Annotated in this window: 50 protein-coding genes (2 of these 50 cut by a window edge); 18 read left to right on the top strand and 32 right to left on the bottom strand. The window is 46.2% G+C overall.

Going from position 1 to position 57671, the window contains the following annotated elements; genetic code table 11:
- From QEP08_RS17840 to QEP08_RS17820, 5 genes are all read left to right on the top strand, one after another.
- On the top strand, window positions 1-401 hold the 3' portion of the coding sequence (locus QEP08_RS17840) for an RNA polymerase sigma factor (RefSeq protein ID WP_285059988.1). It extends 154 nt beyond the left edge of the window; the window shows 401 of its 555 coding nt (coding positions 155-555); its start codon lies off the left edge, out of view; its stop codon occupies window positions 399-401.
- Between the two features lie 118 nt (window positions 402-519).
- A complete protein-coding gene (locus QEP08_RS17835; protein WP_285059987.1) occupies window positions 520-1590 on the top strand; it encodes a FecR family protein in 1071 nt (356 codons plus the stop codon).
- 178 nt (window positions 1591-1768) lie between these two features.
- Window positions 1769-5047, top strand: a complete 3279-nt coding sequence (locus QEP08_RS17830) for a SusC/RagA family TonB-linked outer membrane protein (protein WP_285059986.1) — start codon at window positions 1769-1771, stop codon at window positions 5045-5047.
- A gap of 17 nt (window positions 5048-5064) precedes the next feature.
- The gene (locus QEP08_RS17825) at window positions 5065-6663 is read left to right on the top strand and encodes a SusD/RagB family nutrient-binding outer membrane lipoprotein (protein WP_285059985.1); all 1599 of its coding nucleotides are present in this window, start codon (window positions 5065-5067) and stop codon (window positions 6661-6663) included.
- Window positions 6664-6748: 85 nt separating this feature from the next.
- Window positions 6749-7639, top strand: a complete 891-nt coding sequence (locus QEP08_RS17820; RefSeq protein ID WP_285059984.1) for a pirin family protein — start codon at window positions 6749-6751, stop codon at window positions 7637-7639.
- Between the two features lie 17 nt (window positions 7640-7656).
- Here the strand turns inward: QEP08_RS17820 and QEP08_RS17815 are convergent, their stop codons facing one another.
- The 3 genes from QEP08_RS17815 to QEP08_RS17805 all read right to left on the bottom strand — a co-directional run bounded on the left by QEP08_RS17815 (window position 7657) and on the right by QEP08_RS17805 (window position 10603).
- Window positions 7657-8523: an alpha/beta fold hydrolase gene (locus tag QEP08_RS17815; RefSeq protein WP_285059983.1), complete on the bottom strand. Its 867-nt coding sequence runs from the start codon at window positions 8521-8523 to the stop codon at window positions 7657-7659.
- On the bottom strand, window positions 8520-9407 hold the full coding sequence (locus QEP08_RS17810; RefSeq protein WP_285059982.1) for a sterol desaturase family protein: 888 nt from the start codon (window positions 9405-9407) through the stop codon (window positions 8520-8522). Before QEP08_RS17810 ends, QEP08_RS17815 begins: the two co-directional genes overlap by 4 nt.
- 80 nt (window positions 9408-9487) lie before the next feature.
- Window positions 9488-10603, bottom strand: a complete 1116-nt coding sequence (locus QEP08_RS17805) for a metallophosphoesterase family protein (RefSeq protein WP_285059981.1) — start codon at window positions 10601-10603, stop codon at window positions 9488-9490.
- A 99-nt stretch (window positions 10604-10702) separates the two neighbouring features.
- On the opposite strand from QEP08_RS17805, the gene QEP08_RS17800 reads away from it, so the two are divergent.
- A complete protein-coding gene (locus QEP08_RS17800) occupies window positions 10703-12745 on the top strand; it encodes a M13 family metallopeptidase (RefSeq protein WP_285059980.1) in 2043 nt (680 codons plus the stop codon).
- Between the two features lie 81 nt (window positions 12746-12826).
- Here QEP08_RS17800 and QEP08_RS17795 read toward each other — a convergent pair whose 3' ends face one another.
- From QEP08_RS17795 to recJ, 4 genes are read right to left on the bottom strand one after another with little or no spacing between them, the layout of a single operon-like run.
- Entirely contained in the window at window positions 12827-13255 is a 429-nt protein-coding gene (locus QEP08_RS17795; RefSeq protein ID WP_285059979.1) for a CBS domain-containing protein, read from the bottom strand.
- A gap of 50 nt (window positions 13256-13305) precedes the next feature.
- The gene (locus QEP08_RS17790; RefSeq protein ID WP_285059978.1) at window positions 13306-14814 is read right to left on the bottom strand and encodes a GH3 auxin-responsive promoter family protein; all 1509 of its coding nucleotides are present in this window, start codon (window positions 14812-14814) and stop codon (window positions 13306-13308) included.
- Window positions 14815-14829: 15 nt separating this feature from the next.
- Window positions 14830-15564, bottom strand: coding sequence for an LPS export ABC transporter ATP-binding protein (gene lptB, locus QEP08_RS17785; RefSeq protein ID WP_285059977.1), 735 nt, complete (start codon window positions 15562-15564; stop codon window positions 14830-14832).
- The gene (gene recJ, locus QEP08_RS17780) at window positions 15561-17270 is read right to left on the bottom strand and encodes a single-stranded-DNA-specific exonuclease RecJ (protein WP_285059976.1); all 1710 of its coding nucleotides are present in this window, start codon (window positions 17268-17270) and stop codon (window positions 15561-15563) included. The genes lptB and recJ overlap by 4 nt, the downstream gene beginning before the upstream one ends.
- A 120-nt stretch (window positions 17271-17390) precedes the next feature.
- Between recJ and QEP08_RS17775 the strand changes: the two genes are divergently transcribed.
- Window positions 17391-18155: an MBL fold metallo-hydrolase gene (locus QEP08_RS17775; RefSeq protein ID WP_285059975.1), complete on the top strand. Its 765-nt coding sequence runs from the start codon at window positions 17391-17393 to the stop codon at window positions 18153-18155.
- Window positions 18156-18173: 18 nt separating this feature from the next.
- Here QEP08_RS17775 and QEP08_RS17770 read toward each other — a convergent pair whose 3' ends face one another.
- The 5 genes from QEP08_RS17770 to ahcY form a co-directional block, all read right to left on the bottom strand.
- Entirely contained in the window at window positions 18174-18575 is a 402-nt protein-coding gene (locus QEP08_RS17770) for a response regulator (protein ID WP_285059974.1), read from the bottom strand.
- 154 nt (window positions 18576-18729) lie between these two features.
- Window positions 18730-19323: a YceI family protein gene (locus QEP08_RS17765; protein WP_285059973.1), complete on the bottom strand. Its 594-nt coding sequence runs from the start codon at window positions 19321-19323 to the stop codon at window positions 18730-18732.
- 115 nt (window positions 19324-19438) lie between these two features.
- The gene (gene gcvP / locus QEP08_RS17760) at window positions 19439-22315 is read right to left on the bottom strand and encodes an aminomethyl-transferring glycine dehydrogenase (protein WP_285059972.1); all 2877 of its coding nucleotides are present in this window, start codon (window positions 22313-22315) and stop codon (window positions 19439-19441) included.
- Window positions 22316-22366: 51 nt separating this feature from the next.
- Window positions 22367-23086, bottom strand: coding sequence for a pyridoxine 5'-phosphate synthase (locus QEP08_RS17755; protein ID WP_285059971.1), 720 nt, complete (start codon window positions 23084-23086; stop codon window positions 22367-22369).
- Between the two features lie 68 nt (window positions 23087-23154).
- Window positions 23155-24471, bottom strand: a complete 1317-nt coding sequence (gene ahcY, locus QEP08_RS17750) for an adenosylhomocysteinase (RefSeq protein WP_285059970.1) — start codon at window positions 24469-24471, stop codon at window positions 23155-23157.
- A gap of 272 nt (window positions 24472-24743) precedes the next feature.
- On the opposite strand from ahcY, the gene QEP08_RS17745 reads away from it, so the two are divergent.
- From QEP08_RS17745 to QEP08_RS17735, 3 genes are all read left to right on the top strand, one after another.
- Window positions 24744-26003, top strand: a complete 1260-nt coding sequence (locus QEP08_RS17745) for a DUF4934 domain-containing protein (RefSeq protein WP_285059969.1) — start codon at window positions 24744-24746, stop codon at window positions 26001-26003.
- Between the two features lie 6 nt (window positions 26004-26009).
- The gene (locus QEP08_RS17740; protein WP_285059968.1) at window positions 26010-28850 is read left to right on the top strand and encodes a carboxypeptidase-like regulatory domain-containing protein; all 2841 of its coding nucleotides are present in this window, start codon (window positions 26010-26012) and stop codon (window positions 28848-28850) included.
- A 154-nt stretch (window positions 28851-29004) separates the two neighbouring features.
- Window positions 29005-29415: a BrxA/BrxB family bacilliredoxin gene (locus QEP08_RS17735; protein ID WP_285059967.1), complete on the top strand. Its 411-nt coding sequence runs from the start codon at window positions 29005-29007 to the stop codon at window positions 29413-29415.
- Between the two features lie 101 nt (window positions 29416-29516).
- On the opposite strand, the gene QEP08_RS17730 is transcribed toward QEP08_RS17735, so the two are convergent.
- From QEP08_RS17730 to QEP08_RS17720, 3 genes are all read right to left on the bottom strand, one after another.
- Complete coding sequence (locus QEP08_RS17730) at window positions 29517-30335, bottom strand: hypothetical protein (protein ID WP_285059966.1); 819 nt, start codon at window positions 30333-30335, stop codon at window positions 29517-29519.
- Between the two features lie 393 nt (window positions 30336-30728).
- Window positions 30729-32048 carry a PQQ-dependent sugar dehydrogenase gene (locus QEP08_RS17725; protein ID WP_285059965.1) on the bottom strand — a complete coding sequence of 440 codons (1320 nt, stop codon included), beginning with the start codon at window positions 32046-32048 and terminating at the stop codon, window positions 30729-30731.
- 245 nt (window positions 32049-32293) lie between these two features.
- A complete protein-coding gene (locus QEP08_RS17720) occupies window positions 32294-32989 on the bottom strand; it encodes an arylesterase (RefSeq protein WP_285059964.1) in 696 nt (231 codons plus the stop codon).
- Window positions 32990-33080: 91 nt separating this feature from the next.
- Between QEP08_RS17720 and QEP08_RS17715 the strand changes: the two genes are divergently transcribed.
- The 4 genes from QEP08_RS17715 (at window position 33081) to QEP08_RS17700 (ending at window position 37516) form a co-directional block, all read left to right on the top strand.
- Window positions 33081-33773, top strand: coding sequence for an ABC transporter ATP-binding protein (locus QEP08_RS17715; RefSeq protein WP_285059963.1), 693 nt, complete (start codon window positions 33081-33083; stop codon window positions 33771-33773).
- The gene (locus tag QEP08_RS17710) at window positions 33760-36351 is read left to right on the top strand and encodes an ABC transporter permease (protein ID WP_285059962.1); all 2592 of its coding nucleotides are present in this window, start codon (window positions 33760-33762) and stop codon (window positions 36349-36351) included. Before QEP08_RS17715 ends, QEP08_RS17710 begins: the two co-directional genes overlap by 14 nt.
- 103 nt (window positions 36352-36454) lie before the next feature.
- The gene (locus QEP08_RS17705) at window positions 36455-36706 is read left to right on the top strand and encodes a hypothetical protein (protein WP_285059961.1); all 252 of its coding nucleotides are present in this window, start codon (window positions 36455-36457) and stop codon (window positions 36704-36706) included.
- 66 nt (window positions 36707-36772) lie between these two features.
- Complete coding sequence (locus QEP08_RS17700; RefSeq protein WP_285059960.1) at window positions 36773-37516, top strand: phytanoyl-CoA dioxygenase family protein; 744 nt, start codon at window positions 36773-36775, stop codon at window positions 37514-37516.
- Here QEP08_RS17700 and cdaA read toward each other — a convergent pair.
- Window positions 37513-38310 carry a diadenylate cyclase CdaA gene (cdaA, locus tag QEP08_RS17695; protein WP_285059959.1) on the bottom strand — a complete coding sequence of 266 codons (798 nt, stop codon included), beginning with the start codon at window positions 38308-38310 and terminating at the stop codon, window positions 37513-37515. The genes QEP08_RS17700 and cdaA overlap by 4 nt on opposite strands.
- A 20-nt stretch (window positions 38311-38330) precedes the next feature.
- Window positions 38331-39188: a dihydropteroate synthase gene (folP, locus tag QEP08_RS17690; RefSeq protein WP_285059958.1), complete on the bottom strand. Its 858-nt coding sequence runs from the start codon at window positions 39186-39188 to the stop codon at window positions 38331-38333.
- A gap of 47 nt (window positions 39189-39235) precedes the next feature.
- Here folP and QEP08_RS17685 point away from each other — a divergent pair, with 47 nt between their 5' ends.
- From QEP08_RS17685 to QEP08_RS17670, 4 genes are read left to right on the top strand one after another with little or no spacing between them, the layout of a single operon-like run.
- A complete protein-coding gene (locus tag QEP08_RS17685; protein WP_285059957.1) occupies window positions 39236-39778 on the top strand; it encodes a DUF1599 domain-containing protein in 543 nt (180 codons plus the stop codon).
- 1 nt (window position 39779) lies between these two features.
- Complete coding sequence (locus tag QEP08_RS17680) at window positions 39780-40931, top strand: BT_3928 family protein (RefSeq protein ID WP_285059956.1); 1152 nt, start codon at window positions 39780-39782, stop codon at window positions 40929-40931.
- Between the two features lie 6 nt (window positions 40932-40937).
- The gene (locus QEP08_RS17675) at window positions 40938-41993 is read left to right on the top strand and encodes an ABC transporter permease (protein ID WP_285059955.1); all 1056 of its coding nucleotides are present in this window, start codon (window positions 40938-40940) and stop codon (window positions 41991-41993) included.
- Entirely contained in the window at window positions 41994-42503 is a 510-nt protein-coding gene (locus tag QEP08_RS17670) for a shikimate kinase (protein WP_349019050.1), read from the top strand. It begins immediately after the preceding gene.
- A gap of 3 nt (window positions 42504-42506) precedes the next feature.
- Here QEP08_RS17670 and QEP08_RS17665 read toward each other — a convergent pair whose 3' ends face one another.
- From QEP08_RS17665 to QEP08_RS17595, 15 genes are all read right to left on the bottom strand, one after another.
- A complete protein-coding gene (locus tag QEP08_RS17665; RefSeq protein ID WP_285059954.1) occupies window positions 42507-42962 on the bottom strand; it encodes a DoxX family protein in 456 nt (151 codons plus the stop codon).
- An 87-nt stretch (window positions 42963-43049) separates the two neighbouring features.
- Entirely contained in the window at window positions 43050-43835 is a 786-nt protein-coding gene (gene truA, locus QEP08_RS17660) for a tRNA pseudouridine(38-40) synthase TruA (protein WP_285059953.1), read from the bottom strand.
- A gap of 3 nt (window positions 43836-43838) precedes the next feature.
- Entirely contained in the window at window positions 43839-45803 is a 1965-nt protein-coding gene (locus tag QEP08_RS17655) for a beta-N-acetylhexosaminidase (RefSeq protein ID WP_285059952.1), read from the bottom strand.
- 80 nt (window positions 45804-45883) lie between these two features.
- On the bottom strand, window positions 45884-46348 hold the full coding sequence (locus QEP08_RS17650; RefSeq protein WP_285059951.1) for a DUF1440 domain-containing protein: 465 nt from the start codon (window positions 46346-46348) through the stop codon (window positions 45884-45886).
- Between the two features lie 77 nt (window positions 46349-46425).
- Window positions 46426-47832: a D-alanyl-D-alanine carboxypeptidase/D-alanyl-D-alanine endopeptidase gene (gene dacB / locus QEP08_RS17645; RefSeq protein WP_285059950.1), complete on the bottom strand. Its 1407-nt coding sequence runs from the start codon at window positions 47830-47832 to the stop codon at window positions 46426-46428.
- Between the two features lie 78 nt (window positions 47833-47910).
- On the bottom strand, window positions 47911-48903 hold the full coding sequence (locus tag QEP08_RS17640; protein WP_285059949.1) for an aspartate-semialdehyde dehydrogenase: 993 nt from the start codon (window positions 48901-48903) through the stop codon (window positions 47911-47913).
- Between the two features lie 184 nt (window positions 48904-49087).
- Window positions 49088-49972 (bottom strand): sugar phosphate isomerase/epimerase family protein, encoded by an 885-nt coding sequence (locus QEP08_RS17635; protein WP_285059947.1) that lies wholly within the window; start codon window positions 49970-49972, stop codon window positions 49088-49090.
- Between the two features lie 8 nt (window positions 49973-49980).
- Complete coding sequence (locus QEP08_RS17630; protein ID WP_285059946.1) at window positions 49981-50862, bottom strand: hydroxypyruvate isomerase family protein; 882 nt, start codon at window positions 50860-50862, stop codon at window positions 49981-49983.
- Window positions 50863-50872: 10 nt separating this feature from the next.
- Entirely contained in the window at window positions 50873-52114 is a 1242-nt protein-coding gene (locus tag QEP08_RS17625) for a nucleoside permease (protein ID WP_285059945.1), read from the bottom strand.
- Window positions 52115-52136: 22 nt separating this feature from the next.
- On the bottom strand, window positions 52137-52823 hold the full coding sequence (locus tag QEP08_RS17620; protein WP_285059944.1) for a 3-keto-disaccharide hydrolase: 687 nt from the start codon (window positions 52821-52823) through the stop codon (window positions 52137-52139).
- Window positions 52824-52836: 13 nt separating this feature from the next.
- The gene (locus QEP08_RS17615; protein WP_285059943.1) at window positions 52837-54264 is read right to left on the bottom strand and encodes a Gfo/Idh/MocA family protein; all 1428 of its coding nucleotides are present in this window, start codon (window positions 54262-54264) and stop codon (window positions 52837-52839) included.
- Between the two features lie 25 nt (window positions 54265-54289).
- Complete coding sequence (locus tag QEP08_RS17610; RefSeq protein WP_285059942.1) at window positions 54290-54802, bottom strand: c-type cytochrome; 513 nt, start codon at window positions 54800-54802, stop codon at window positions 54290-54292.
- 12 nt (window positions 54803-54814) lie between these two features.
- A complete protein-coding gene (locus QEP08_RS17605) occupies window positions 54815-55873 on the bottom strand; it encodes a sugar phosphate isomerase/epimerase family protein (protein WP_285059941.1) in 1059 nt (352 codons plus the stop codon).
- A gap of 5 nt (window positions 55874-55878) precedes the next feature.
- Window positions 55879-57039, bottom strand: a complete 1161-nt coding sequence (locus QEP08_RS17600; protein WP_285059940.1) for a Gfo/Idh/MocA family protein — start codon at window positions 57037-57039, stop codon at window positions 55879-55881.
- A gap of 7 nt (window positions 57040-57046) precedes the next feature.
- A protein-coding gene (locus QEP08_RS17595; RefSeq protein WP_285059939.1) for a GMC oxidoreductase crosses the window boundary here: on the bottom strand, window positions 57047-57671 show its 3' end. The gene runs 1079 nt beyond the window's last position; only the last 625 of its 1704 coding nucleotides appear in the window; its start codon lies off the right edge, out of view; it ends in the stop codon at window positions 57047-57049.

The following is a 57671-nucleotide window of genomic DNA, read 5'->3' as shown; positions in this document are numbered from 1 at the left end:
ACCAGGTCTTTATCACCATCTGGCAAAAAAGAGAACAATTGGACCGGGTTGACAATGTACCCGCCTACCTGCGAACCTTTCTGAAAAGGAAGATCCTGCGCATGCTCGAACGGAAACGCAAGATCAGCGATGCACTCCAAAATGCTGGAGCTGAAGGAGAATGGATGGAGATGTCCTATGAAGAATTCATTGTAAAAGTCCAAACTGACGAGTTGGTAAGGTATAAACTAAAGAGTGCCTTAGAAAAACTGACCTTCAGGCAAAAACAATTGATCCATTTAAAGTTCTTTGACGGCCTCAGCTACGAACAGATAGCCGAGCAAACCCAGCAAACCATTAAGACAGCATATAATACCGTTTATGACGCCCTGAAAGTGCTCAGGAAAGAACTCAAAGACTGAGGATTTTCGTTGTCAAAAGACCAAAAGACAAATATTTGTGCGCCTGTAGTAAGAAAAAGTAAAATTTTCTTAGGAAAAAAAGGATTTTTCAGGCACTGTTACTATAAACGCAAATATTATGATAGATCGTAGTCTTTTCAACGTCGAAGACTTCCTGGTAGATAACACATTTCAACTGTACTGTGCGGGTACAGACAAGCTTTGCATTGCATATTGGGAAAATTACATTAAACAGCATCCTGAACAGGAACATGTGATCAAAGAGGCGCGGCGTCTTTACACCATATTGAGCGGAAACAAAAAGCCGCTGAACCGGCAACTGGAAGTGCTGAAAGAAAATTTGTCCCTTTCAGAAGAACGGCCCACCATTCCCATTCGTAAAAATTATACCTGGCTGCGTATAGCTGCAGCAGTTATACTGATCGCAGGTGTCGCCATTCTATACAGGAACAGCCGGCAGGCAGCTGTACCAAAGAAAAATTTGATAGCCCGTTTTATTACCGGAGGGGGCGAACGCAAAAAAATTACTTTGCTTGACGGATCTGTAGTTTTGCTCAATTCCAAAAGCTCCCTGACCGTTAACGAAGGTTTTAACGAAAGCAAAAGAGAAGTGAGCTTGGTGGGAGAAGCATTTTTTGATGTAAATCACGATAAAAGCAAACCCTTCCAGGTGCATACCTCTGATTTTGACATCAATGTTCTGGGCACCAGCTTCAATGTAAAAGTATACCCCGGCGAAGCTACATCAGAAGCCGTCCTGATCAAAGGAGTGATCGTGATGGAAGGCAAAGGCAGCAAGGGGAACTCTATAATTATGAAGCCCAGCCAGAAAGTGACCTTTTACAAAAAGGAACTTGCACGACCTGGTATAAAGACTACGGTAAAACCAGCAGACAGTCACCCTCAGATCACCATCAACCAATATACCAAAGTGAACGACAGCACCATTGTGGAAATGGCCTGGACGCGGAACCAGCTGGAGATTCTCGACCAGAGCTTTTGTGACCTGAAGAGTGTGTTGGAAAGATGGTATAATGTCGACATTAAATTCGCTGACAAGGATATTGAAAGATACCGCTTCACGGCTACATTCAACGGAGAAACCATCGAAGAGGTCCTGATCGCATTACAAGACGCAGAACATTTTAAATATGAGATAAAAGGAAAACAGATCACCATATCAAAATAAAAAAGGAACGGTGTTGACGCACCGTCCCTCTAAATTTTTGATCACGCAAATGGCAGTTTTATGCGGAAACAGATTGCTGCCAAATACTTATAGCAACCAAAAAAACAAAAATATGATTAATTATTACTTACCGCAAGCGCGCCTTGATTATAGAGCGCTCTTAAAATTCATTATTTTAATGAAGCTGACCTGTATTATTATCTTTATTACCTGTCTCAATGTCTCGGCAACGGTCTTTTCACAGCAAAAGATCTCATTTGACGTGACAAAGACCAAATTGAGCAAAGTGCTGAAGATCATAGAAGAGCAGAGTGATTATCATTTTGTATACAGTACCTCCAGTGTACCGGTAAACAGGGATGTGACGCTGACCGTAAAAAATACATTAGTTTCAGATGTACTGTCGGCAATCTTTAACAACACCAACCTCAAATATTCCATTTCCGATGGTGGTCTGATCGTGATCAGCCGTCATGCAGATGTGAAAATAAGCGGGACCGTCAAAGATAGTAAAGGCGATCCCCTTCCCGGAGCTACTGTCCGGATAAAAGGCAGTGGCGCGGGGGTGTCTACAGACATCAATGGCCGTTTCACGCTATCGGTACCTGCCAATGCCGTACTTGTGATCTCCTATGCAGGTTTTGACACGAAGGAAGTTCCTGTAGATGGCAAGATCAATCTGGAGGTTATACTTTCCGAGGACACGAAACTCCTGAATGAAGTGGTAGTGACAGCATTGGGTGTTAAGAAAGAACGCCGGGCATTGGGGTACTCAGTGACACAGGTTGCAGGAGAATCATTGACTCAGGCGAGGGAAAATAATGTGGTTAATTCCCTGGTTGGTAAAGTTGCCGGACTGGATGTGAGTTCCACAGCAGGTGGTGCCGGGGCGGCAAGCAGCATATTGATCAGAGGTGTATCCAGTCTGGGGCAAACCAGCCAGCCTTTATATGTGATCAACGGAGTGCCAATGGAGAATACCCCGGTAGGACTTCATAACAACAATCCGAACGGGAACTCGGGCAGCCAGTGGGATAATGCACCTGATCTTGGAGACGCAGTAGGAAATCTCAATCCGGATGACATTGAAAGTATTTCGGTATTGAAAGGTGCAGCTGCCTCCGCACTATATGGCTCCCGGGCAAAAGCGGGTGTCATACTCATCACCACAAAAAGCGGAAAAGGGAACAGTATAGACTTCAACAGCAATTACGTCGTAGAGCAAGTTATGGACCGTACAGACTGGCAATACATCTACGGACAGGGTGCAAACGGTTTAAAGCCTACAGACGGGGCGGCAGCCTCACATGTAGGCGGTTCCAGCTGGGGTGCGAAACTCGATGGCAGCAATGTTGTCCAGTTTGATGGTGTATCCAGACCCTATACTGCGCAAAAGAACAACATAGAAGATTTTTACCGCAATGGAGGCACCTGGACAAATACTGTTGCACTGAATAAATCATTTGAAGGGGGCACCATCCGGTTTTCCGCCAATGACGTCAACAACAACTCCATCGTGCCTAATTCTGGATTAAACCGGCAGTCGTTCAACTTTACAGGGACTTTTGAACCTGTAAAAAGGCTGACGATTGATGCGCGGACCAATTACATCCTTGAGCAGGTCAAAAACAGGCCGATGCTTTCCGACGGTGCGGGAAATGCCAATTATAACGCCATATTCTTGCCAACAAGCATCAACATCAATGACTTGAAACCAGGAAAAGATGCTTCTGGAAATGAACTTCAATACAATAAAGGTAATTCTTATGCTACCAATCCATGGTTTGCAGCAAATGAATTTGTAAACAATACCAAACGGGATAGACAGATCAGTTCATTTAATGCCCGGTATACATTTGATAACGGCCTTTTTCTTCAGGCACGTGCGGGAAGAGACGCTTATACAGATACCTATCAAAATGTTGTTCCATCCGGAACTGCGTATTATGTGAACGGAAAAATCGCTGATCAGAAAACTAAATTTGCCGATATCAATGTTGATGCATTACTCGGTAAAACCTTTAAAGCAACAGAAAACCTGAGCGTCACACCAAATTTGGGTGCAAGTTTCAGGAATACACAAGTAAGCCAAGCCACTACTAACGGGTCGGAATTTGCAGTATTCGGCGTGTACAACGTACTCAATGCAAAAAATAAAGCCATCGACTATTCGGAATCAGAACAAGAGACCCACGCACTTTACGGCACGCTCGAGGTTGCCTTTAAAGATTATTTGTACCTGACTGCAAGCGGCAGGTCAGACTGGTTTTCCACACTGGCTTCCCCTGTGAAAGAAAACAAACTAAGTGTTTTTTACCCATCGGTCAGCGGATCTTTTGTATTTTCAGAGCTCCTGGAACAGGGCGCCCTGAGTTTTGGTAAGATCAGGGCTGGCTATGCAGTGGTAGGACAAGCCACTACACCATACCGGACGGCGCTTACCTATGCTTTCAAAAGTGAAAACCTCAATGGCGTCCCGCTGGGTATTATCAAAAGCAATGCAGTACCCAATGCGAGTCTGAAAGCATCTAAAGCAAGCGAGCTTGAGATCGGGGCAGAGCTCAGGTTCTTTAACGACAGGTTAAACCTGGATGCCACGTGGTACAAGAAGCGTTCAAATGATGAAATATCCACCATCACTACCTCCACCACAACAGGATACAGTGGGGCTGTATTGAATGCGGGAGAAATTGAAAACAAAGGAATAGAGGCATTGATTACAGGCGTAATCCTAAGAAACAAAGATTTTAGCTGGACCTCATCACTGAATGCGACTTACAATGAAAACACCGTACTGACACTCGCAGAAGGACTGAGTTCACAATTACTTGGCACCTCCCGCTCAGGAGTAGGCTTTCTTCAAAACATACCCGGCAAAGCCATCGGCCAGGTCATGGCCTACGACTACCTGTATGACGCCAATGGTAAGATCATGACCGATGCAGTAGGAGCACCACAACGTGGTGACCTCAAGGCCTATGGGTCAGCGATCAACAAATGGTTTGCCGGCTGGAGCAATGAATTTGTCTACAAAGGTGTCAACCTTTCTGTACTTTTAGATGGAAAATGGGGTGGCAAGCTATTTTCTGCCACAGACTATTATGGCTATGTATTTGGTTTGCATCAGGCCACAGTTGAAAACCGGGAAGCTTTAGGGAACAATGCGGCCACATTTTATCTGAATACCGCCAATAACGCATCCAACAGATTTGTTCAGGATGCCAGTTTCATCAAATTCAGACAACTAATGATAGGTTACACCTTCCCTGCGTCGATGTTCAACAATAAAATAAAGAACTTAAATGTTAACCTGGTAGGCCGGAACCTTTTCATCCTGATGAAAAAGACAGATAATATCGATCCTGAATCCAGCTACAATGCCACATTCCCGGGTCTTGAACTCGGTGGTGTGCCTCCTGTAAGAACATTCGGTGTAAACCTAAGTGTTAAGTTTTAATCCTTTAAATCCAGAACATGAAAACGAATCTAATCAACAAATATACCATACTCATGCTGACCGTGATCTTAACGGCCACAAGCTGCACTAAGAACTTTCAGGATATCAATACAGACCCGGTCGCATACGGACCGACAAATTTTGATCCCAATTACACTTTGACCTCGGCCCAACTCAACTATACAGGGAGTATTGACTTTGCCTATGATACCTGGAGAGGAAACCTGATCTATGCTTCCACAATGATGCAAGGCCTGTCCACAGTTGTCAGTTACTGGGCAGGAGACAAATATCTTCTTAATGAAGGCTATACAGCTGCCTATTGGGGCAGCACCGCCGTAGGCGCATATATAGAACAAGTACGTCCGGTAGTCGATGTTGTACAATTTACAAAAGATAATATCAAATACAGCAACGTGCATCAAGTCGCACGGATTTGGAAGGCGCTGATCTTTGCGCGTATCACGGACCTTTACGGAGATGTTCCCTATTCAGAAGCCGGATTGGGATACTACACCAGCAACTTCAATCCCAAATACGATAAACAGCAAGCCATTTATGCTGACCTGCTGAAAGAAGTAGAAGAAGCAACAGCCGCGTTAAACCCGGCAGGGGACAAAGTGACCGGCGATGTCATCTACAAAGGAGATATTGCTAAATGGAAGCGGTTTGGGAACACCCTGCTGTTGCGTCTGGCTATGAGACTGACAAAGGTTGACGAAAATTTGGCCAAAACCTATGTACAGAAAGCCATTGGCAACACCATGAGCGGCAACGAAGACAATGCTTTTATCAAGCATGATATCGCGGGTTCACGGGTCACCCAAAACAGAAACAGTCAGGTACTGCTGGGAGACGGCGGCCAGGAAAACTATTATGTAAAGTGGTCAAAGACTTTTATTGATCTGCTGAAAACCAGCGGAGATCCGAGATTGGGCAAAGTAGCAGTAACCAAGTTGTATCTCGATGAATCCTCAAAGGATCAAAACGCAGCATTTGATGCCAATCCGGCTTCCCAAAAGGGGATGCCAAATGGAAAAGACCTCAGTGGTATTGCAGGAAGGGACGTAAGACAGGACCCGTCCTATACCACTTTCCCCGAATACTCATCTCCCCATCCGGGCATGATAAAAAGAGACGGGCTTACTTTTATCCTGACCTATGCGGAAAGTGAACTGCTGATCGCTGAAGCCGCACAAAGGTGGGCCATAGGAGGTTCCGCCGCCACGCATTATGCAAATGGATTGAAAGCAGCAATTACCTATTTGGGGCAATACGATGCAAGCCTTGCCATATCAGACGCAACCGCAGACCTTTTTGTCACGGCTCACCCATATGTAGCACTTACAGGTCTTCAGCAGATCAATACACAATACTGGCTGCACGCCAATACAATGCTGGATTTCTATGAGACCTGGTCAAACTGGAGGAGAAGCAGTTTCCCTGTACTAACACCAGTAGTTTATCCGGGAAACGCGACAAACGGAACCATTCCGCGCAGGTTTCCGTACCCGGTGGAAGAAGCCGCCAAAAACAACGCCAACTACAAAGCAGCCTCATCAGCCGTACCCGGAGGTGATAACCTTGCAGGCCGGGTCTGGTGGGACAAACAATAATACCCTAAACATATATACCGCCAAAAGCCTTTCAGCATTTGCTGAAGGGCTTTTTTATGTGTAAATTCACATATATTTTATAGATATGTCAAACATCCAGCTCATTATCGAAGAAAGACCCAGCAATATTGGCAATTTTATGGTTGGCAGACTGCTGCCATTTCGTGAAAAAAGAATGGTCGGGCCTTTTGCATTTATAGACCACATGGGGCCGGTTTACATGAGCGACCACGAGAATTTTGACGTTCCCCCGCATCCGCACATTGGCCTTTCCACACTTACCTATCTTTTTGAAGGCGCCATCATGCACAAAGACAGTTTAGGAACAGAAGTAGAGATCAGGCCCGGTCAGGTAAACTGGATGACTGCCGGAAAAGGCATAGTCCATTCGGAAAGGACGCCAGGATACCTGCGGACATCAGATAAGATGATGCATGGTCTGCAGATCTGGGTAGCACTGCCCAAATCGCTGGAACATATGCAGCCGGAATTCTTTCATGTTAATGAAGAGGAGCTGCCTGCCTGGGAACAGGATGGTGTACATTTCAAACTGATCGCAGGGGAGGTGCTGGGACACACATCTCCCGTACCCGTTTACAGCCCGCTTTATCTTTTGGAACTCAAATCCGCCACAAGGCAAACCATCACCATCGGAGCCGGGCTGTTTGGTGAAAGTGCCCTGTATATTTTAGAGGGTGCGATAGAAAGTGAGGAACATACTTTTGGTCCCAAACAACTATTGGTGGCCAAAGACAGTAAGCTGTGCGAGTTCAGCATGCAGGAAAACACAACGGTTTATATTTTTGGCGGCGAAGCCTTCCCTGAGGAGAGGTTCATTTACTGGAACTTTGTGGCCTCATCCCGTGAACGGATTGAAGAAGCCAAAACCGCGTGGCTGGAACAAACATTTGACCCTGTTCCCGGTGAAACAGAATTCGTACAGCTCCCCCCGCAGGGTCCCGGCATAAAACATTAAGCACAAAAAGCTTTAGCCTAATTAAACTCAGCTTTAATAAGCTGACCGATCTCGGCAATAACCCTTGGGTCTACGATAATTTTAGCGTGCGAAGTATCAGCATATTGTGATACAATGATTTCCGGGTGTTCCTGCAGAAAGGTATGGATGTAGTCAGCAGGGGATATGTAATCATTCAGTTCATAAACCAGCAGATGCTTAACCTTGCCGGCAAAGCTATTGTACATGTCATTGAGCAGGAAGCGGTCTGTATTTATTCCGTACAATTTCTCAAAGCTTTTGAAAAACTGCAGCTGAGCCTCTTCGGTTATACCCACGGTAGTCATAGTTGTTCTGAAGTTCTCCGTTAAATTCACCAGGGGGGCTATGCTGATCAGCACCTCAGGATATCGAGTGGACTGGTCAATCACCATTGCATTGGCCATGCCACCAAGCGAGTGACCAATCATGACATGCGGCATTCCAAAAGTTCTTTGCATTTCTTTTACTGCGTCTGCAAACAGAATGAGGTTGCTCAGCTCGCCTTCCGAACTTCCGTTTCCCGGAGCATCAAAAGCCCATACTTCAATGTCCGGGTTCTGCAGCAAAGTATGAATAAGTTCGCTGAAATCAATGGCCTTAGAACCCCAGCCATGTGTTAACAATACTTTTACGGGACCTTTGCCCCACCTGAAAGTATTGAAACTGAGCTCAGACTGACTAAAAAATTCATCATATACTTTTAGCTGACCTTTCACTGCATTGTCCGTTAATTCCTGCTGATGCATACGGCCGGGCATTTTTGGCGAATAACAGATCAGTTTCCAGAGCAATTGCTGCAATTGTTCCGGATCATTGTTGTCCAGCAACTTTATATCTTCAACAATTTGTTTCAGTTTTTTCATCGGGAATTAATGGCTTGCTGCATGACCCTTGCTGTTTGCGTACTGCCATCGTGGCTCCATCCAGGTGGATAAAATATGTATTTCAATTTATCAGCAAAGGTAGGGGCCCGCCGGACATCCCGGTATAATGCAATGAATTCATGGAAGATGATGTTGACCGGGCCTGTATCTTCAGGCTGCTTAGTCAGGCCATACTTGATTTCTTCATCAGCGACCTCCGCCTGGAAAGTGCCAAAAATACGGTCCCACAAGATCAGCACCATTCCCATGTTCTTGTCCAGGTAGCGCAAATTACTGGCATGGTGAACACGGTGGTGAGATGGTGTAACAAAGATATATTCAACAAGCGGATGCAATTTCATGACCAGCCTGGTATGCACCATATTGCCATAGATCTGAGTGATCAGGTAAGCAAAAAGAATATCAATTGCATTAAACCCAATCAATGCAAGCGGGAGATAAAAGAAAACACGGTAAAGCGGCTCAAATACCGTAGACCGGAAGCCTGTAGTGAGGTTGAAATATTCTGAGGAATGGTGGGTCACATGCATTGCCCAGAACAGGCGCACATAGTGCCCTGTATAATGCAGCACCCAATACAAAAAGTCCTGTGCCAGGACCAGTACGATCCAGTAAGCGATGGTATTTGTGATCTGAAACAGCCGGTAGTGCACATAAAAGTATTGGAGCAGCATAAAAGTACCCGTTTTCATGGTCACATTAATCACAAAAGCCACAGCCATTAAGTAAATGTTGGCCAGTGTGTCGCTTTTTTTATAATGTTTTCTGTCGTGCATGTAACTAAAGTACATTTCTACAACGGCGAGTAAGATCACAACACTAAATAATGCTGCTACAGAAATACTTTTGTCTAACTCTGTCATTTCCTTTACTGATTTGCTGCTGCAAAGTTAAGGGCAATCAAGAGTCAGACCTAAATGTAAAGGTCATAAATTTCACATTTTCAGCGACCGGTCAGGTCAATCGTAAAATGGTCAAAAGCCGTCGGCTTTTCTATTTGCCGATCAAAAGGTATGGTATAGTAAGTTCCGTTCAACGTAAAGCTGAACGGGGTTTTTTCGATACTGATCTTTAAAAATCCGTGGCGGTCGTCACAATAGTTTTCCAGCTGAAGACCTTCGAATAACTGGCTCCGGATATCGTAGGCCACATCCAGAGGATCGGCAAGTTGGTGGAGCTCATCAAAACCTCCCGCACCGGCAACTATATAAGGCAGGGACTTGCCGTCCTGATACTGTTTGCTGAACCGCTGATAATTGTGCACATGGCCACTGAAAACTGCGTCAGGTTTAACTCCTGATGCTCTAAAAGCCCCTTCTAAAAATTCAATCATGGGCTTGCTCGATCCGTGATTGACATCAGCTGAATAAGGTGCATGGTGCATGCATACGATCAGGGCTTTATCCGGATGGTTCTCAGCAGCATTTTTCAGCTCCGAGATAAACCAGTTTCTTTGCTCTCTGTTGATGTATCCATATTTCGGAACATTGGTATGCAAGCCTATGATGATGGCGAGAGGCGATTCCATGGTCCAGTAAATATGGGGCTGTACCTGACTTTTCCTATTGCTCCCCTTGCCAAAATAGATGGTTGTCGGACTCGTATTACAAAATGCAGCGCTAAATGCTTCCAGGCTTTCATAAGGCTCCTCGCAGTCCGGGTTTACATCAGTATCGTGATTTCCCGCAATGGCATAGATGGGGGCCGGATAGCATTCAAAAGGCGCCAGGAACTGATCCGCATAGCCCGCTGCTTCACCAAAATGGTAGACAATATCTCCAAGGTGATACAGGAAAGCCGGCTGATCTTCTTTTTGATCAGCACCATAATATTGTCCGGCCATTTGCTTCGCTGTTCTTTCCTGCTGTTCAGAAGATGTAGTCCCGCCGGTATCTCCTGTCATGTGGAATACCATTTTACTCTTTAGACTGTCCTCGTGAGCCAGTTGCAGACGGTAAGGAAAGCTGCCGGCAGGTGCAGGAGGAACCTGGTATTTATGAAGGTCATCAACCAGTTCTGTTTTCAAAACAGCATTATAGCCAATCTTGGTGCTGATCATAATTTTAAGGTTTGGTGAGCACCATAAAATTAGGTCCCCAATATTAACCCAGGATTAAAAATGAATTATTAAATTTGAGTAACACAAAACATTATATTCATGACAAAAACTAAGAGAATGACGGTGCTGCCCGTACTCGCAGCAGCATTGCTGGTTGCAGGTGCCTGCAACAACCCGCAAAGCAGCGATGAACTGCAGTCGGGTATTTTACTCAAAAATATGGATACCACGGCCATCCCCGGCAATGACTTTACACAATATGTGAACGGCACCTGGATGAAAAATACCAAGATCCCCGCAGATAAATCTTCTTATGGTGTGGGCGCTATGGTCAATGACAAAGCACAGGAAGACGTAAAGGCACTGATCGAGAACGCCGCTAAAGGCAGCCCGGAAACCGGCTCTGAAGAGCAAAAGATCGGTGACTATTACGAATCCTACATGAATATTAAAGTCCGCGACTCCATAGGTCTGCTGCCGCTTCATGACGAATTTAAAAAAGTAGATGCCATTGCCTCGGCAAAAGACCTGGCCGCTTATTTTGCATATGCCGGCAAACTGGGCAACCTGGCACCTTTTGGTATAGGTGTACTCGAAGATTTTAAAGATCCTAAAAAATATATGCTGTACAGCTGGCAGGGCGGTTTAGGCCTGCCCGACCGGGAATACTATTTTCTGAAAGATGCGAAATCAGCTGCGATAAGAGCAAAGTATGCAGCCCACGTAGAACACATGCTCAGCATAGCCGGTATTGAGGATGCCAAAGCCAAAGCAGCGCAGATCATGGCGCTTGAAACCTCACTTGCTTCCAAACATATGAAAAAAGAAGAAACCAGGAATATGGCCGGACTGTACAACAAATATGCGGTCAAAAATCTGAATACTTTGCTGCCGGATTTCGATTGGAAGACTTTGCTGGCCGAGGCAGGCGCGGACAAAGAAGACAGCCTTGTCGTTTGCCAGGTGGCTTATACCAAAGACCTTAATGCCATTTTAAAAAATACACCGCTTGATGTCTGGAAGACCTATCTCAAATGGGGAGTAGTCCACGGCGCGGCAACCACTTTAACCTCAGCTCTGGACAAAGAAAACTTCGATTTTTACGCAAAGACATTATACGGTGTTGTCGAGCAGCGGCCTCAGTGGCGCAGGGCAGTTGATGTGGTCAACGGCGCATTGGGAGAAATGGTAGGTAAACTTTACGTAGAAAAACATTTTCCGCCTGCGGCGAAAGAACGTATGCTGAAACTGGTGGGCAACCTGCTGAAAGCATACGAGTCAAGCATCAAAGAACTGGACTGGATGAGTCCGGAGACCAAGAAACAGGCACTGATCAAAATCACCAAATTCACCCCTAAAATAGGTTATCCGGATAAATGGAGAGATTACGGCGCGCTTAAGATCATAAAGCACGACCTTTACGGAAATAACAAGCGTGCCACTGATTTCGAGTACAAACGCAATATCAGCAAACTGGGCAAACCGGTAGACCGTTCTGAATGGGGAATGACCCCGCAAACAGTCAATGCCTATTACAACCCTACAATGAACGAGATTGTATTTCCTGCAGCCATCTTACAGCCGCCCTTCTTCAATATGGAAGCCGAAGATGCCGTAAACTACGGAGGTATCGGAGCGGTAATTGGCCATGAGATTGGTCACGGCTTTGACGATCAGGGCAGTACTTTTGACGGCGACGGCGTAATGCGCAACTGGTGGACCGCCAAAGACCAGAGCGAATTCAAAAAAAGGACCAATGCTTTGATCGCACAGTATAGCAGCTTTAAAGTATTTCCGGATCTGAATGTAAACGGCGATTTTACCCTTGGTGAGAACATTGGCGACCTGGGTGGTCTTAGTATCGCCTTAAAGGCTTACAAGGCCAGCTTAAATGGTAAACCCGCCCCGGTAATGGACGGATTTACAGGCGAACAGCGCGTGTTTATAGGCTGGGGGCAAGTATGGCTGAACAAAGCCAGGGAAGAAGCCCTAAGGAACCAGGTCGGAACAGACCCGCATTCCCCTGCAAAATTCAGGGTGAATGGTGTAGTTAGAAATATTCCTGAATTCTATACCGCATTTAATGTAAAAGCAACAGACACCCTTTATTTAGCTCCTGATAAAAGAGTAAAGATCTGGTAGTGCAGGGCACGAAGCAATCTCATCATGGGATTGCTTCGTACTTCGCAATGACGATATGGTATCTTAAAAAAATGAATTTGCCTAACTGCTGATATAACTTTCCAGCTGAGATATCGTCTGTTTCTGGTCGGCGATGATAAATTTCACTACATCACCGATAGACACCATGCCCAGCAGCTGACCTCCATCCGCAACCGGGAGATGTCTGATGTGCTTTTCGGTCATGATTTCCATACACATATCTATACTGTCTGTAGGTTTGACCGTGATTGGATCAGCAGTCATGACTTCTTTCACCGGAGTGTCCGCCGAAGACTTGCCATGAAGTATGATCTTGCGGGCATAATCCCTTTCCGTAAAAATACCAAGAAGCTTTTGTTCCTCAAGGATCAGCAGAGCGCTAATGTTCTTTTCCATCATTAAATGGAGTGCTTCCAGTACAGAAGAACCTTCTGTAACAGAAAAAACCTGCAAAGGCTTGACATTAAGTATTTGTTGTACGGTTTTCATAAGCAATTAAGAATTAGCTAATTGAAATATAACTAAAAAAAATCAAATTGCTATAAATACGGTAAAATTTCTTCCACATACCTCCGGTCATTGGACAAACGCGGAACTTTATGCTGTCCACCAAGTTTTCCCTTGGACTTTAGCCAGTTGTAAAAGGTATCGGGCGGGGCATTGTGTACTTTTGGCCGTCTCAGTGCCATATCCTTAAAACGTTTCGCATCATAGTCAGAATTTACCTCCCTGAGCGTCTGGTCCAGTATATCCACAAAACGTTCAAAATCATTGGGCTGCTGGTCAAATTCAATGATCCATTCATGTCCGCCCGCCTCCTGGCCTTTAAAATAAATAGGACAGGCCGTATAGTCCTTAAATACCGCTGCAGTAGCATCGCAAGCCTTGCAGATGGCCTGTTCCGCATTGTCTATAATGACTTCTTCACCAAAAGCATTGATGAAATGTTTCGTTCTTCCCGTAATGCGGATGCGGTAAGGAGAGAGGCTGGTGAACTGAACAGTATCCCCGATCATATACCGCCACAATCCGCCATTGGTACTGATGATGATCGCATAGTTCTTGTGCAGCTCCACCTGTTCAAGCGATAAAGTATCCGGATTTTCCCTGTCAATATGCTCCATCGGCAGAAATTCGTAGTAAATTCCATAATCAAGCATCAGCAGCATTTCGTCCGAATCCACCTCGTCCTGTATACCAAAGAAGCCTTCTGAAGCATTATAAGTCTCCAGGTAATACATGTCATTACCGGGGATCAGCTCTTTGAACTGTTCCCTGTAGGGTTTAAAATTTACCGCGCCATGGATATAAAGCTCGAGGTTAGGCCAGACCTCCAGCAGATTCTTCTTCCCCGTTATTTCCAGAACTTTTTTTGCAAGTACGATGGTCCAGGTAGGAACCCCTGCGATATTGGTCACATTTTCCCTGATGGTAGCCTCGGCCATTTTTTCCATCTTCTCTTCGTAATTGTCCATCAGGGCAATCGAAATGTTCGGTGTTCTGTAATACTCCGCCCACATTGGGAGGTTTTTGATCAGCACCGCAGACAAGTCACCGCAAAAGGAATCCTCATTGAGCTGATTGATCTGGTGACTGCCACCTAGTACCAGCCCTTTTCCGGTAAATATTTCATTGTCCGGTCTGTTGTTACAGAATATGGACAGCATATCCTTACCGCCCTTAAAGTGGCATTCCTGCAGGGATTCTTCAGATACCGGTATAAATTTACTCCGGTCGCTGGTCGTGCCCGATGATTTGGCAAACCACTTGATCTCAGAAGACCAGAGGATATTTTGCTCACCTTTGAGCATGCGCTCAATATAGGGTTTTAGCGTATCGTAATTTTGTAAAGGGACCCGTTCCTTAAACTGCTTCGGTGTTTCTATGGTCCTGTAGTCATATTTTTCTCCCCATTCAGTGTCCTCCGCACTGGAGATCAATTTTTGAAACCATTCCTCCTGCACATCATGCGGGTATTTTATAAAAAGCTCGATCTGATGAACGCGCTTTTTCATATACCAGGTAAAGATTGAATTTACGATAGCCATGCTGGATGATATTGGTTATAGATTTTTACTGCGAAGCACAAAGTTGGCGCCGAGATATACCCTTCTTACCATTTCATTGGCGGCAAGTACCTCCGGAGTACCCGATTCCAGGATCTTCCCCTCAAACAGCAGGTAGGCCCGGTCAGTAATGGAAAGCGTTTCCTGGACATTATGATCCGTAATCAGGATCCCGATGTTCTTTTGCTTTAGTTTGGCCACAATGGTCTGGATCTCCTCTACCGCAATGGGGTCTACCCCTGCAAAAGGTTCATCCAGCAGGATGAAGTTAGGGCTCGCTGCCAGTGCCCTGGCAATCTCTGTTCTTCTGCGCTCACCGCCTGAAAGCAGATCTCCCCGGTTTTTTCGTACTTTATGCAGGCTAAACTCGGTAATCAGTTCTTCCAGCTTTTCATGACGCTCTTCTTTGCCCATATTGGTCATTTCCAGGATTGCCATGATATTGTCTTCGACCGAAAGCTTCCTGAATACTGAAGCCTCCTGTGCCAGGTAGCCAATGCCCTTTTGCGCACGACGGTACATCGGGTCGGTAGTGATGTCCTCATCCTCCAGAAAGATCCTGCCCTCATTGGGTTTGATCAGTCCTACAATCATATAGAATGAAGTCGTCTTTCCCGCACCGTTAGGCCCAAGCAGTCCCACGATCTCACCCTGGCTGACACTAAAGGACACGTCATTCACAACGGTACGCTGCTTGTATTTTTTAATGAGGTTCTCGGCTCTTAAGATCATCCGGTTATATTGGTTTTAATGGCTTTAATATTTAGTTGCAGACTCCGTTTGTCTTTCCATACATTTTCTTCCACTGTATAACAAACGGAAAAAGGCGCGTTTGGTTGTAAAAGACTTTCGTATTCCGCGAGTCCAAATCCAATAGCCTCAAAAATAATGGAATTTTGTTGTTTTAACATCAATTTTAAATGTTTTATACCAACAACCTGCGGTTTAGCTGCAACGAATACATTGTCCGTTACAAACACCGGTGCAAGATTATGCGGGCCGAAAGGAGCCATTTGTGCAATGATACGCTGAAATTTTGGGGTAATCTGACTGAACTCGATTGCGGCATCTATCCCAAGCTCCGGTCTCAGTAACTCCTCAGTAATTGTTGCGGCCACGATATTTTCAAATCTTTCAGAGAAAAGCTCCATGTTTTCCGGCTTCAGCGTCAGTCCGGCTGCAAACTTGTGGCCGCCAAACTGAACCAGCAGGTCCTGGCACGCCAGCAGGGCTTCATAAAGGTCAAAACCTGCAACAGATCTTGCTGACCCCGTAAGCAGGCCGTTTGACGCAGTGAGCACCACCGTCGGCCGGTAATATTTCTCGATCAGCCTCGAAGCCACTATGCCTATCACCCCTTTGTTCCAGCTTTCATGATAGACTACAGTTGTTTTTTTTCCCATGAGGATTTCACATTCCCCGATCAGTGCAAGCGCCTCAGCAGTCATGTTCTGATCAGAAGTTTTTCGCTCCGTATTTTGCAGGTTGATGAATGAACTTTGCTCCCTGGCCATCAGGTCTTCATCGCAGATCAGCATTTTTACCGCCTGACTGGCATGGTCCATTCTTCCTGCCGCATTGATCCTCGGGGCCAGGACAAATACCACATCTGTAAGGGTGTAATCCTTGTTCTTTCCTGAGGTTTCCATCAAAGCTTTCAGCCCTGTGCAAGGCTTTTTGTTGAGTTTGACCAGTCCGTGATGTGCCAGTATCCGGTTCTCTCCCTCAACAGGCACAATGTCAGCAGCTATGCTTACCATGACCAGATCGAGATATTGTTCGTATTTTTCTGATGGCAGGTCATGTTTTTGACAATAGGCCTGGGCCAGTTTAAACCCTATGCCGCAGCCGGCCAGTTCTTTAAATGGATAATTGCAGTCCGCCCTTTTCGGATCCAGTACTGCTGCGGCATCAGGCAGTACATCGCCCGGCAGGTGATGGTCACAGATGATGAAATCAACACCCAGTGTATTGGCGTAAGCAACCTTCTCCACTGATTTGATCCCGCAATCCAGTGCAATGATCAGCTTAAAGCCATTTGCAGCAGCATAATCTATTCCCTCAACGGAAATGCCGTAACCTTCTTTATGCCGGTCGGGGATATAGTATTCAATGGATTTAGTAAACCCGCTGAAAAAACTATAGGTCAGTGCGACAGAAGTAGTACCATCTACATCATAATCACCGTAAACCAATATTTTTTCACTATTCTGCAATGCCGCATCAATTCTTGAAACCGCCTTATCCATGTCTTTCATTAAGAAAGGATCATGCAAATGCGCCATTTGCGGCCTGAAAAAATCACGTGCCTTATCAAAGTTATCTATGCCGCGCTGCACTAAAATTTCAGCCAGGCTCTGGTCTATAGTCAACTGTTGTGCAAGCAAATCTGCGCTTTCCTGATTGCCCTTTGCGGCCTGCACCCATCTTTTTTCCATTCAGATTCTCGTTCGTTTTTATGCCCTCTTCACAAGTGATAAGTTCATTAAGGTTCCTTATCTTTGCAATGATATCGTAAATATATCATAAATTCTTTTTTTCCAATTAATATTAAGGCATTGCAAGTTTTCCCATTATTTGAAGGTTCTTATTCGGTAGCAGCAGACAAAAAATTTATTCCTTTTGATCCCAAAAAGGACAATCCCAAAGACCGGCCGGCCTCATTGTTTATCCACATCCAGCCTTTTTTGGTCCAGTTGAAAGATAGCCTGATCTTGCTGGATACCGGTTTAGGTTACAGCAACGAAGCAGGCCACCTGATCCTGCATGAAAACATCAGAAAGGCCGGCTTTAACCCCGACGATGTAGAGCTTGTCCTGATGTCCCATTTACATTTCGACCATTCCGGAGGCATGATCCATCAAAAGGATGGCAGTATGGAACTGAGTTTTCCCCATGCCACTTATGTGATCCAGCAGGGCGAGTGGGAGAGTGCGTTTACCAGTCCCTCTTCTTCCTACAAAACCGGGATTTTTGATTTTTTACAGCGCAATGCCCAACTCAGGTTTATAGAGGGGTCAGGACAGCTAAGAGACGGGATCAGTTACGAGCTAACAGGTGCCCACACGCCTTATCACCAGGTGTTTCTGCTCGACGACGGTACAGACAAAGTATTCTTCGGTGGCGATGTTCTTCCCGAGCCGGAGGAATTGCTGCGCAGATTTATTGCCAAGTATGACTTTGATGGCCGTAAAGCCATGGAACTGCGGGAAGAATTTGGAATAAAAGCTGCATCTGAAAACTGGAACTGCCTGTTTTATCACGCAAAATCAAAAGCTACCGGCTTCATAACCTATGACGATGGCCAGTTTAAGATCAGCTGATCAGCAGCGGAAAAACCATTAGGGAGTAATCAGCCTCAAAAGTTCAGTTAAGCGTTCAATAGAAAGCGGTTTGGAAATGAAGCCATTTATGGTTTTATAAGATTTGGCTTTTTCAATATCGTTTTCGTAAACTGAGGACGATACCATATACATATGCGTCTGTTCCGGCATGTTCAGCTTTTCATAGGCTTCCAAAAACTCCCAGCCGTTTAATAAGGGCATATTGATGTCTACCAGAATAAGCTGCGGAAAAGGTTCCTTATTCCCGACCAGTGCCGTCAGGTAATCAAGCGCGAGCTGCCCGTTATTTTTAGAGACCATATTGACAGCATACCCGGTTTTCTCAACAATCTTTTTGATGATGAAAACATTAATTTCATCATCGTCAATAACCAGCATGTTAATCTTTATGTCTGTCATATATGCTAACAATAGCTAAGGGTAATAACTAATGTATACAATAAATATAATGTTTAAACATTTAAGTTGTAAGATACACAAAAAAAAGTTCCTAATCTTTTCAAGATCAGGAACTATAAATCAGGTAACATTTTTGTTATGTGCTACATTGACGCTATTTCGTTGCTACCAGCTTAATCGCCAGTTCAAAATCATCATAGATCATTTTATCACCGACATCAGGAAACACGCCTTTCGATCTGAACTTGATGCCGTATTTGGTTCTGTCTACAACTATTTTTGTTGCCGTTGCAGTTACAGACCCATCGGCATTCCAGGTAACAGCCGCAGGAAAGGAAATGGCGTTGGTGATGCCTTTAATGGTCAGATCCCCGGTTACATTTACCGTATTGTCTGTTCCGCGGCTGATTTTTTTGATCACGAAGGAAGAAGTGGCAAACTTATCCACACCAAAAAAGTCATCAGCCTTTAGGTGGCCTTCAAGTTTAGCGTTTCCTTCCGCATCTTTGATCGTAGCCATATTGATGGCAAAATTACCACCCGCCAGTTTTTTACCATCAAACAGGAGCGTTCCCGACTGAAGGGCAATGGTACCGTTATGACCACCGGTCAGTTTTTTACCCACCCAGGTCAGGGATGATTTTGCAGGATCTACCTTGTAAGACGTTGCCTTGAACGCCGGCGCGATAAAAGCCGAGGATACTGCTGCAATAAGAAGCAGCGCAAATGATGTGATTTTCAATTTCATAATACAGTATGCTAGATTTTAATGGCCGGGTTCATTCCCCGGCCTGTTATATTTTATGACACCAAATCTAACAATTGGTTTAGTAATTTAAATTGATGTAGGATAAGAATTGCCTTTAAGCGTAACTTTCCTCATAGCTTTCTATTGGCGGACATGCACAGACCAGCGACCTGTCCCCAAACGAATCGTTCACCCTGCCTACAGACGGCCAGAATTTATAGGCAGCCACATACGGAAGCGGGAAAGCCGCAGTTTGCCTGCTATAACCATGGTTCCAGTCATCACCGGTCACAACAGTAGCTGTATGCGGTGCATTTTTCAGCGGATTATCTATTTTGTCCAGCTCACCTTTTTCCACTGCAGTGATCTCATTCCTGATCGCGATCAGTGCGTCACAGAAACGGTCCAGCTCATGTTTGGGCTCGCTCTCTGTAGGCTCCACCATCAGTGTTCCGGCGACAGGGAAGGATACCGTAGGCGCGTGGAAACCGTAATCCATTAGTCTTTTCGCAATATCTACCACCTCAATCCCGAAGTTTTTGAAGCTCCTGCAATCCAGGATCATTTCATGAGCACAACGGCCCTGAGCTCCGGAATATAAAACAGGGTAATGCGCTTCCAGACGCGCCTTCATGTAATTCGCGTTCAGAATTGCATATTTGGTCGCATTGGTCAGGCCTTCCCCACCCATCATCGCGATGTAAGCATGCGAGATGATCAGAATAGAAGCTGATCCCCATGGAGCAGAAGATACCGCGTGAATTGATTTTTCGTTATTAATGTCGACAACCGCATGGCCCGGCAGGTAAGGGACCAAATGCCTGGCCACACCAATAGGACCCATGCCGGGACCGCCGCCGCCGTGCGGGATACAGAAAGTTTTATGCAGGTTCAGGTGGCATACGTCAGCACCAATATTGGCCGGACTGGTCAGGCCAACCTGTGCATTCATGTTTGCACCGTCCATATACACCTGTCCGCCGTTCTCGTGGATGATGTTGCAAATGTCAATAATGCTTTCTTCAAATACACCATGCGTAGAAGGGTAGGTCACCATCAGGCAGGAAAGATCAGCTGCATGTTCCTCAGCTTTCGCCTTCAGGTCATCCACATCAATATTTCCGTTCTCCAGAGATTTGACCACTACGATCTTCATGCCGGCCATAGCGGCCGAAGCAGGATTGGTACCATGCGCAGATGAAGGGATCAAAGCAATGTTGCGGTGATGGTCGCCGCGGTCCTGGTGATAGGCCCTGATGACCATCAGTCCAGCATACTCACCCTGAGCACCCGCATTTGGCTGTAAGCTCATGGCTGCAAAGCCTGTGATCTCACTCAGCCATTTATCCAGTTCATTGAATACCGTATAATAACCGGTTACCTGATCTGCAGGGGCAAAAGGATGGATCTTTCCAAACTCAGGCCAGGTCACAGGAATCATTTCCGTCGTTGCGTTCAGCTTCATGGTACAAGAACCCAAAGCGATCATCGAGTGGCACAGTGACAGGTCTTTTGCTTCCAGCGATTTGATGTAGCGCAGCATTTCATGCTCAGAATGGTGGGCATTAAATACCGGATGGCTCAAATATGCCGAAGTACGCAGCAGGGCGGAAGGTATTACAGTAGTGATGTCCTGATCGGCCAGTTCCACCGCATCAGCAGCTATCGCTTTTACTTTTGCGAAGATCTTAACCAGTAATTTCACATCTTCCGCAGAAGTGGTCTCATCCAAAGCGATGGTCACCACGCTGCCTTTATAATTTAAATTGATCTCATTGTTCAGGCACTCGCTGTGTATCGCGTTGACAAGATCACCGAGATCCAGCTGAATGGTGTCAAAAAAAGCATCAGCAGATAGCTTATAACCTATTTTCTCCAGAGAACGCGCCAGCGTAATGGCCAGGCCATGTGTACGCTCCGCGATCAGTTTCAGACCCCGAGGTCCATGATACACTGCATAGAAACCGGCCATAATCGCCAGTAAAGCCTGTGCAGTACAAATATTTGAAGTCGCTTTGTCCCTGCGGATGTGCTGTTCCCGGGTCTGCAGCGCCATGCGCAATGCATAGTTGTTATTGCTGTCAATGGTCACACCGATAATCCTGCCGGGGATAGAACGTTTGTACTCATCTTTGGTTGCAAAGAAAGCCGCGTGAGGACCGCCAAAACCCATCGGCACACCAAAGCGCTGTGTAGTTCCCACCACTACGTCTGCTCCCCATTCGCCCGGAGGCGTTAGCAGGGTTAAGCTCAGCAGGTCAGCCACTACCGTTACTTTTACATTTTTTTCATGTGCTTTTTGTGCAAAATCAGTATAGTCAAATACTTCACCGTTTCCGGCCGGGTACTGAATGATCGCACCAAAAAATTCTTCATTAAGTGCCACCGAACGGTGATCTCCGATGACCAGTTCAATACCGTATGGATTTGCACGGGTCTTCAGGATATCAATCGTCTGCGGAAACAGCAGTTCCGATACAAAAAACTTATCGCCCCCGGCATTTTTACGCAAGCTGTATTGCATGAACATAGCCTCCGCCGCAGCAGTACCCTCATCCAGCAATGAAGCATTTGCAATCTCCATACCGGTCAGATCGATCACCATGGTCTGGAAATTCAGCAGCGCCTGCAAACGGCCCTGTGCAATTTCTGCCTGGTAAGGCGTATACTGGGTATACCATCCAGGGTTTTCCATCACATTACGCAAGATCACACCTGGCGTAATGGTATCATAATAACCCTGGCCCAAATAAGATTTAAAGACTTTATTCAAAGAAGCCGTCTGCTTTAAACTGCTCAGGTAATCCGTTTCTGATTTTGCCTCAGGCAGGTTCAAAGGCTGTTTCAGCCTGATCTTTTGCGGAACAGTCTGTTCGATCAGTTCGTCAAGGGAACCGAGGCCCAGCGTGTTAAGCATCTCATTGGTATCCTTGTCATTGGGTGCAATGTGGCGGTCTTTAAAGTCTTCTTGGTAATGAATGTTCAAGCTCATGAAAATCTATGAATAAAAAGTTGCGCAAAGGTAATAAAAATCCACAAGGATTTAATGCTTCAGCTGCTTCAAATATAGTTGAATTGTATTCTCCAATCCCAGGTAAAGCGCGTCGCTGATCAGTGCGTGACCGATGCTGACCTCCAGCAGTCCGGGGATACTTTTTGCGAAATATTTCAGGTTGTGCAGGTCCAGGTCATGCCCGGCATTGATGCCCAGACCAAGCTCCCGGGCTTTATGCGCGGCAGCAATATAAGGTACAATCGCTTTTTCCCGGTTGTCGTAATAATTGTGCGCATAAGCCTCGGTATACAATTCAATCCTGTCTGTTCCGCTCAGGGCAGCCCCCTTTACCATATCCACAACAGGATCAACAAAAATGGATACCCTTATGCCTGCCGATTGGAACAGCGAAACCATTTCTTTCAGGTAGTCCTTGTGCTTTATGGTATCCCAGCCATGGTTTGAGGTGATCTGGCCTTCCGCATCAGGCACCAAAGTAACCTGTGCCGGTTTATTGGCCAGTACCAGGTCTACAAATTTTTGCTCTCTGCAGTTGCCCTCAATATTAAATTCTGTGGCGATGACCGCTTTCAGGTCGTAAACATCCTGGTACCTGATGTGGCGTTCGTCCGGTCTGGGATGTACCGTAATTCCTTCGGCACCAAAGCGTTCGCAATCCAGCGCTACTTTGACCAGGTCAGGGTTGTTGCCCCCGCGGCTGTTGCGCAGGGTTGCAATTTTATTGATGTTTACAGAAAGCTTTGTCATGATACAAAATTGCAAAAAAAAAAGGATGCTGCGAAGCGCAACACCCTTTCTCATCTGAAGGAATCAGATTAATATCTGTAAGCCTCCGGCTTAAATGGCCCTTCCACAGAAACACCAATATATTCAGCCTGGTGCGGATCCAGAACATCCAGTTCCACGCCGATCTTAGCCAGGTGCAGACGTGCTACTTTCTCATCCAGGTATTTAGGCAGTACGTAAACTTTGTTCTCATACTTGTCTGTATTTGTCCAAAGTTCTAACTGAGCCAAGGTCTGGTTGGTAAAAGAGTTAGACATCACAAAGCTCGGGTGACCAGTTGCGCAGCCTAAGTTTACCAAACGGCCTTCTGCCAATAAGATAATGTCTTTGCCATCGATGGTATATTTATCTACCTGAGGTTTGATCTCCACTTTTGTATCGCCGTAGTTTTTGTTCAGCCAGGCTACGTCAATTTCGTTATCAAAGTGACCGATGTTACAAACGATCGCTTTATCTTTCATGGATTTAAAATGCGCTGCACGAACGATGTCGCAGTTACCTGTAGTAGTTACGATAATATCAGCTTCTAAAACAGCCGTCGCAAATTTCTTCACTTCATAACCTTCCATCGCGGCCTGCAATGCACATATCGGGTCAATTTCAGAGACGATCACACGTACGCCCTGCGAGCTTAGGGACTCCGCAGAACCTTTACCTACATCGCCGTAACCTGCAACGACAGCAACTTTGCCGGCCATCATGATGTCGGTAGCGCGACGGATCGCATCTACCAATGACTCACGGCAACCGTATTTGTTGTCAAATTTAGATTTGGTTACAGAGTCATTCACGTTGATCGCAGGCAAGTGCAATGTTCCGTTTTTCATGCGCTCATACAAACGGTGAACACCGGTAGTCGTTTCTTCTGATAAACCTTTGATACCTGCAATCAGTTCAGGGAACCTGTCAAATACCATATTGGTCAGGTCACCGCCATCATCAAGGATCATGTTCAGTGGCTGACGCTCAGGACCGAAATGTAAAGTTTGCTCGATACACCAGTCAAAGCTTTCTTCGTCAAGACCTTTCCAGGCATAAACCTGGATGCCCGCCGCTGCAATCGCAGCCGCCGCATGGTCCTGCGTTGAAAATATATTACATGATGACCAGGTGACTTCAGCACCCAGCGCTACCAATGTTTCAATTAAAACTGCAGTCTGGATGGTCATGTGAAGGCAGCCTGCAATGCGTGCGCCTTTTAGCGGTTGCGATGGCCCGAATTCTTCACGTAACGACATCAGCCCGGGCATTTCTGCCTCTGCCAATCCGATCTCTTTGCGGCCCCATTCTGCCAGTGAAATGTCCTTAACCTTGTAAGGAACGTAAGTTGTCTCTACTGATGACATATTTAAATAATTTAATTTGAGTTGCAAAATTACGCAATAGTTTAACCAAATTCAAAAGCGGGAAGGTGGCTCATTGTTTTAAGTACTTTAATCTGACTATATGTTTTACGGATACCTTAAAGAAAATCATCCGGGTGCTTATGAATTGTAATGCAGCATTGGCGGGCATGTCACACCATCGATGTTAATTAGTGTTAAAAATAGACCCCCTCGCCGCAAAAACGGGATTAGTCTTTTGGAAATCTGTATATTTAGAAACCAATTCAACCCGTATGTTAAAATTCGCTCTCAGCAGTTTAATCATTTGTACCTTTTTGTGTGGCCGTATGATGGCCCAGGCCAGTAAAGTCGACAGCACCGGAATGCGGACGCTCCGTATTGATCCTTTTGCAGCCAGGGGCGCGAGCGTCTCCCAATTTTTTGATGAAGTTACCTTTACACCACTGGAAACAACTAAGGAAAGCCTCTTCGGCGCTATCCAGCAGCTGAAAGTAACCGATGAACATTATATAATTTACGACTGGGAAACCAAAGCCGTTTTGATTTTTACTAATGCTGGTAAATATGTAGCTAAAATTAACGCCAGTAAAATAGAGAAAGATCCTAAAGTTAAAGATCAGAGTTTCTATGGCTTTAATATTAAAAAGGAAGATGGTCAAACGCTGATTGAGATTTCTTCAGGTAAGCAAATCTATTATTTTGATTTAACCGCAAAGTTAATCAGGAAAGTACCTGTTAATAAAGATAAAACAAAAGAGAAGGACTATACCAATTATAAGAAGTTTAGCGATGGTACAATTATAGACCAGGCCTTTTTAGAGGAAAGTGGTAAAGACAGCATTTACTATAACATCAGCTTATTGAAGGATGGCAAGCGGGTAGAGAGTTATTTCCCCTATAGAAATTCAGATCATAAGGGCGATGAGCGGTGGCATGGTGGCCGTATATACGACTATGGCAATCCTGATGAATTTCTTTTTATCAAAAACTTCTATTATAATATCTACAAGCTGACGTCTAAAAAGCTATCCCTGGCTTACCGGATCCTGTTTCCTGCCGTAAATTCCCTTCCTATGGATTATGATACCAACCCAATCTACAAAGGCAAGGGCTATGACTACTACGAAAAGAACAGGGATGTTTTTTTTGAGCTGACCAACAGTTACCTGCATTATAATAACCTGTATTTCCAGGTGAGGAACTGGAACTGGAGCCGCGACGAGAAGAAAGCTTTTATCTATAATCTGAAAACAGCTGAGCTGACCTCTCTTGCAGATATTGAGCCTGATTCTACTTCGCAGTTTTTGCCGGTTACGGATCTGGCATCGCAATACGACTTTACCAATAAAGGGTTCCACCTGGTAACCCCTGAATATTTTTACACCAGTTATTCTTCCCTGACGCTCTTTACCGCTAAAGAACAAAATGAAGATAAAAACAGGAAGTACAATGCTGCTATAACCGAATATTTTAAAACACAAAACAAGAAAAGTAACCCGATAATTATCAAATTAAAACCAAAGAAATTCTAACGCTCCATGTTTAAATTAACTTCTGTAACGCTGGGTATTTTGCTCAGCATTGCCTGTTTTACGCTCAATGCGCAGCAAGCGGCTGTAAATCCTGGAACTGCAAAGGGCATTGTCAGGGATACGGCACAGAACTATGTGCTAAAATCTGCTACAGTATCTGTCTATAAATCTGCCGACAGCACCTTATTGAGCTACCAGGTAACCAATAACTACGGCGAATTTAGTTTTAAAAACCTGCCCGTAAATGTGCTGCTCAGGCTCGATGTCAGCAACATCGGTTATGCGACTTCAAGGAAGACATTTACGATACCTGCGGGTAAAAATACCATTGACCTGCAGACCATCGTTGCCAGCCGAAGGGATATCCTTTTGAAAGACGTAGTGATCACTGTGCCCCCGATTAGTATGAATGGTGATACGTTAGAATTTAATGCTGCGGCTTTTAAGTTAGACAGTAATGCTGTGGTGGAGGATTTGCTGAGGCAGATACCCAACATCACCCTATGGGGAGACGGACAGATTACTGTGAACGGTAAGGAGGTTAAAAGCTTACTGGTAAATGGAAAGTCCTTTTTTGGGGGTGACATGAAGCTGGCTACGCAAAACCTCGCCAAAAATGCAGTACAGAAAATACAGGTCTACAATAAATCAAGGAATCAGCAAAGTACCAATCCCGCAGATTCTACACTGGAAATGAACATTAAACTCAAAAAGGGCAAAGAGGTTGGCTTTTTTGGAAAGATAGGCGCTGGTTATGGAACAGACGGGCGTTTTGAAACGGATGCTAGTATCAACATGTTTACACCCAAGATGCAGCTGGCCGTTGTTGGTGCCATAAACAACATCAACAAGATCGCCGACAATACCGGCGAACTCCAGTCTAACAGTACGTTTAAGGGGGTTGGTACCAATGTGGAGTACCAGCCAGACTTTCGGGCAGAGGGGATCACGCGGCCCAGCGCACTCGGGGCAAACTTTACCTACAATTTTATAGAAAAACCTACTTGGGAGCTTAAAAACACCCTGAAATCAAATTACTTTTTACAGGGCAAAAATACCAATTACCTGGCCGATTCCAAGACGACTACCTCTGTCAACAGTACGGATAAGGTAATTGAGGACAGCAATACCGACAATCAATCCTCTAATACCACCCAACGTTTTGATTCCAGCTATGAGTATGCGAAAAAAGGCCATAATCTGAATTTCTCTCAGGAGGTAAACTTTAATCAGGGCGATAACGTAAATCAAACTTTTAGAAGGGCTACGAATTTGCAGGATGTACTGACCAGTACAAACAACTCCATGAATACCGGGAACTACAATAATAAGAGTTTTAGATTTGGTGGTAATTACCGCTATTCTCCCTATATCATCACACAGGACACGCGGTTTAGGGGCTTTGATGCAGATTACCGCTTAAACACCTACAACAACGAAAGTGAGCGTTTGAATCTGACCGAGTTTAAATCTTTCACAGGTACAGCTGCCAACCAGAAGTTTAACAGAAAGTACAATACCTTATCAGATGGTTTTAGGCAGGAACTTAATTTAACCATACGGGATGTGAAAGGGTTGATCTTTGGCAACAAAAAATACTCGCGGCTGACCTTTGACCTGACAAACAGATTGCTGCTTAACTCAGATAAAAACGACAACAGGGTGCAGGATTTGGATACGCTTAGCAATGTTTACCGTACCAACGCCTATTTGAACAATAAAGTAACAACCAATGTGATTGAGGAAACACCCGGACTGAAAATATCCAGAGGTTTCTCTAAAAGCATGTCCAACAGGTATTACAAGAATCTTGATTTCGCTTTCCATCCGAAGATGCTGTTAATTAACCAGGATAATCAATCGGACCGGTCTTTCCAAAACCTGAAACGTTCTTACAGCCAGTTTGCCCCGGATGCAGGCATTACTTTCTATAACAATCAGTATGGGGAAACATCAAGACAATACTCCCTGGATTACAGGACAACAATGAGGATACCTGATATCAATCAGCTCGCCCCGCTCACTGACAGTACCGATATATTTAATCTGAGGAGGGGCAATATTAACCTGAAAGAAGTGGTACAGCGTGAATTATCCTTCAGCTTTTACAGCTATGATCAACGCAACAAGAACACGCTTAACTATAATTTTACGTTGAGGGCAGGATTGAATGCCAATAATATTGTTGACAGTTTGCTGATCGATGAACAAAACAGGAGAACGGTGTATTTGGTTAATGCAGACGGTAATAAGTATCTAAATGGTGAAGCCAGTATCCGGAAGACCTATAAACTTAAGACCTCTGAATTTCAGTTTAATTTATATGGTAACTTCAATACGGGGAGAAACCCGGGTTACACCAACGGTGTATTTACGTATTCGAGTAACCTAAATACCTATTCTACCGGTGGTATAAATTACACCTACAAGAGTTATCTGGCAGTAGCGCTTAGTCAGTCATGGACTACCTATAAATCAAAACAGGAGGCTTTTAACACGCAGTACAGCGGTAAAAATGTTGGAACAACCTTAACTGCCAGCTATAACATCACCAAGAAGCTGACATTGAACAGCAATATCAGTAACAATACAAGCACCTCTTCTAATGCTAAAGACATTGTTTATACCATATGGAATGCAAACATGGTCTATCGCTTTCTTAAAGGCAACAATGCGGAGATTAAATTTGCGGCGCTGGATTTATTGAGGCAGAACACCAGTGTGATCAACTATGGCGATGCCAACAGTTTTACCATCGGTACCCAAAATGTACTGAAGCAATATTTTATGACCACAATCTCTTATTACCCAAGGCAGTTTGGCAAGAAAGGCAAAGCAAAAAAATGATCGCTAGAGCCAGATGAATGCCCGTTTTCCAGAATTGTTCAAAGTAATTTGAAGGTCAAAACTATATTTGTCTTACCGCCAACGCTTTGATGCTAAATGCAAGCGCAGTACCTTTGTATACTCAAAGAGGAAGAAATATAAAATATTAAAGCATATGTATCCAGAATATTTAGTTGAGCCAATGCGTGCGGAACTGACCAAGGTAGGTTTTGAAGAATTGAAAACAGCAGCGGAAGTTGACCAGGCCATCACCGGTGAGGGAACTGTTTTTGTGGTCGTAAACTCAGTTTGCGGCTGCGCAGCCGCAAACGCACGTCCGGCAGCAAGGCTGGCGGCAGCAAACGAAAAACACCCGGACAAACTGGTAACCGTTTTTGCAGGTATGGAAAAAGATGCAGTAGACAGGGCAAGAGGTTATATGGTTCCTTTTCCACCTTCGTCACCATCAATGGCACTGTTTAAAGACGGCAAACTTGTTCACATGATCGAGCGTCATCAGATTGAAGGCCGCCCGGCACAAATGATCGCCGACAGTTTGATCGGTGCGTTTGAGCAGTATTGCTAGATTCAGGTTAAGCCTTTAACAGAAAACAAAAAAGAGGAGTTCTCCCTAAGCGGAAGCTCCTCTTTTTTGTTTCTGCTGTTTTCGTTTTACACAGATTGACTTTACTCTGCTGCTGTGAGTTTTAGTTTATCCACAATGGCCCATCCGGAGTTTTTAATTGTATTGCCATTTACTTCTGGCGGTGGCACTGTGAACACCCCTGGTGTAACAACTGCTCCGCAGACATTGGCAGGGTTGAAGTCATCGCTGTTAAACATTGCCTTCATGTTATTATGAACTTTAAAATAACGCAAGCCGATACCGGCTACGCATAAGCAGCCCTCACTGACTTCAAATTCAAATTCCTTAGCGGGGGACAGCTCCTGATTGCTGTTGATTTCGATGATTTCCGGATCCAGGTCTTTGTACCGGCGTTCATGGAGCGCGATCATCGTTACAGAGACAACGAGTTCACATTGATTTGTACTGCCCGGAAACTTTAGTTCCTTTGGAACTACGATCTCGGGTATACTGACTTTTAGTACTACCCCGTTTAAATGGAGTTCGGGCTTTACCAGCAGACTGTTGATCAGTAAGGATTTGATGTTAAATTCAAATCCTGTCAGCCGTTCAAAGCTGTCTTCCTGAAAACTGTACTGCTCTGTTTGCTTATTGAAGCATTGTTTCAGTACGTCTCTTACCGGCGTGTTGAAACGATTGACCATCCCGCTGTCGTTTCTGTCATGAATAATGAAGCGCAGCCCTCTCCTTATTGCACCGGCCAGAACACTGCCTTGTCCAAAGACTTTTTGTGCTTTTTTAGTATCTTTGCTCTGCTTTACCCGGATAGGTGCCATTTGTAGCACAAGCCCGTCTTTTGTTTTTCTGCTGATCAGGTTCCCCACTAGTCCCCTGATGTGTTTTCCATCAAATTTTCCCATAGTTTTTATAATAAGTTAATTGTCCATAGCACCTGAGTCTACCCTGGGTTCTATTTGCGTTCGTACTGAGTCTGCATCGATCAGGCATTGAGTACGCCCTGAGTACGCCTTTTTTCAGGAAAAAGGCGTACTCAGGGCGTACTCACCCCGTACCCATGGCGTAGTCAGTACGAACGCATCTGCTACTCAGGTACCACCCGGGTAGAAGACATGAAGAATCCAGGAAAAACTTAGGCTAATTAAGAGTTAGTTAAAGATACGGAAAATTTTGAAAAATAGAGCACCGCAAGATATTCATCTATCTCCTGAGTGAGGTGTTTTTCATATTTGTCGCGCATGAATGAGCGATTGGAAGTAATTTATTCTCTGGTTAAGGTTAAAGGGAGCAATACTTTATTTCACCGCGACCCGCCAGACCGTGCTGCTTACGTCATCTGCTACAAGCAATGCCCCATCGGGCGCAACAGCGACGTCGACCGGCCTGCCGTATACTTCACCTTTATCTTCATTGGCGATAAAGCCGGTCAGGAAGTCTTCCGGTACCCCGTTGGGTTTGCCGTTTTTGAAGGGAACAAAGGCGACTTTATAGCCCGCAAGTGTAGACTTGTTCCAGGAACCATGCTGACCTATGTATGCCCCATTTCGGTATTCCTGGGGAAACATGGTGCCATTGTAGAAAGCCAGGCCAAGAGATGCGGTATGCGCGCCGACGGCCACATCAGGCACGATGGCCTCGGCTACAAGCTCCGGTTTTTGTCCTTTTAGCCGCGGGTCTTCATGCCTGCCGAAATAGGAATAAGGCCAGCCGTAAAAGCCGCCTTCTTTAACGCTGGTAATGTAATCGGGAACCAGGTCGTCGCCCAGGCCGTCACGTTCGTTTACGGAGGTCCAGAGTGTATTTGTGCCGGGTGCCCAGTCCATACCTACTGGATTTCTGAGTCCGCTGGCGTAGACCGTTTCGCCGGTGCCGTCAGGGTTTACGGTCAGGATAGCCGCCCTGCGGATCTCGTTTTCCATACCGTTCTCGCCGGCATTACTGCCTGATCCGACGGCTATATAGATTTTGGAGTTGTCGGCATTGGCGATCAGGTTCCGGGTCCAGTGGTTGTTGTAGCCGCCTGCGGGAAGTTCCAGGATTTTAGTGCCGGAAGCGGTGATTTTGGTGTCACCGGTTTTGTAAGGGTATTTCCATAGTCCATCGGTATTGGCTGCATAAAAGGAATCGCCAATGATCAGAACACCGTAAGGCTGGTTAAGGCCGCCAAGGAAATTGGTCTGCAATTCGGCTACGCCGTCTTTGTTGGCATCGCGGAGCAGTACAACAGTATTGGCACTCTGACCGGCTACTTCTGATTTGGATTTACCGGTAATGGCCCCGGCCACTTTTTCTTTGAGTGAACGCTCCGAATTAGATAAGACCACAAAGATGTCGCCGTTAGGGGCTAGGTAGATGCTGCGGGGGCTTTTAAAATTACTCGCAAATTTGGTGACAGTAAAGCCATCCGGTGCAATAGGCGTTTTGCCTTCAGGCCAGCCGATGACTTTGCTGAATTTGGTCATTGCGGCGTTTGTATCGGGCGCAGGGAGGGCAATAGAGCCGGTTGCGGTGGTGTCCACAGTGGTTGTATCGGTGGAGGATGTTTCGTCTTTGGAGTTGCTGTTGCAGGCCAGTATGCAGGGTATCGCTGCAAGGAAAAGGAATGACTTTTTCATTTTGATCACGGTTGGATTCATCTTCAAAGAAAAGATCATGTTCGCGGACCTGTTCTTCGTTTAATGATAACAAATAATCCGGCAGGATGTTTAAAAAGCTAATCTTCAGGTCAATTATTCTAAGAAATTCAACAGCATACCGATCTGCAAATGCGAAAAGCATTCAATTGAAAAAATAAAAATAGTTAAAAAAAGACCCTGGAACTGAACTCAGAAACCGGCAATGTAAATACAGCAGGAGCTCGTTATAAAATCCCCTGCAGTTTTGACCAGACGTTTTGCGCCAGGATCTGATGACCTTCGGCAGTTGGGTGGATGCCGTCCTGCTGGTTGAGCCTGCTGACACCGCCGACGCCGTCTAACAGAAATGGCACATAGGTCATGTTGTTTTTGGTGGCCAGGTCGCTAAACAGGGCTTTGAACTCTGCGGTATAATCAGCGCCGAGGTTTGGCGGCATCTGCATGCCGAGCATGACCATTTGGGCATTCGGATATTTCTTTTTGACCTTGTCGATCACGGCCTGCAGGTTGGTCCGGGTTTCCCTGAGGGGCAGGCCCCTTAATCCATCGTTGGCACCAAGCTCCAGTACAAAAATGTCTATATGTTGCTTTAGCAGCCAGTCGATCCTGTTTCTTCCGGCGGCGGAGGTCTCGCCGCTTAGCCCGCCATTAATGACTTTGTAATGCAGGTGTAAAGAATCGATCTTTTTCTGGATCAGTGCAGGGTAGGCTTCAGTTGGTTCAACACCGTACCCGGCAGTAAGGCTGGTGCCAAAGAAGAGGATGTTTTGCTGTTTTGCAGCTGCCTCCTCGCTTCCAGGGACGGTTTCAGCAGGCCGCTTGGCCGGCTTTCCTGCTTCGGCATCTTTCTTCTGTTCATTGCCGCAACCAGAGATGATGGCTGTAAGGATCAATAGGGGTATTATCTTGGTTCGTAACATAGCTGCAATCTGTAGGTCTAAAATAGGGAATACTTGTTGAACCTTGTATATTTAACAGGTAATTCCAGCGTTAAGTTTAAAATCTTTTTTTATGTCTGCCGAAACCATCCTCGAAGTCCAGCAAGTCAGTAAAATTTATAAAAGCGCCGGAAAGGAGCTTTTGGTGCTCAAAGAAATTGATTTTTCGATTCAGCAGGGCTCCACGGTGGCCATCACAGGCCCATCGGGCAGCGGCAAAACGACCTTACTGGGGATTTGTGCGGGACTGGACAGGGCCAGTTCGGGTTCTGTGGCTTTGAACAACATTAAACTGGATGGCCTGACCGAAGATGAACGGGCTGCGGTACGAAATCTGTATGTGGGCTTTATTTTTCAGAACTTCCAGCTGATGCCTACGCTGACCGCACTGGAAAATGTGATGGTGCCCATGGAGCTGCGCAAACAAAAAGATGTAAAAGCGAGGGCTATGGAACTGCTGGACAAAGTAGGGCTGGCAGACCGTTCGCACCATTACCCGGTGCAGCTGTCGGGAGGAGAGCAGCAGCGGGTGTCGCTGGCAAGGGCTTTTTCCAACCGTCCGGCGGTGCTTTTTGCCGATGAGCCTACGGGTAACCTGGATGGCGAAACGGGGGAAAAAATTGAGAAAATGCTTTTTGAACTCAACCGGGAGGCCGGAACTACACTGATCATTGTGACTCACGATATGGATCTGGCCTCAAGGACCTCGAGGGTCATCAAATTAAAGAGCGGGACAGTTATAGCGGATACTTATGCAGGAGTTTAAGGTACTGAACGGCAGATCGGCTGACGTGGGCTGGCTGTTTAAAATGGCCTGGCGCGATAGCCGCCGCAGCAGGTCGCGGTTGCTGCTGTTCATCTCGGCCATTGTGGTGGGTATTGCGGCTTTGGTGGCGGTTTACGCTTTCAAGGACAATTTACTGCGCGATATTGACAACCAGGCTAAAGAACTGACGGGCGCGGACCTGATCCTGGATACGAGAAAACCAGTCAGTAAAAAGGTGCAGGCCATGCTGGATACGCTCGGCGATGAGCGTTCTTCGGAAAGGAGCTTTGCTTCAATGCTGTATTTTGTGAAAAATCAGGGCAGCAGACTGGTACAGGTGAGGGCTTTGGAGGGAAATTATCCATATTACGGAGCCATAGAAACTACACCTGCTGCTGCGGCTTCAGGATTCAGGAACGACAGAAGGGCATTGGTGGACAGGACCGTGATGCTCCAGTACAATGCCAGGGCAGGCGATTCCATTAAAGTAGGGGCGCTGAACTTTGAGATCGCAGGCGCGCTGGACAAGACCCCCGGACAAACGGGTTTGTCTTCTACTGTAGCTCCAATTGTTTACATTCCTTTAAAGTACCTGGAAGAGACCGGCCTGACCAAAATTGGCAGCCGCATCCAGTATAAATATTATTTCAAATATAAAGACCCTTCGCAGGTAGACCGGGTGCTGAAAAAGATACAGCCGGTGGCAGACAAGGAAGGGCTCGATACGGAGACTGTGGAAAGCAGGAAGGCGGACACAGGGCGGTCGTTCAGGGATGTGAACCGGTTTTTGTCACTGTCGGGATTTATTGCCTTGCTGCTCGGTTGTATCGGTGTGGGCAGTGCCATTCATGTGTACATCGGGGAGAAGCTGAACAGCATTGCTACGCTGCGCTGCCTGGGTGTGAAGGCTTCGGAGGCGTTTTTGATCTTCCTGATCCAGATCGCTTTTATCGGTTTGATCGGTGCAGTGACCGGTAGTTTGCTGGGCACGGCCATACAGTTTGTGCTGCCGGCTGTACTGAAAGATTTTATTCCTGTGGAACTGACCATGCAGATTTCCTGGCCGGCAATAGGGCAGGGACTTGTATTGGGTTTGGTGATTGCCATACTGTTTGCTTTGCCGTCTTTATTGGCGGTACGGCGCATTTCGCCTTTGAATGCATTGAGGAGATCTTTTGAGCGTTCGGTGGGCGCTGCTGATCCGCTGCAATGGCTGATATACCTGTTCATCGTACTTTTTGTACTGGTCTTTGCCTGGTTGCAGATGGGCGGCTGGATGGAGGCTTCGATGTTTACAGGAGGTGTTTTGCTGGCTTTTTTATTGTTGTTTGCAGTGTCCAAATTGCTGATGTGGTTGCTGCGCGGAGCGCTGCCGGATTCCCTGAGTTATTTGTGGAGACAAGGTTTTGCCAATCTTTACCGGCCAAACAACCAGACCATGGTACTGACGGTGTCTATAGGATTGTCGACCTTGTTCATAGCTACCTTGTTTTTTGTACAGGGCATCCTGATCAACCGTGTCACCATATCTTCCGGGGCAAACCAGCCGAATATGGTATTGTTTGACATTCAGCCAGAGCAAAAAGAGGGCGTTGCCCATCTGACCAGGGCGCATCACCTTCCGGTGATGAACCAGGTGCCGATCATTACGGTGAGGATTGAAGAAATAAACGGTAAAACTGCCGCTGATCTTGCTGCTGCAGACAGTACGGCAAATAAAGCAGATATGGAACAAGGGGCCCAGAGAGGGCCGGGCAGCGGAACGGGCAGGACTGAGCCCTCTCAACGGGCGTTCAGGAGCGAACTGAGGGTTACTTTCCAGGATACGCTTACCGCTGCGGAAAAAGTAATCAAAGGAAAATGGCATGGTAAGGCAGACAAGGATGGAATAGTTTATGTGTCGCTGGAAGAAAATTATGCAAGAGGTATTCATGCGGAGATTGGGGATAAGATCGTGTTTAATGTACAGGGCATGCTGATCCCGACGGTGCTGGGCAGTATCCGGGAGGTCAACTGGAGCAGGATGCAGACCAATTTCAGAGTGGTATTCCCAAGGGGTGTGCTCGAGGAAGCACCGCAGTTTCACGTATTGATGACCAGGGTTTCCGGCGATGAGGCTTCTGCAAAGTATCAGGGGGCCGTAGTCCGTAGTTTTCCCAATGTTTCGGTGCTGGACCTGAAGCTCATATTAAGGGTACTGGATGAGCTGCTGTCAAAGATCAGTTTTGTGATCAGGTTTATGGCAGCATTTAGTATGCTGACGGGCTGGATCGTTTTAATCTCTTCGGTGCTGACCAGCAAGGCACAGCGCCTTCAGGAAAGTTTGCTGCTGCGCACATTGGGCGCAAGCCGGAACCAGATCCTGGTGATTACGGCTGTAGAGTACTTTTTTTTGGCTGTAGTGGCTACGGGTGCTGGTATGCTGCTGGCCCTCGGGGGCAGCTGGGCGCTGGCCAGGTTTGTTTTTGCTTCCAGCTTTAATCCGCCGCTGTGGCCGGTGCTGCTGTTTTTCCTGATCATTTCCCTGATGGTGGTGATTACCGGGGTGCTGAGCAGCAGGAGCGCGTTGAAACGCTGATCTGCTGAAGTGTGGTAAAGTATTGAGCAGTATCGTGATTAAAGACCAAACTATAGGCTGGCCTGCTTGTTGTATAGGCAACAAGCAATTAATCTTTGTAATTATGAATACGCAACAGGACAATAACAAGGCGCAGTTTGAAAATAGTGACGTCGATCCCGGATTCTCAGGTCATGAAGAAGATAAATTAAAAGGCCGTGAGGACAAGCGCGAGCACAATATTGATTCGAATCTGAGTATCAAGGAGATGAGAGAGGGAAAAACTTCAATAGAAGGGGATAACCCTAAGGAAGACGATGCACTAAATTATAAAAATGACAGGGAGCATGGTGCCTTTAATCCTAAGAATATATAAAAATTAGGTATAAATGTATCATGTCCCTCCATACATGTTGGCTAAATTAGTACTAGTCAAACAGCTATGGAACATACAAAAGATCTCAGGGAAAACTTTATTAAAGACGGTTATGTGTTTTTGCCGGGTTTTCTCAGCCCTGTCGAAGTTGAAGCCATTAAACAGAACTTTGACAGGGTCATAACGGAGATTGTGCCGGTTATGCAAGCCAGGCATGTATTCTATGAAGGCCCAGAAAAGAAAGCTTCTACGCTGAAACAGCTGATAGATATTCAGGATTACGATGCTTTTTTTAAAGAAAAGCTGTCAACGGGCAAGTTTAAAGACCTTGCAGCGTTTTTGCTGGAGGATAAAGTAATTGGCAAAACACTGGAATATTTCAATAAACCTCCATTGATCGGGAAACCGACCCCGCCCCATCAGGATGGCTATTATTTTATGCTGAACCCTTCAGTTGCAGTGACGATGTGGATGGCACTGGAGCCGGCTGATGAAGAGAATGGATGTGTTAAATACATCAGGGGATCTCACCTGAAAGGAATGCGGCCTCATGGAAGAACACAAACGCTGGGTTTTTCGCAGGGCATAACGGATTTTGGAACTGCGGCAGACCTGGAAGAAGAAATCAGTTTTCCGGCCAATCCGGGAGATCTGATCATCCACCACTCTTTAACCATACATCAGGCGGGAGCAAATGGTTCCGGCCGCTCGCGTAAGGCTCTGGGCCTGATCTATTTTGGGGAATCTGCCAGGGAAGACCTGGAAGCAAAGTCGGCTTACCAGAAGAAACTGCAGGAGGAGCAGGTTTAAAAATCCTTGTTCAATAATTTTTCCAGTTCCCCAAAGGAAACATTCATCCGCACACGTCCTTGTTTGGCATAGGCGATCTCCCCGGTCTCTTCTGATATGATCACGGCCACAGCATCTGTTGTTTCAGAAATTCCGATGCCTGCCCTGTGCCGCAGACCAAACTGGGGCGGAAGTTTGTCGTTGTCGGTAAGCGGCAGGATACAGCTGGCGCTCCTGATCTTGTTTTCGGCGATGACGACTGCGCCATCGTGCAGCGGGCTGTATTTCTGGAAAATGCTTTCGAGCAGGCGTTTGGAAATCTTTGCGTCCATGACTTCACAGCTGTTGGCAAAGAGCTGGTCGTCATAGAATTTTACAAAGACCATCAATGCTCCTGTCCTTGATTTCTTCATGCTCTTGCAGGCATCAATAATGGGCTTGATGCGGATCAGGTTGTCCCGTTCTATGTTCTTGCTGCCAAAAAGATAGCCCCACCAGGCTTTGTTCTGCTGCAGGAAGGTGTTTTTGCCGATAAGGAGCAGGAACCTGCGGATCTCGGGCTGAAAGATCACGATCAGTGCGATGATGCCGACGCTCATGAAAGAGTCGATGATGCTGGAAAGCAGTTTCATCTGTAGCAGGTCGACCAGCCAGTTGATCACCAGGATGATCACCATCCCGAGGAAAAGATTTACGGCGATGGTATTTTTGATCAGGTTGTAAATGTAGTAGATGAGCAATGCTACCAGAATGATGTCCACCGAATCAGTGATCGTCAGGTGCAGAAAATCGAAATCAAAGTCTAAGCCTTTCATTGGCGCCAAGTTAGGGATTATTATTTTTGCTGCAGCTTTTCTATTAAAGCAATGCATTCTGCGGCTGCTTTGACATCGTGGACCCGCAAAATGGATGCGCCTTTTAACAGGGCTATGGTATTTAACACGGTTGTGCCGTTTAAGGCCTCTCCGGCGGTTGTACCCAGGAGCTTGTAGATCATGGATTTTCTGGAAATACCTGCGAGAATGGGTAGCCCGAATACCTGCAGGTCCTGCAGCTGGCTCATCACTTCATAATTGTGGTCAAGGGTTTTTGCAAAGCCAAAGCCCGGATCAATGATGACATCGTGCACGCCCAGTTTTTTGAGTTCGGCGATCTTTGCAGAGAAATAATCGATGATCTCCAGGGTAAGGTGCTCATAAACGGCCTGTTTCTGCATGGTCTGCGGCGTGCCTTTCATGTGCATAATGATGTAAGGTACCTGCAGCGCTGCGATGGTTTCAAACATGGCTTCATCCATGCCACCGGCTGAGATGTCATTGATGAGGTGTGCACCGGCGGCGATAGTTTCAGCGGCTACCTTTGCCCGGAAGGTATCTATGGAAAGCAGTGCCTCAGGTAACTTTTTTGTGATGGCAGCAATGACCGGGACCAGTCTTTGCAGCTCCTCATCGGGACTTACTTCTGCTGCGCCGGGACGTGAGGAATACGCGCCGATATCTATAAACGAAGCTCCTTCATTCAGGAAGGCTTCTGTTCTGCGCAGGGCATCGTCAACGGTACTCACCCTGCTGTCATTGTAAAAGGAATCCGGTGTAAGGTTGAGGATTCCCATGACACGCGGAAGTGCAAGATCTACCAGTTTGCCTTTGACGTTAAGTGTGCGTTTTGCGTTTAAAAATGTATCTTTAGCCATTGTTTGAGTACAAACTTAGAGAAATTAAACTTAATAATTTTTTTGCATTGGCAACTAACACTTCGCAAGAATTCGATTCAGTAATAGCGGTCTGCAGATCGCTGTTTTTAAAAAAAACCAAGGATTACGGAACAGCCTGGCGCATATTGCGGCCGGCTTCTATCACTGACCAGATCTTTATCAAGGCCCAGCGTATCCGTACCCTGGAGGAAAAAAAAGTATCAAAAGTAGGGGAGGACATTGTTTCCGAATATATCGGTATTGTCAATTATTGTGTCATCGCGATGATGCAGCTGGGGCTTGGACCGGATGAACCTTATGAACTTGATCCGGAGAAAGTACAGGAGCTGTTTGATGCCTATGTAAATGCGACGAAAGAACTGATGTTTGCCAAAAACCATGATTATGGAGAAGCCTGGAGAGAGATGCGGATCAGCTCTTTAACTGACCTCATTCTGATGAAAATACTCAGGGTGAAACAGATTGAAGACAACATGGGCAAAACCCTTGCTTCGGAGGGTGTGGCTGCCAATTACCAGGATATGCTCAACTATGCGGTTTTTGCTTTGATTAAACTGAGGGTAAAATAAAATGAAAAGGACTTTATTAAATTTTTGCAGGATCTTTGTCGGCGTCCTGTTTATTTTTTCTGGCCTGATCAAGGCCAATGACCCGCTTGGTTTTGGTTATAAGCTGGAAGAGTATTTTGAGGTATTCCATATGCCTTTCTTTAGCAGTATGGCTACGGGTATTGCTATATTGCTATGCGTCTTTGAGATCGTGCTGGGTGCCTTATTGCTGTTTGGCTTCTGGCGCAAACAAGTGACCATGGGATTGCTCGTTGTCATCATATTTTTTACGATCCTGACCTTTGCATCTGCGTTCTTTAAGGTAGTTACTTCCTGCGGTTGTTTTGGCGATGCGATCCCGCTTACACCATGGCAGTCGTTTTCTAAGGACATTGTTCTGCTTTTGATGATCATTTACCTGTTCATACACAAGGAAATGATCGTGCCTGTGACTGGTAATGCCGGGTTGCAGCGCACTTTGTTTGCCTTTGTGCTGATCGCGTCCTTGGCCTTTAGTTTATATACTTACAGCCGGCTTCCGGTACTTGATTTTCTTCCGTATAAAGTCGGGGCCAATATTCCTGAACTCATGAAGATCCCGCCGGGTGCGCAGCCTGATGAATATTCGATCCTGTATAACCTTAAAAATAAGGTTTCCGGAGAGACGAAGGTCATGAATGATAAGGATTATCTGAAAACAGAGATATGGAAAGATGACAACTGGGAAATCGTTGGTACGCCGGAAAGTAAACTGGTAAAAAAAGGCTACCAGGCTAAGATCAAGGACCTGATCATCAGCGATGCCTCCGGTACGGATTATACCAAAGAACTGATAGAAAACCCTTATTATAATATTCTGGTGGTCTCTTATAACCTGCATGACGCGAATGCGGAAGGCATGGCGAAAATGAATGCGCTGGCACTGAATGCTGCGGAGCAGTTTAACATCAGAACGGTGCTGCTGACTTCCAGTGCAGCTCAGGATGCCGATCAGTACAGTAAGAAAATGAAACTGTTTATGGAGGTTTTCTATGCGGATGCTGTTCCTTTGAAAAGTATGGTCAGGGCTAGCCCGGGTGTGCTGTTGATGAGGAATGGCGTAGTGGTCAACAAATGGCACTACAATGCGGTACCTTCGTTTGATGAGCTTTCTAAAACTTATTTCGCTAAATAATAAGTGATGCTGTACTACGCCATAAAGAAATTTTGCTACGGATTTGCTGTAATGGCGGGGGTAGTGATCGTGGTGTTTGTATTGTTTAATATTTTGCCGGGAGATCCGGCGAGGATGACGCTCGGCCAACGCTCCGATGTGTCTTCGCTTGAAGCGGTGCGCAAGGAGTTTGGGCTGGACCGGTCGAGGCCTGTACAGTTTATGCTTTACCTGAATGACCTTTCACCCCTGGGGCTGCATGAAAATACAGCGGCGGACCAGGAAAAATACCATTATCAGAAACTGATCGCTCTCGGGGATGATGTGCTGGCATTGAAATGGCCTTATCTGCGGCGTTCTTATCAAACGAAGCGTGATGTACTGATCATATTGAAGGAAACGGTGCCCAACACTTTTGTGCTGGCGCTGACGGCCATGATCTTTGCTACCCTGATCGGTGTATTTCTCGGTGTGGTATCGGCAGTAAATAAAGATACCTGGATAGATAAGGCTGCAAATGCTTTTGCCATTCTGGGCATTTCTGCGCCTTCTTTTTTTGCGGGGATCATCATCGCCTGGTTGTTTGGCTTTGTGCTGAGCGACTATACCGGCCTGAACATGTCAGGGAGCCTGTACAGCTACGACCCTTTTAAAGGCGAGGTGATGACATGGAAGAATTTATGGCTGCCTATGATCACCCTGGGTTTACGACCGCTGGCCATTATTGTGCAGCTGACCAGGAGTGCCATGCTCGATGTACTGGCACAGGATTACATCAGAACAGCCCGTGCCAAGGGACTGAGCCGGAACATCATCATTTATAAGCATGCTTTGAGGAATGCGTTAAATCCGGTGATCACTGCGATCTCGGGCTGGTTTGCTTCCCTGCTGGCGGGCTCTTTTTTTGTGGAATACATTTTCGGATACAATGGTCTGGGCCGTACAACGGTTACTGCATTGGAAATGTCTGATTTTCCGGTGGTGATGGGTTCTATATTGTTCATTGCCTTTATATTTGTAGTCATTAATATTTTGGTAGACGTGTTGTACGCCCTGGTTGATCCAAGGGTAAAACTGGCTTAAATGATGAAAGTATTTCTAATCGGGTTTATGGGTTGCGGTAAAAGTACAATGGGCAGGAAGCTGGCAAAACAGCTTGGCTATGATTTTATTGACCTGGACCAGGAAATAGAAAAACGGACGGATACTACTATAGGGAATTATTTCTCGGCAAACGGGGAAATGGCATTCCGGGAGCTGGAGCGTAAAACGCTGCAGGAATTTGACTATCCCGCCAATTGTATTGTGGCAACCGGGGGCGGTGCTCCCTGTTATTTTGACAACATGGACTGGATGAATGCGAACGGGACCACCGTGTATATTGAAATGCCGCCCTTAGCACTGGCCAGACGCCTGGAAAAAGGAAAAGAAAAGCGCCCTTTGTTAAAGGATCTTAATGAAACGCAAATGGTTGCTTTTATTGAAGGTAAACTGGCGGAGCGGGAAGGTTATTATAAGCGCGCAAAACTGATTGTAGAAGGCATCAACCTTTCGGCCGATGCCTTGAGTGCTTTAATTATAGCTAAAGATTAAATTTTATCTGAAAATGTTAGGGCGTGTTTTCATGTTCTGGTCAACAGAATAAGGCCCTGAACCCACTACCCAAAATAAGATCAGCAGGAACAATACCATCAGGGACAGCCATAGTTCTGAGTTTAGTGCGGAAAACCCGTTGGACAGGTTTACGAAGAATACGGCACAAAGCAGGATCGGGATCTGGATGACCACCGCGAAGCGGGTAACCAGTCCAATGGCAATGAGAATGCCGCCTACCAGGTGTACAAAGCCGACGATGTGAAGGGCTGCACTGGCCATCAGACCGGAAAATCCAAATACATTGTTTTGTAACAGCAGGTCCTGAAGTGCTGCGGTGTTGCTGACTATTGCAATGCCTTTGCTAAAGATCAGGATTCCTAATGCGATGCGGATGATGTCAAGCCATTTGGCATGATGGTGATCGCCCCAGTGCTCAATTTTTTGAATAACAGTCATAATTTTGCCTCCTATTTTATAATGGTCTATTAAATTTACCTATTATTTGTGAGACTGTCAATAGTAAAATGGTAGTCCTCAGGATATTCAGGGGAGGACAAAGGGTGCGGCAAAGTCGGTACGGGGAGGCAGGTTCAGGTAAGGATAGCTTACTTTTGATAAATAAAGTCCTTCCGGGTGAGCCGGGGTGATCAGTTTTGGAATGGTATTGGTGATGAGGTAATTTTCAAATTCGTCTACGCTCAGTACGCCTTTGCCGATCTTGAGCAATTGTCCCATAATGATCCTGATCATCTTACCCAGAAAGCGGTTGGAAGAGATGCTGAAACGGAGTTTGTCGCCATTTTCATCTATCAGCAGGCTAGCAGACATCACATTGCAAATGGTGTGTTCATATTTGTCCGGGCTGGTGCAAAATGCCCTGTAGTCTTTGTAATTGGGCAGTATGGATGCGGCCTGTTTCATTTTGTCAAAGTCCAGGTCTCTTAACAGGTAATAGGAGCTAAGTCCGTTTAAGAACGGGTTTTTGTAGGTATGGAGGAAATAATCATAGGAACGCAGCACCGCGTCAAAGCGTGCATGACGGTGCGCTTCGACCGGAATGATGTCAAATACAGCAATATTGTGGGGCAATACTTTGTTGAGACGGAACCTGAGGTCAAAGTCCCATTCCTGTTCAATGTCCATATGGAAGAAGAACTGACTGGCATGTACATGCGCGTCGGTACGCCCGCATCCGATGACAAATACGGGGGTTTTAAGGGTCTGTGAAAGTGCAAACTCTATTACACCCTGGGCGTTTAATACTCCCGGCTGCTTCTGCCAGCCATTGTATCTCTGGCCATTGTAGCCAATGTGTACGAAATACCTCAATGTTTACCGCCTTCCGGCTCTCTTGTTCAGTTCTTCAACCGGCATTGACATCATCCGGCCAACTGCTTCCTTGCCTCTGTACGTAATTACTTTCAGCGTGGTCGCGTCTTTAGGTGCAGTGAGCGGCTCAGTATATTTAGGATAGAAACGATCAGGAAAGGAGTTGTCGAAACTGTAGTAAATGTCGAGACCGCTGACCTCGGTGCTCAGTTCGATCAGCAGTTGTTTATCTGCCGAGCGGCTAACTGTAAATATAGGGTCATAGACACTCGGAGCGTATTTGGTCTCTGCGATGTCCAGTCTTTTGAAATGCTGTTCTGCTTTGCCAAAGAAGTTATTCCAGTTCTTTTTTTCAGCGGGCGACCAAACGGACTCTGCAATCGCCATACCTCTTGGCCAGGTCATGTATTCGGCCTGGCGGATGTTGTATACCTGTTCTGTCCACAGGTTGGCCTGGCCGCCTTTAATGTATTTTGGGTCAACGCCGGCTGGTATAGGATCAAATTCATAGGACTTGCTTAACCTCAGTGAGGCGTAGACCTTTGGTTCTGTAATTGCATCGGCCTGCATGTAATCGAGATAGGCGTAGGTGGTTGGGCTCATGACGACTTCATGTTTCTTTTTAGAGGCCTCTATGCCATATTTCGTACCTCTCCAGCTCATCACTGCCGCACTGGGCGACATGTCACCTTCAAGGATCTCATCCCAGCCCATAAATTTCTTGCCTTTGGACTCCACGATTTTCTGTACGCGTTTTTCAAAGTAACCTTGTACCTGGTGCATGTTTTTTAACCCTTCTTTTTGCATCAGGGCTTTGATGGCATCGCTCTTTTCCCAGAAATTGATGGGTGCTTCATCACCGCCCATATGGATATAGTCGAAAGGGAAAAGCTGTGCGATCTGGGTGATCACGGTATCTAAAAAGGTGTATACCTTTTCATTGGCCGGGCAAAGTGTATTGTCCAGCAGAGCGATGGGTGGGGCGCCCCTTGACCAGTCCATAATTCTTTCGCCCGACCGCACACGATAGTTCTCCGCTCCGGCTGTACACGACAGCTCCGGATAGGACGCTATTGCCGCCAGGCTATGGCCCGGTACATCAACTTCCGGCAGTATATTTACAAATCTTTCTTTGGCATATTGCACCAGTTCCTTAATGTCTTCCTGGGTATAGAAGCCGCCATAGTTGCGGGGTTCATCAGCAGTGGGAGGGATAAAGTTTCCGAATTCACCAACTTTTTTGACGTTCCAGGCACCAATTTCTGTCAGTTTAGGCAGACCTTTGATCTCTATCCGCCAGCCTTCATCATCGGTAAGGTGAAGGTGCAGGATATTGTACTTATAGCGCACCATGGCATCGATGTATTGCTTTACCTCTGCTTTGGTGAAAAAGTGGCGGGCAACGTCAAACATCAGGCCGCGCCAGCCTACACGCGGATAGTCTGTTACTTCTACACAAGGCGCTATCCAGTCTACGCCGGTAACGGCTTCTTTGTGCTCTATTTCTTTTGGGAACAGCTGGATCAGGCTTTGTATGCCATAAAATAAGCCCGCGGCTTTATTGGCTTTAATGGTGATGAAATTTGGGGTAATGGATAGCTGATAACCTTCATTGCCCAATTGGTGATTGACCTTGTCGTTCAGGATCAGCTTTATATTTGCGGTAGCTGTATGTGTGTTTACATTGGATATAAAGCTGCCCGTCGGCACAGACAACCTTTCCTGTAAGAAGGCAACTGCCTGTTTCAGTTCAACTGCCGCGGGCGACTGGATGACCACATTGGCGGGCAGTACAAAATGACCTTCATTTTTAATGACGGATACCGGTTCTGGTATGATGGCGATTTCAGGGGCTTTGATCGCAGGATCTGCAGTTGCGGTCAGGCCCGCAGATTCTGACCGGGCCATTTGTGCCAGGATGCAATTGCTGATTAAAATACAGGATAAAAAGAGAAAGAATCTTTTCATAAGACGGATAACAGTTGATACGGGATTTTATAAACTCCCGCAATTTATCAATAAAAAGATAAATAACCATCCGGCAGGATTTATTTGGAAGCCCTGATGCTGTGGTAATAGCTGTAGGAGATGGGCAGTCCAACACAGATGATCAGGATTGCTGCATTTAGAATTGCGTCAGGTAAATGGAATGATTGTTTGGGTGTGCCTGATAACGGAACAACAATCAGGTTCATGACCAGCCAGACGAAAAGGCCGTACAAAATGCCGGCTGACAGTTTAACGGGGGTTTCCGGAAGTATCCGGGCAACCAGGAGGAAGAAGATTGCGGCAAAGAGGAGCGCGATCATAAAGTGAAAAAGCAGACCAAGGATTGTCATTTCCGTTCCTCCTGAAAAGGCCGCGTTGCCAAATACTCCGCTGGCAATAAACTTTAGAATGATGACCGGGTTTTTTCCGGTCTTCAGGTAGAAGGTCGCAAATGCAGCGAGGATGTCCAATAGCCCGGCTAAAAGACCAGCTTTAACAATGGATAGGGCATGTGGGTTTCTCATCCTGGCAATGTTTTGTTTAAACCAGATTCAAGATAATAAAAATGATATCAATTGGAAGAATATGCGTGGAATGTTGGCTATTTCAGGGCATCCAGGACTTTGAATAGCTTTCTGCTGATACCTGAGCCGGAATAATTGTTGATGTTGATCACAACGATGTATTTGCGGCCTGCGGGGTCTGTGTAATAGCCCGCGTAGGCGGAAACATCATTGATGGAACCGCTCTTAAGCTTCATGCCATTGTTTTCAGGGAAAGATTCATAGTAGTCGGCAAACCAGCTTTCTTTTTGTGCCTGAAACAGGATGCTGCCCATAGCTGAAGTAGTGACCCTTGTGCCGGGTGACAGCCCGCTGCCGTCGATGATGTTTAATGCGTCCCTGTCCAGGCCTTTGCCCGTCCAGTAATTGATTACTTCAGCGGCCCCGTTCCTGGTGGTGCCTTCTTTGCCGGCTTTCCAGGCCAGTGTTTTGAGCAGGTGTTCGCCATAGAGGTTGACGCTTTTTTTATTGAACCAGTAGACGATCTGGCTTAGCGTGGGTGAGGTGATGGTGCTGAGCTTTTGTGTGACGGGGGGAGTGGGTTGCTGCTCTGCTTTGAGCTGACGTGTAGTCGCTGGTCCTGCTGATGTGGAGATGCCGATACGGCGCAGGGTATCCTGCAAGCGGAATGCGGCATCAAAGGCAGGATCCGGCAAGGCGGCAGAAATGCCGGGCTTGGAAATTCCCAGGGCCCAGGTTCCTCTCAGATAAGCTGTAGTGGCAAGAGGAGGAAGATAAGCATACACGCGGTCTCCGGTTCCCGGGGCCCCGGCTTTCAGTTCATTGATGATCTTCAGGTAGGGCATTTCAGGTATGACTTTCCGGATCGCAACACTGCCATTGGCGCTGTTTGCCCTCAGATGAATGTCAAACTGGTTTTCCCGCCAGGACAATGCGGACGCACCGGCCCCATAGTAGTTGCCGATGTCCTGCCACACCCATCCGTCCGGGGTGGTCTGCGAGCCCCAGAGGCTGTCGTCTCCGATAATATTTCCTTCTATTTTTTTTATTCCTGCCTGTTTTATCGCGGTTACCCACTGGTTGAGAATGATGTTTTCTTTGCTCGTATCGTAACGCCAGGAGCCCAGGGTAGGGTCTCCGCCGCCTATAATGATCAGGCTGCCGTGGAGGGTTCCGTTTGCATCGAGGGTTCCGCTGTAAGCCAGTGTGGTCTGGTATTGAAATTCTTTGCCCAGCAAGGCGAAGGCCGTTGCTGAGGTGATGGTCTTTAAAGTTGAAGCGGTAGCGAGGCCGATGTTTTCATTTCTTGCGAAAATGGTCTGGCCATTGGTTGCGTCAAGGACGCACAGTGAGGTCAGCGCATATTTTGCCTGGGGGTCTGCGAGGAGGGTGTTGAATGCCGCCTCAAGTTTCTTAGCCGGGGTCTGGGCAAAAGCAAAGGCTTGAATCAGTATAAAAAGAAAAAGGATGGATTTTTTAAGCATATTGGGTTTAAAATTAAAACGGCCGTCGTCCTGGTTTTATTTCAGGAGGACGGCCGTAATTGTATTTTATCAATGAACTTATACCAGTTCGTTCTTTACCAGATATTCAGCGATCTGAACCGCATTGGTAGCTGCCCCTTTACGCAGGTTGTCGGCCACGATCCACATGTTCAATGTGTTTGGCAGTGACTCATCGCGTCTGATCCTGCCTACAAATACCTCATCTTTTTCATGCGCATCTTTTGGCATCGGGTATTTCAGGTTGGCCGGGTCGTCTACCACGATCACGCCTTCAGTATTGGTCAGCAATTCAGTCACATCTGCAAGGTTGAAGTCTTTTTCAAATTCTATATTGACAGACTCTGAGTGGCCGCCCATTACCGGGATACGCACAGTTGTGGCGGTAACCCTGATGCTGTTGTCGCCCATGATCTTCTGGGTTTCCAGTATCATCTTCATTTCCTCTTTGGTATATCCGTTTTCAGTGAAAACGTCAATCTGAGGAATGACATTCAGATCGATCGGGTAGGCATAAGCCATAGGACCATCAGTGATGCCTTTACGTTCATTCATCAGCTGCTCTACCGCTTTTACGCCGGTACCGGTCACACTCTGGTAAGTAGAAACCACTACACGTTTGATTTTGTATTTATCATGAAGCGGTTTTAAAGCCACTACCATTTGAATGGTTGAGCAATTTGGATTGGCAATGATCTTATCGTCTTTAGACAATACATTCGCATTTACTTCAGGAACGACTAGTTTTTTGGTAGCGTCCATTCTCCATGCAGAAGAGTTGTCGATCACTGTGGTGCCTGCTTCAGCGAAGCGCGGAGCTTCTTTTAAAGAGGTACCGCCACCTGCAGAAAACAATGCGATATCTGGTCTCATTGAAATTGCAGTATCCATATTAACAACAGCATACTTCTTACCCTTGAAAGAAATTTCCTTACCAACACTCTTTTCTGAGGCTACGGGGATCAATTCTGTCAACGGGAAGTTACGCTCTTCTAATACTTTTAACATTACGGTACCTACCAGTCCGGTGGCACCTACTACTGCGATTTTCATGGTTCTAATAATTGTTATTTACTTGTTTTAAATTGTTTATAAAGGATTTTTTTGCTTAATAAGTCCGCAAATATGAGAAATTTTTTACGCAATGGCTAAGGCTTTCTATATTAAGACCTTATTATAACAAAAAGGGAGGTGACCGTTGCTGATCACCTCCCCGTATGTTTTAAGATTTATCTACTTAAACCAGTTCGTGATCTACATAATCAAAGCTCTTCTTAATGCTGTCGAAAGGATCGATCGCAAAGTTTTCCTGCTCAACGATCAGGTGCTTCAGCCCGGATTGCTTTGCGTGCTTATAAATGGTTTTGAAATCGATCTTACCACTTCCAACTTCTGTGTTTTTGGTGTTGTCTGTCTTGTCCATGTCTTTTACATGCCACATTACGAAGCGGCCGGGATGTTTTTCAAACAATGCCAAAGGATCGTTTCCTGACCTGACCACCCAATACAGGTCCAGCTCAAAATGGATCAGGTCTTTGTTGGTTTCCTGGAGCAGAATGTCATAGCCGGTAGTTTCACCATATTTTTTAAACTCAAAATCGTGGTTGTGATAAGCCATTTGCAGGCCCGATTGTTTGGCAAGTTCGGCGGCTTCATTTAACCTTCCGGCTATTTTTTTGTAGTCGTCAAGGCTGGTCCTCAGATCTTCGGCAAGGAACGGACAGGTAAAATACTCCATGTTCAGTTCCGCTGCACCCGCGATCAGGGGTTTCAACAATTCCTTGTCACCAGATTTGATGTATTCTTCCAGTCCGAAGTGACCGCTTGGGGCTTTCAGGCCGTTGGCTTCCAGTAAGGCTTTAAATGATTTGGCATCAAGGCCCCAGAAACCGGCTTCTGCCGTATACCCATAGGTTTCTACTTCTTTGTATCCCGCTTTGGCTACTTTTTCAATGACGCCCTTCACATCCTTTGGCAGGAGGTCCCTGAGTGTGTATAGTTGAAGGCCGACAGTCTTGGTGCTGGCGGTGGCAGGAGCAGGCGAGCAGGCAAAGCCCGGGATCAGCGCTGCACCGGCGGCAGCTACCGCTGCCTGTTTGATGAAAATTCTTCTTGAGTTCATATTTGGATTTATACGTCACAAACCATTACACTATCTTTCAATGACTTGAATTTGTCTTTGTACTTAGGGATAAATTCCTGTGCAAGATAGCCTTTGAAGCCAGTCTCCACAATGGCTTTGATGATGGCAGGATAATAGAGTTCCTGTGTTTCATCAAGCTCATTTCTGCCGGGTACCCCTCCGGTATGGTAGTGTGAAATGTACTGGTGGTTATTTCTTATTGTACTGATCACATTGCCCTCATCGATCTGCATGTGATAGATGTCGTAAAGCAATTTGAAATTTTCAGAACCCAGACGTTTGCACAGTTCTACACCCCATGGCGTGTTGTCGCACTGGTAGTCCCTGTGGTTGACTTTGCTGTTCAGCAGCTCCATCACCAGGATTACTTTATGCTTTTCAGCGATCGGGATGATTTGCTTTAATCCCTCTACGCAGTTTTTCCAGCCTGTTTCATTGTCTTTTCCCCGTTTTGTACCGCTAAAGCAGATCAGTTGTTTGTATCCAGCTTCAGCAACTTTCGGGATCATTTCAGAATAACGTTTGATCAGTTCTGCATGATACTGGGGCTCATTCCAGCCATTGTCAATACTGATCTCTGCTCCGTTGCAGAGTGAAGAGTCAAGCCCATGCTTTTTTAGGGTCGCCCAGTCCGCGGGACCTACCAGGTCTATTGCTTTAAGGCCGATTTTTTTGGCCTCGATACACAGGGTTTCCAGATCCGTGTCTCCATAACACCAGCGGCAGACCGAGTGGTTTACATTTCCTTTTAACATACTAGATTTTTGAGGCTCCAGAGCAAAAGCCGGCAATGTTGCCGAAACGCCTAATGCGGCGGTTCCGGCAACGATATTTTTCAGTGCAGACCTTCTGCTGAGTTCAGGTTTCATGGGTTTATGGTTAAATGTTAATAGCGTTCTCCGCTATTTTCTTTTTGTCATTAAAAAAGAGAGCAAACAATAAAAATACAACGAATGCAATGCCCGATGGAATGATCCATATCATTTTCCAGTCAAAGGAACCGTCTGCCTGTTTATAGGAATCTGTGATCATGCCCGCTACTTCAAATCCGATAAGCATACCTACACCGTAGGTAGCCAGGGTAATCAGACCCTGGGCTGCGCTTTTGTACTTTTCTCCGGCAGCTGCATTGGTATAGATCTGTCCTGATACGAAAAAGAAGTCATAACAGATACCATGCAAGGCAATTCCGACGATCAGCATAAAGCTCAGGTCACCTGCGTTTCCGTAGGCAAACAAAGCATACCGGACGCCCCATGCCAGCATACCTACCAGGATGGTTTTCTTAAATCCGAAACGGGTAAAGAATACAGGTAAAAGGAGCAGGAACAATACTTCAGAGATTTGTCCAATGGTCATTTTTCCGGTAGGATTGTCCAGGCCTACATTGGACAGGAAGGGATGGGCATTCTGATAATAGAAAGCCAGAGGGATGCAGATCAGGATAGAGGAAACGAAAAAGATTGCAAAGTTTTTGTCTTTTAGAAGCTTTAAAGCATCCAGGCCTAAGATCTCGGATATTTTAACTTTTTCTCCGGTAGCTCCTTTAGGAGGAGTTTTTGGCAGGATAAAGCTAAACAGGCCCAATATGGCGGAGGCAATCCCGCCCATGGCGAATGTGTTTTTTAACATTCCTGCAGCCGTTGCTTCAGGCGTGTCCCAGTGAAACACATAACTGATCATCAGGCCGGCTGCGATCCATCCGAGCGTTCCAAATACCCTGATGGTTGAAAATTCCTTTTCAGGATCTTTCATCTGGTTAAAAGAAACGGAGTTGACCAGCGCCAGTGTCGGCATGAATAAGATCATGTAGCCCAGCACATAAGGATAGAATACATTGATGTCGGTGGCATTGTACATCTGGTACATCAGGATTGCACCGATGATGTGCAGCACACCAAGAATTTTTTCGGCATTGAAATACCGGTCGGCGATTAAGCCAATGATGAAGGGTGCGATGATGGCACCCCACGATTGAGTAGAAAATACGGATCCGGTTTCTGCACCGGTTGCTTTAAGATTACTTCCAAGGAAGGTACCCAGTGTCACAAACCATGCTCCCCAGATGAAAAATTCGAGGAACATCATGAGCGACAATTTGATACGGTTGTTTGAATTCATTTTTTAGGATTTCGCTTGTATATTATAGTTCTTTGATCATGATATTACGGTACCAAACATTATCTCCGTGATCCTGAAGGGCTATTTTGCCCGATTTGAAGGTTCCGAAGTCCGCCCACTGGGCAAATTTGCTTTTTGAGACCAGGGCCTTCCAGGCGTCGTCCCATAAAGTAGTGGAGACGGTGGTTACCCCGTTTAATTTTAATTCGAGCTTCCCGTCTTTGCTGATCACCTCTGCGGTGTTCCATTGTCCGACTGGTTTTACGGGCTCTGACTTGCTTTTGATCAGGTCATAAAGATCTCCGGCCCTGTGTTTTGTAATTTTTCCGTCGGGGTGGCCGTCATTGTCCAGCACCTGCATTTCCAGTCCGGTGAAATAAGTGGCACCGTATTTCGCAGCGTCATCTTTTACGTAAAAGATGATCCCGCTGTTTGATTTAGGGGCTACTTTCCATTCCAGTTTCAAATGAAAGTTACTGTAGGCTTTGTCGGTCACCAGGTCTCCGCCATCGCCTTTTGCTGAAGGGTCAAAATGCAGTGCGCCACCTTCTGCTTTCCATTTTTCGCCAACTGTGGTTTTGCCATAAGAGTGCCAGCCCCCGGTCGTTTTACCGTCAAATAGTTTGGTAAAACCTTTGGTCTGGCTTTTTGCGCTGCCATAACTTAATAATAAAGTCATGGTCAGCGCAGAAAAGATCTGTTTTTTCATCGTGATGTTTAAATTATGCTTTAAGTTCCCAGCCTTCGCGGTACTGACGTTTTACAAATTGGTTTGCTTCGTCGAAGTTGGTTACTTTCATGTTGTCATTGTCCCAGGTATATTTTTTCTTACCGCCTTTAAGCGCATGGCCGCGAACGGCCAGGTTGGCCATCAGCAATGCTTCTGTAAGTGGTCCTGCGATCTCAAACGAAGAGCTCAGCTCAGTTTTTCCGTATCCGGCAATACAGCCTTCAACCCATTGTGCATAGTGGCCTCCAGCACCTCCGGGTACGCGGGCCCATTTTTGTTTTGCCTTTACTTCTTTTGTACGTTCTTTAGGCAATAAGGTCGGTGCGTCTGAATAAGTACTCGCATACATTTTTCCTTTCGTACCGATGAACAGTGTTCCGTTGCCTTCTTCTCCGCCCCATGGTTCGTCAGCTTTAAGCTCAACTGGTCTTTCCGGCTGTATTCCGCCGTCCATCCAGTGCAGGGTGATGTCGCCTTTGGTTTTTGCAGTTTTAGGGAAGGTCAGGGTAATGTGGCTCGAAGGAGGACAGCTTTCCGGGAAGAAGCCTTGTTTGAACGAATCCACATATACACTGCCAACACTAGCCTGAACATCTTTTGCGTAACGGATGTCCAGTACGCGGAAAGGAGCTTCTACAAGGTGACAGCCCATATCGCCCAAAGCGCCGGTTCCGTAATCCCACCATCCGCGCCAGTTGAAAGGTACCAGTTTATCTACATAATCTTTTTGAGGTGCAGTACCCAGCCAAAGGTTCCAGTCCAGCTCTTTAGGGATATCGGCTTTTCCTGTTGGCCATTGAATGCCCTGAGGCCATACCGGACGGTTTGTCCAGCAGTATACAGTATGGACATCACCGATCTCGCCGGCATCGTACCATTCTGAAAGCAAACGGGTACCATCATTTGAAGCCCCCTGGTTTCCCATTTGGGTCACTACTTTATATTTCTTTGCGGCCTCGGTCAGTAAACGGGCTTCATAGATGTCGTGGGTAAGCGGTTTTTGTACGTATACGTGTTTACCCAGTTGCATGGCATGGTAAGTGATAATGGCATGGTTATGGTCCGGTGTAGATACAGATACGGCATCAAAGTTTTTATGCTCTTTGTCGTACATCTCACGCCAGTCCTTGTAATACTTGGCTTTAGGAAAAGCCTTGCGTGAATCAGCCGCACTCCTGTCATCTACATCGCACAGGAAACCGATATCCGCTTTTCCGCTTTTTGCGAATGCAGCAATATCTGACTTTCCTTTACCGCCTGCACCTACTCCGGCAACGATCAGCCTGTCACTTGGTGCCAGAAATCCCTTGCCGCCCAGTACATGACGGGGAACGATCATAAATGCAGAAGCCGCTATTGCACTTGTTTTTAAGAAACTACGCCTTGATGCAGCATTCTGGTCTTTTTTTACTTCTTCCATGGTTCAATTTTGGTTAGGTGTTAAATTATTTCTTTAAAGAAAGGATGTATTTCACCATTTCTTTTGCGTCAGCTTTGCTTACAGCCGGATGCGGGCTCATAGGAATAGCACCCCATACACCGGAGCCGCCGTTAATGATTTTGTCAGCCAGCATCTCGATGTTCTCGTCCGTAGCCGGATATTTGGCTGCTACGTTCTTGTATGCCGGTCCGACGATCTTCTGGCTTACGTTGTGGCAGGCCAGACAGTCAGATTTTTTGATCAGGGCTTCGCCAGGATGTGCGGCAGCTTTTTCAGCCGGCTTTACTTCTGTGGCTGCTACTACCGGAGCATCAGTCTTAGGAGCAACCTCTTTCGCTGCAGTATCTGCCTTTGCAGAATCAGCAGGAGCCGCAGTTGCAGCAGGCTCTTTTTCAACGGCAGTACCTGCGTTTGCAGCAGAATCAGCTGATGCCTTCATCGCGGCCCTTTCTTCGGGACTATGACAAGATGCTAAAGCAATGGCAATGCAGCTCATTAAAAAAATTGATTTTTTCATTGGTGTGTTGTTTTATGATAAACCTAAAATCTTATTGTTAAAGTCGTCATCACCGCCACCGGAAGCTGCAAAATCGTCGAATGCTTTTTTGGTAACTTTGATGATGTGTTTTTTGATGAATTCTGCACCTTCTGCCGCACCTACCTGTGCGTCTTTGATACAGCATTCCCATTCCATTACAGCCCATCCTTTGTAATCGTACTGAGCCAGTTTACTAAAGATCTTTCCGAAATCGACTTGTCCGTCGCCCGGAGAACGGTACCTGCCGGCACGGTTTGCCCAGCTCTGGTAGCCGCCAAAAGTTCCCTGTCTTCCGGTTGGATTGAATTCTGAATCCTTAACATGGAATGCCCTGATGCGCTCATGATAGAAATCAATATACTGGATGTAATCCAGCTGTTGCAATACAAAGTGTGACGGATCGTACAGTAAACATGCGCGCGGGTGGTTGTTTACCTTTTCAAGGAACATCTCGTAAGTGATGCCGTCAAAAAGATCTTCACCTGGATGGATCTCATAGCAGACGTCAACTCCGCATTTGTCAAATTCATTCAGAATAGGCATCCATCGTTTGGCCAGTTCTGTAAATCCTGCGTCTACCAGGCCGGCCGGACGCTGCGGCCATGGGTGGAACATGTGCCACAACAGTGAGCCGCTGAAGGTCGCATGTGCATTCAGGCCCAGGTTCTGTGAGGCCTGTGCCGCATATTTCATTTGCTGAACTGCCCATTCAGTCCTTGCTTTTGGATTGTTTTTAACGCTGTCAGGAGCGAAAGCATCAAATGCAAGGTCGTAAGCCGGGTGTACTGCAATCAGCTGACCCTGTAAATGTGTAGAAAGCTCTGTGATCTCTAATCCGTAGGATGCGATCCTGCCCTTCAGTTCATCTGCATAGGTTTTGCTTTCGGCGGCTTTTTGAAGGTCAATGAACCTGGCATCTAATGTAGGCATCTGGATGCCTTTGAAGCCAAGATCTGCAGCCCATTTACAAATGGCATCTAATGAATTGAATGGTGCCTCATCTCCGATAAACTGGGCGAGGAAAACTCCGGGTCCTTTAAGTGTTGTCATGCTGATTATATGTTAAAATCGAACCATTTTTGATCGGACTGGCTCGAAGCCACTACATTGTCGATAAAGGCCATTCCCCTTACACCATCTTCAACCCTTGGGAAGTCAAGCATGGCCTCGGTAGGCGTGGTGCCGTGTATTTTTGCGGAAACTGTCAGCGCAAAATTCCTGTAGATATTGGCAAATGCTTCCAGATATCCTTCAGGGTGACCGCCAGGTACGCGCAGGTTGTGCTTGGCAATGTCAGAAAGATAAGCTTGTCCGGCACGGTATACTTGTGCCGGCTCATTCAGCCACCTCAGTAGTAAAGTATTTGGTTCCTGCTGATGCCATTCCAAGCCTCCTTTTTCGCCATATACCCTGATCTTCAGTGCATTTTCTTCTCCGGCAGCAACCTGTGAAGCAGAAAGCACTCCGCTGGCGCCATTGTCGAATCTTAACAATACGTTTCCATCATCGTCCAGGGCCCTGCCTTTAACGACAATGTTCAAGTCAGCACAAAGCTTGCTGATCTTCAGACCGGAGATGTACTCTGCCAGTTGTGCGGCATGTGTACCGATATCACCCATACATCCGCTTTTTCCGCTTTTTGTCGGATCTGTACGCCAGGCTGCCTGTGCGTTGCCTTCCCTTTCGGTAAGCGTGCTCAGCCATCCCTGAGGATATTCTACCATGATTTTTCTGATCTCACCCAGTTTGCCCTCTTTAACCATCTGTCTGGCCTGTTTTACCATAGGATAACCAGAATAGGTGTGGGTCAGGCAAAGAATAAGGCCTGTTTCCGCTACTTTTTGCTGAAGCTGTTTTGCTTCGTCCAGGGATAAAGCGATAGGTTTTTCAATGACTACGTTAAAACCATGGTCCAGTGCCATCATTGCCGGGGCAAAGTGTGCGAAGTTCGGAGTGACGATGGTTACAAAATCGATGCGTTTGTCGGCCGGCATCTGGCTTTCTTTCTCAATCATTTCCTGATAAGTCAGGTAGGTTCTGTCTTCAGGGAGAAACAGCATTTCGCCTGATTCCCTGGCGATTTCAGGATTGATGCTCAGCGCTCCGCAGCATAGTTCAATTTGTCCGTCGATGTTTGCGGCAATACGGTGAACAGCTCCGATAAATGCATCTTTACCGCCGCCGACCATGCCCATTCTAAGTTTTCTAGTCTTCATTTGTTTGTTAAAGGTTACCTTTTTTTAATTCACTGACTGCAAAGTCACAAGCTCTTGCAGTTAAAGCCATATAGGTTAATGATGGATTCTGACAAGCTGCTGAAGTCATGCAGGAGCCATCTGTTACAAATACATTTTTTACTTCATGCATCTGGTTCCACTTGTTCAGCACCGAAGTTTTAGGATCATGTCCCATGCGGGCAGTTCCCATTTCATGGATGGCCATACCAGGTGCGGATCCGTTATCATAAGTTTTGACATCTTTTATTCCTGCCGCTTCCAGCATTTCGGCCGCATCGTTCATCATGTCGACCCGCATCTTCCGCTCGTTGTCTTTAAACTCACAGTCGATGGCCAGGACCGGCTGGCCCCATTTGTCTTTCTTGCTTTTGTCGATGTAAACACGGTTTTCATGATATGGCAGGGATTCACCGAAACCTCCCAGGCCCATAGTCCACGCGCCCGGAACAGTCATCTGATCTTTAAATTCTGCACCAAAAGCCATTTCAGCAACGTCTGCATGCCAGTTGCCGCGGCTTGCGCCACCCTGGTATCCAAAGCCTCTTACATAGTCCCGTTTGTCGTTGCCCATGTTGCGGTATCTTGGTATATAGATTCCGTTGGCCCTGCGG

This window comes from Pedobacter ginsengisoli, from assembly GCF_030244015.1.
Lineage (GTDB): Bacteria > Bacteroidota > Bacteroidia > Sphingobacteriales > Sphingobacteriaceae > Pedobacter > Pedobacter ginsengisoli.
This window is presented reverse-complemented; position numbering and strand designations above follow the sequence as displayed.

Bases quoted from the DNA above. Each gene is read 5' to 3' on its own strand.
- QEP08_RS17625 (WP_285059945.1), bottom strand. From the start codon at position 52,114: ATGAATTCAAACAACCGTATCAAATTGTCGCTCATGATGTTCCTCGAA.
- QEP08_RS17605 (WP_285059941.1), bottom strand. From the start codon at position 55,873: ATGACAACACTTAAAGGACCCGGAGTTTTCCTCGCCCAGTTTATCGGA.
- cdaA (WP_285059959.1), bottom strand. From the start codon at position 38,310: ATGAAAGGCTTAGACTTTGATTTCGATTTTCTGCACCTGACGATCACT.
- QEP08_RS17800 (WP_285059980.1), top strand. From the start codon at position 10,703: ATGACAAAAACTAAGAGAATGACGGTGCTGCCCGTACTCGCAGCAGCA.
- QEP08_RS17615 (WP_285059943.1), bottom strand. From the start codon at position 54,264: ATGGAAGAAGTAAAAAAAGACCAGAATGCTGCATCAAGGCGTAGTTTC.
- QEP08_RS17745 (WP_285059969.1), top strand. From the start codon at position 24,744: ATGTTAAAATTCGCTCTCAGCAGTTTAATCATTTGTACCTTTTTGTGT.
- QEP08_RS17670 (WP_349019050.1), top strand. From the start codon at position 41,994: ATGATGAAAGTATTTCTAATCGGGTTTATGGGTTGCGGTAAAAGTACA.
- lptB (WP_285059977.1), bottom strand. From the start codon at position 15,564: ATGATCTTAAGAGCCGAGAACCTCATTAAAAAATACAAGCAGCGTACC.
- QEP08_RS17620 (WP_285059944.1), bottom strand. From the start codon at position 52,823: ATGAAAAAACAGATCTTTTCTGCGCTGACCATGACTTTATTATTAAGT.
- QEP08_RS17790 (WP_285059978.1), bottom strand. From the start codon at position 14,814: ATGGCTATCGTAAATTCAATCTTTACCTGGTATATGAAAAAGCGCGTT.
- folP (WP_285059958.1), bottom strand. From the start codon at position 39,188: ATGGCTAAAGATACATTTTTAAACGCAAAACGCACACTTAACGTCAAA.
- QEP08_RS17675 (WP_285059955.1), top strand. From the start codon at position 40,938: ATGCTGTACTACGCCATAAAGAAATTTTGCTACGGATTTGCTGTAATG.
- gcvP (WP_285059972.1), bottom strand. From the start codon at position 22,315: ATGAGCTTGAACATTCATTACCAAGAAGACTTTAAAGACCGCCACATT.
- QEP08_RS17770 (WP_285059974.1), bottom strand. From the start codon at position 18,575: ATGACAGACATAAAGATTAACATGCTGGTTATTGACGATGATGAAATT.
- QEP08_RS17725 (WP_285059965.1), bottom strand. From the start codon at position 32,048: ATGAAAAAGTCATTCCTTTTCCTTGCAGCGATACCCTGCATACTGGCC.
- QEP08_RS17610 (WP_285059942.1), bottom strand. From the start codon at position 54,802: ATGAAAAAATCAATTTTTTTAATGAGCTGCATTGCCATTGCTTTAGCA.
- QEP08_RS17680 (WP_285059956.1), top strand. From the start codon at position 39,780: ATGAAAAGGACTTTATTAAATTTTTGCAGGATCTTTGTCGGCGTCCTG.
- QEP08_RS17700 (WP_285059960.1), top strand. From the start codon at position 36,773: ATGGAACATACAAAAGATCTCAGGGAAAACTTTATTAAAGACGGTTAT.
- QEP08_RS17715 (WP_285059963.1), top strand. From the start codon at position 33,081: ATGTCTGCCGAAACCATCCTCGAAGTCCAGCAAGTCAGTAAAATTTAT.
- QEP08_RS17830 (WP_285059986.1), top strand. From the start codon at position 1,769: ATGAAGCTGACCTGTATTATTATCTTTATTACCTGTCTCAATGTCTCG.
- QEP08_RS17825 (WP_285059985.1), top strand. From the start codon at position 5,065: ATGAAAACGAATCTAATCAACAAATATACCATACTCATGCTGACCGTG.
- QEP08_RS17815 (WP_285059983.1), bottom strand. From the start codon at position 8,523: ATGAAAAAACTGAAACAAATTGTTGAAGATATAAAGTTGCTGGACAAC.
- recJ (WP_285059976.1), bottom strand. From the start codon at position 17,270: ATGGAAAAAAGATGGGTGCAGGCCGCAAAGGGCAATCAGGAAAGCGCA.
- QEP08_RS17655 (WP_285059952.1), bottom strand. From the start codon at position 45,803: ATGAAAAGATTCTTTCTCTTTTTATCCTGTATTTTAATCAGCAATTGC.
- QEP08_RS17630 (WP_285059946.1), bottom strand. From the start codon at position 50,862: ATGAAACCTGAACTCAGCAGAAGGTCTGCACTGAAAAATATCGTTGCC.
- QEP08_RS17805 (WP_285059981.1), bottom strand. From the start codon at position 10,603: ATGATCAGCACCAAGATTGGCTATAATGCTGTTTTGAAAACAGAACTG.
- QEP08_RS17710 (WP_285059962.1), top strand. From the start codon at position 33,760: ATGCAGGAGTTTAAGGTACTGAACGGCAGATCGGCTGACGTGGGCTGG.
- QEP08_RS17720 (WP_285059964.1), bottom strand. From the start codon at position 32,989: ATGTTACGAACCAAGATAATACCCCTATTGATCCTTACAGCCATCATC.
- QEP08_RS17635 (WP_285059947.1), bottom strand. From the start codon at position 49,972: ATGAACTCAAGAAGAATTTTCATCAAACAGGCAGCGGTAGCTGCCGCC.
- QEP08_RS17820 (WP_285059984.1), top strand. From the start codon at position 6,749: ATGTCAAACATCCAGCTCATTATCGAAGAAAGACCCAGCAATATTGGC.
- QEP08_RS17705 (WP_285059961.1), top strand. From the start codon at position 36,455: ATGAATACGCAACAGGACAATAACAAGGCGCAGTTTGAAAATAGTGAC.
- QEP08_RS17765 (WP_285059973.1), bottom strand. From the start codon at position 19,323: ATGAAATTGAAAATCACATCATTTGCGCTGCTTCTTATTGCAGCAGTA.
- QEP08_RS17755 (WP_285059971.1), bottom strand. From the start codon at position 23,086: ATGACAAAGCTTTCTGTAAACATCAATAAAATTGCAACCCTGCGCAAC.
- QEP08_RS17640 (WP_285059949.1), bottom strand. From the start codon at position 48,903: ATGAAAATCGCAGTAGTAGGTGCCACCGGACTGGTAGGTACCGTAATG.
- QEP08_RS17730 (WP_285059966.1), bottom strand. From the start codon at position 30,335: ATGGGAAAATTTGATGGAAAACACATCAGGGGACTAGTGGGGAACCTG.
- QEP08_RS17600 (WP_285059940.1), bottom strand. From the start codon at position 57,039: ATGAAGACTAGAAAACTTAGAATGGGCATGGTCGGCGGCGGTAAAGAT.
- QEP08_RS17795 (WP_285059979.1), bottom strand. From the start codon at position 13,255: ATGAAAACCGTACAACAAATACTTAATGTCAAGCCTTTGCAGGTTTTT.
- QEP08_RS17835 (WP_285059987.1), top strand. From the start codon at position 520: ATGATAGATCGTAGTCTTTTCAACGTCGAAGACTTCCTGGTAGATAAC.
- QEP08_RS17735 (WP_285059967.1), top strand. From the start codon at position 29,005: ATGTATCCAGAATATTTAGTTGAGCCAATGCGTGCGGAACTGACCAAG.
- QEP08_RS17650 (WP_285059951.1), bottom strand. From the start codon at position 46,348: ATGAGAAACCCACATGCCCTATCCATTGTTAAAGCTGGTCTTTTAGCC.
- dacB (WP_285059950.1), bottom strand. From the start codon at position 47,832: ATGCTTAAAAAATCCATCCTTTTTCTTTTTATACTGATTCAAGCCTTT.
- QEP08_RS17665 (WP_285059954.1), bottom strand. From the start codon at position 42,962: ATGACTGTTATTCAAAAAATTGAGCACTGGGGCGATCACCATCATGCC.
- QEP08_RS17740 (WP_285059968.1), top strand. From the start codon at position 26,010: ATGTTTAAATTAACTTCTGTAACGCTGGGTATTTTGCTCAGCATTGCC.
- ahcY (WP_285059970.1), bottom strand. From the start codon at position 24,471: ATGTCATCAGTAGAGACAACTTACGTTCCTTACAAGGTTAAGGACATT.
- QEP08_RS17810 (WP_285059982.1), bottom strand. From the start codon at position 9,407: ATGACAGAGTTAGACAAAAGTATTTCTGTAGCAGCATTATTTAGTGTT.